A 57,671-nucleotide genomic window follows, 5' to 3' on the forward strand; every position below is an offset into this window, starting at 1 on the left:
GTAGTGCGTCGGGTGTACGTCACGAACTTCAAAGCCAGCACGCTCACGGGTCAGACCGCCCGGGCCCAGTGCAGAAACACGGCGCTTGTGGGTGATCTCGGAGAGCGGGTTGTTCTGGTCCATGAACTGGGAAAGCTGGCTGGAACCGAAGAACTCTTTCACTGCCGCAGCCACTGGCTTGGCGTTGATCAGGTCTTGCGGCATCAGGCCTTCGCTTTCAGCCATCGACAGACGCTCTTTGACCGCACGCTCAACACGCACAAGGCCAACGCGGAACTGGTTTTCGGCCATTTCGCCTACGCAGCGAACACGACGGTTACCCAGGTGGTCGATGTCATCGACGATGCCTTTACCGTTACGGATGTCGACCAGAGTCTTCAGTACCGCGACGATATCTTCCTTGCACAGCACGCCCGAACCTTCGATCTCGGTACGACCGATACGACGGTTGAACTTCATCCGGCCGACCGCAGACAGGTCATAACGCTCAGGGCTGAAGAACAGGTTGTTGAACAGGGTCTCGGCAGCGTCTTTGGTCGGTGGCTCACCAGGACGCATCATGCGATAGATCTCGACCAGCGCTTCCAATTGGTTGCTGGTGGAGTCGATCTTCAGTGTGTCGGAGATGAACGGACCGCAGTCGATGTCGTTGGTGTACAGGGTCTCGATGCGAACAACCTGGGCCTTGGCGATTTTTGCCAGGATTTCGGTGTTCAGCTCGGTGTTGCACTCAGCCAGGATTTCGCCTGTAGCCGGGTGAACGATAACCTTGGCGGTGGTGCGACCCAGGACGTAGTCCAGAGGCACTTCCAGCGACTTGATGCCGGCTTTTTCGATCTGGTTGATGTGGCGCGCAGTAATACGACGACCCGCTTCAACGATCACTTTGCCGTTTTCGTCCTGAATGTCCAGAACGGCAATTTCACCACGCAGACGCGAAGCAATCAGCTCCAGGCTGAGGGTTTCATCCTTCAGGCTGAATACGTTGGTGGTGTAGAAAGCGTCCAGCACCTGCTCAGTGGTGTAACCGAGCGCGCGCAGCAGTACCGAGGCCGGCAGCTTGCGACGACGGTCGATACGCACGAACACGCAGTCTTTCGGGTCGAACTCGAAGTCCAACCACGAACCGCGGTACGGAATGATCCGCGCGGAGTACAGGAGTTTACCGGAGCTGTGCGTCTTGCCGCGGTCGTGGTCGAAGAACACGCCCGGGGAACGGTGCAGCTGGGAAACAATAACACGCTCGGTACCGTTGATTACGAAGGTACCGTTTTCAGTCATCAGTGGGATTTCGCCCATGTAGACTTCTTGCTCTTTGATGTCCTTGATCGCTTTGTTCGACGATTCTTTGTCGAAAATGATCAGGCGGACTTTTACCCGCAAAGGTACGGCGTACGTAACACCGCGCAACACGCATTCTTTGACATCAAATGCCGGTTCGCCCAGGCGATAACCCACGTACTCCAGCGCAGCATTGCCGGAGTAGCTGATGATCGGGAAAACGGATTTGAAGGCCGCATGCAGGCCCACGTCGCGGAACTGATCTTTGGTCGCTCCCGCCTGCAAGAATTCACGATACGAATCCAGCTGGATAGCCAGAAGGTACGGGACATCCATGACGTCCGGCAACTTGCTAAAGTCCTTGCGGATACGTTTTTTCTCAGTATATGAGTAAGCCATCAGCGTTCCCCAGCTTGGTCACCTGCTTGTTTGGCCCCTCCGACGGGAGCAGCCAGAAAATCTTGCAAACCCCATGGTTTGCACCACCGCATCGGGTGGTTACAGCGCGTAATTGGCGGCGACCGAGTCGACAGCCAAGAACGGAAAAAGGCCGGTGGCAAGAGCCACCAGCCATCAGCCTTCAGCTTAACGCTTGGGCTGGAGACGCAAGGTCGATGCTTACTTCAGCTCGACTTTAGCGCCTGCTTCTTCCAGCACTGCTTTAGCTTTGTCAGCGGCGTCTTTCGACACTGCTTCCAGAACCTGGGCAGGAGCGCCGTCAACTACAGCCTTGGCTTCTTTCAGGCCCAGACCGGTCAGTTCACGAACTGCCTTGATCACGTTTACTTTCTTCTCGCCAGCTTCCAGCAGCATGACGTTGAATTCGGTTTGCTCTTCAGCAGCAACAGCAGCAACAGCTGGGCCAGCGGAAGCAGCGGCAGCGGAAACGCCGAATTTTTCTTCGAAAGCTTTGATCAGCTCAACAACCTGCAGAACCGACATTTCAGCTACGGCGTTGAGGATATCTTCTTGGGAGATAGACATTACTGTATTTCCTGAATTGGGGGACGGCCTACGCGGCCATCGAAATAAACAAAAATACGCGAAAGGAGGTGCTCAGCCTTAGGCTGCGGCAGCTTCTTTTTGCTCGCGAACTGCGGCCAGAGTACGAGCCAACTTGCTGGTAGCGCCTTGAATCACGCTCATCAGCTGAGAAATAGCTTCGTTACGGGTCGGCAGTGTTGCCAGTACGTCGATTTGGTTAGCTGCGAGGAACTTGCCCTCGAACGCAGCTGCCTTGATCTCGAACTTATCCTGACTCTTGGCGAATTCCTTGAACAAACGGGCAGCAGCACCCGGGTGATCTTTGGAGAACGCGATCAGAGTCGGGCCGGTGAACACGTCGTTGAGAACACTGTATTCAGTGTCAGCAACAGCGCGCTTGAGCAGGGTGTTACGTACAACACGTACGTATACGCCAGCTTCACGAGCCTCTTTACGGAGTCCGGTCATAGCGCCTACTGTCACACCACGGGCATCAGCCACGACAGCGGACAGAGCAGCTTTGGCAGCCTCGTTGACTTCAGCGACGATGGCCTTCTTGTCTTCGAGATTAATTGCCACGGGTTTAACTCCTGCTTGTTACCGTTTCATCTGGCCGAAGCCGGATGTCGTTTTGGTGTCTGATTCGGTAAGGAACCGGGAGCACCATCTGCGTAGGCTTGAGGTTTAAGGCTTGCGCCGCCTACGGTCTTGGATAGCCCCCGCCAGGCAGGGACCCCAATTTTTTCAATTGGCGCGATCTCTCGCACCAACGTATTTCTTATACGTCCAGCGAGCCTTGGTCGATGACCAGACCTGGGCCCATAGTGGTGCTCAGGGTAACGCGCTTGACGTAGATACCTTTCGAGGAAGCTGGCTTGATACGCTTCAGATCAGCGATCAGGGCTTCAACGTTTTCCTTCAGCTTGACGGCATCGAAGCCGACTTTGCCAACGGAGGTGTGAATGATGCCGTTTTTGTCAGTGCGATAACGAACCTGACCAGCCTTGGCGTTTTTAACCGCGGTAGCTACGTCTGGGGTTACGGTGCCGACTTTAGGGTTAGGCATCAGACCACGTGGACCGAGGATCTGACCCAACTGACCTACAACGCGCATTGCATCCGGGGAAGCAATAACTACGTCGTAGTTCAGGTCGCCGCCTTTCATTTCGGCAGCCAGGTCGTCCATGCCAACGCGATCAGCGCCGGCGGCCAGAGCAGCTTCAGCTGCCGGGCCTTGGGTGAAGACAGCAACACGTACAGTCTTGCCAGTACCGTGTGGCAGCACAGTAGCGCTACGAACGACCTGGTCGGATTTACGTGGGTCAACACCCAGGTTTACAGCAACGTCAACGGACTCGCTGAACTTGACAGTCGACAGCTCGGTCAGCAGGGCAGCGGCGTCTACAAAGTTGTAGGCCTTGCCTGCTTCGATTTTGCCGGCGATAGCCTTTTGGCGCTTGGTCAGCTTAGCCATTACACACCCTCCACGTTAAGGCCCATGCTACGAGCAGAACCGGCGATGGTACGCACGGCTGCATCCATATCAGCTGCAGTCAGATCCGCGTTTTTGGTTTTCGCGATTTCTTCCAGCTGAGCACGAGTTACGGTGCCAACCTTAACGGTGTTAGGACGAGCGGAACCGCTAGTCAGACCAGCAGCTTTCTTCAGCAAAACCGAAGCCGGGGTCGACTTGGTTTCGAAAGTGAAGCTACGGTCGCTGTATACAGTGATGATCACTGGAGTCGGCAGACCTGGCTCAAGACCCTGAGTACGGGCGTTGAAGGCCTTGCAGAATTCCATGATGTTCACGCCGTGCTGACCCAGAGCCGGGCCGACAGGTGGACTTGGGTTGGCCTGAGCGGCCTTCACTTGCAGCTTGATGTAAGCGGTAATCTTCTTGGCCATGAGGCACTCCAATTACGGGTTCAAACGCCTCGAAAGGCTCCCCGGTTACTTGCGCGTTTATCCCAGTGACGACAAAACCCCACAGCCTAAGGCTGCGGGGTTGGGATGCTTGCTCAGCTAGACCTTCTCGACCTGGCTGAACTCCAACTCTACCGGAGTAGAGCGACCGAAAATGAGCACTGCCACTTGGATCCGGCTCTTTTCGTAGTTAACTTCTTCGACGGTGCCGTTGAAATCAGCAAACGGACCATCTGTGACACGAACAACCTCACCCGGCTCGAACAACGTCTTCGGCTTAGGCTTGTCGCTACCGTCAGCAACGCGACGCAGAATTGCTTCCGCCTCTTTGTCGGTGATCGGAGCAGGCTTATCAGCAGTACCGCCGATGAAACCCATGACACGAGGAGTGTCCTTGACCAAGTGCCAAGTACCTTCATTCATGTCCATCTGAACCAGCACGTAGCCAGGGAAGAACTTGCGTTCGCTTTTGCGCTTCTGACCATTCCGCATTTCAACCACTTCTTCAGTGGGAACCAGAATTTCGCCGAAGCCATCTTCCATGCCTGCAAGCTTTACGCGCTCTAGCAAAGAGCGCATAACATGCTTCTCGTAACCCGAGTAAGCATGCACAACGTACCAACGCTTAGCCACGGGACACCCTTAGCCAACAATCAAGGAAACAAGCCAGCCGAGCAGGGAATCAAGCCCCCACAACAGCAACGCCATAACCAGAACAACAGCCACAACAATCAATGTGGTCTGCGTGGTTTCTTGGCGAGTCGGCCAAACGACTTTACGAATTTCGGTGCGAGCTTCCTTTACCAGGACCGCGAAAGACTTGCCTTTGGCAGTCTGCAGGCCTACAAAGGCAGCTACAGCAGCAAGAGCGAGCAAAGCGAGTACGCGGTACAGGATCGGCGAAGCAGAGTAGTACTGATTGCCAACAACGCCTACGACCACCAACGCGACCACAGCGAGCCACTTGACGAGATCGAAACGAGAGCTTTGAGCTTCAGCCTTAGGAGTCATCTATGAAGATCCTGTGAAAAGAAAGCCAGACACACCACGTGAATCTGGCAGGTCAGGAGGGAATCGAACCCCCAACCTACGGTTTTGGAGACCGTCGCTCTGCCAATTGAGCTACTGACCTAAAACAAAATCAGGCCGACCATTATGCAGGCCTGAAAAAGACTTTACAACAACCAACCCCACTAGACCTGAAATCACCTGGCAACAAAGCCAAATGCAACACCAACAAGCCGAGGCAGCTGTTAAAACAAAGGCAGATATTTTCATATCTGCCTTGTTATATGGAGCTCTTGAGCGGATTTGAACCGCTGACCTCACCCTTACCAAGGGTGTGCTCTACCAACTGAGCTACAAGAGCAAAACACATTGCACAACCTGCAAACTTGGAGCGGGTAGCGGGAATCGAACCCGCATCATCAGCTTGGAAGGCTGAGGTTCTACCACTAAACTATACCCGCGGAGCTTGCAGCTCACGCTAAAAATGGTGGAGGGGGAAGGATTCGAACCTTCGAAGTCGTAGACGTCAGATTTACAGTCTGATCCCTTTGGCCGCTCGGGAACCCCTCCTAAGCGAGCCGGCATTCTACATCACGCCGGCCTTCTGTCAAGCATTTTCTCATTAAAAATATGAGGTTAGCTGCGTTGACCTCCGCTTCACGCTGTAGACCGTAAAGGTCTTCACTGCGAAGCGGGCGCCATTCTATGCAAACTATTCGACAGTTGCAACGCCTTCGCACAACATTATTTTATGTTTTAACTCATTGAATTCCTTAGCAAGGTTTTCAAACGGCAGATCCTCAGCCAACCTCCTGCTTTCAGGGGCGACACGAAGCCAATAGCCGGAGGCATCAGGCGTATTGAGGAGAAGCACTTTGACCTTTATATCCAGGCTTATGAGGCGCTGCTCTACCGACTGGGCCTGGCGCTGATCAGCGAAACCACCGATGTATAGACACGTACTTTGTGCGTCAGGCGCTTTTGCCCGGTCGCGCCGAACCATGGGGTCAGAGGATTCACTCAATAGGCGAATATCCTGCTGAGAGCCCTTATAGAGACTCAGTGGCGTTACATCTTTAGCACGCAATGGGGCTTCCTGTTGATGCCAGATGTAATAGAAGGCATTGAGAACGAGCAAAAGCAAAAACAGCCAACGCATAAATACCTCAGGACAAAGGGCACGCCATCGCCAGACCAACAAAAACCAGATCAGGAACAAAACGAGCGTGAGGCACGGCATCGGAGACCAGGTCAGCATCCCCGCCAGTCAGAAAAACCGTGAAGTCATTCCCCCAATAGCTCCGAGCCAACTCAAGCTGTGTCAAAACAAACCCTCTGAGCATCAGCGTACAACCCCGCTCAACGGCTTCCACAGTCGTCCGCCCCGGCGAGAGGCGTGCCAGGGCCTGCTCTGCCGCAATATCGTCGTAGCGGATTTTGCGCGTGTGCGTTCGCAACTGGCTGCGCATGAGGGGCATTCCCGGGCAAATGAAGCCGCCAAGGTGCTCACCATCGGCAGCAATAAAGTCTGCAGTGGCTGCGGTACCGAAATCGAGTACCAGGCAGGCACCTGATGCCAGCTTGAAACCACCGAGCATTGCCAACCAACGATCCAGCCCAAGACGCTCAAACTCTTCGTAGCCGTTACGTACACCCGCCGCCTCCCTCGCTGAGACAGCACAAGACACAACAACCCCAAATGCCCCCTGCAATGCCTCAACCAACTGCCCGGTCTCTTCGGAGGCCCGAACACTTACCAGGCGGCAGCGCGTCAATGACAACCCCGGGATTGCCTTCAGGCCCTCGATCAACTCAAGGTCCGAGCCGACAACACCCTCAGCGGACGCCCTGGCCATAGGCGAATCGAGCACACGCCACTTGATAAAGCTATTCCCACAGTCGAGCTCAAGAATCATCACGCAACCTCAGGCTTAACTCACCGCCGCTGTATATTTTCTCGACACCCTCGACACTCAGCCGCAGCGCGCCCTGGTGATCAACACCCAGCACCACACCATCAATCTGGTTAACACCCGCGATAAGAGATACGGCCTTACCCTGCCACAAATGATTTCGCTCCCACTCTTCCTGAAGCGCAGCAAAACCGAAAGCCTTATGTCGCTCCAGGTGACTTTGCAACTGCAGTCCAAGGCGTGCGACCAAGTGATTTCGGTCGACAGGGGAGCCCGTCTCCAACTGCGCCGACGTCCACTGCTGATCGACCTCTGCCGCCTTCTGCATATTTACGTTGATCCCTATACCGAGCACAACATGGCAAACATCAGCGGGATCTCCAACCAATTCCAGCAAGATACCGGCAATTTTTTTCTGCCCAACCAGGACGTCATTCGGCCATTTCAAGGCGGCGCCCTGGACACCCAACTCACGCAGGGCCTGCATGACTGCCAATCCGACGACAAGGCTAAGCCCTTCCAACTGCCTCAGCCCGCCGTCAATGCGCAATACGAGGCTGTAATACAGGTTTTGAGCAAACGGACTGACCCACTTGCGGCCCCGCCTCCCTCTTCCCGCCGTTTGCTGCTCCGCAAGCACCAGAAATGGCGCCGCGCAACCTGTGCCGACGAGGCGCAAAGCCTCGGCATTGGTGGAGTCTATGGAGTCAGAGATGTAAACAGGCCACGCCAAAGCAGGAGCGCGCTCTTGAATTTCTTCAGCACTCAAGAACACCAATGGAGATGCTAGCTGGTACCCCCTGCCGCGAATTTTATGAATGGGCAGGTTCAATTCAGACTCCAGATGCTGGAGCTGCTTCCAAACAGCACTGCGGCTGACACCCAGGGCAGCACCGAGCGCCTCTCCGGAGTGGAATCGACCATCTTTGAGAAGTGTTAACAACGTCAGCATGCAAGCATCGCCTCACAATGAGGCACGCATGATAGCCATGCGCAAGGTCATTGCATAGAAAGGACAGGATTTAGCACTGGAGGCGGCTGCAAAGCAGGCTTACGTGGCATCTCAGCCTGAACGCGTTGTGATTAACGCCACTCGTGAGCGAGATTTACGCCTAAACGAGCGCCAAAAACAAAACCCCTGATTGCGTTAGCAATCAGGGGTTTCGGAATTTAATCTTGACGATGACCTACTCTCACATGGGGAAACCCCACACTACCATCGGCGATGCATCGTTTCACTACTGAGTTCGGGATGGGATCAGGTGGTTCCAATGCTCTATGGTCGTCAAGAAATTCGGGTACTGAGTCGTAGCCAAATGGCTTCGCTTCAGCAAATTGGGTATGTGACAGCTTTCGGTGTTTTGTGAGCGTCGAACTTTCGGTTCATCTCGTCTTCACACACCGCAATCTGATGCTCTTTCGAGTAGTCAAATTGCTTGGGTGTTATATGGTCAAGCCTCACGGGCAATTAGTATTGGTTAGCTCAACGCCTCACAGCGCTTACACACCCAACCTATCAACGTCGTAGTCTTCGACGGCCCTTCAGGGGACTCAAGGTCCCAGTGAGATCTCATCTTGAGGCTAGTTTCCCGCTTAGATGCTTTCAGCGGTTATCTATTCCGAACATAGCTACCCGGCAATGCCACTGGCGTGACAACCGGAACACCAGAGGTTCGTCCACTCCGGTCCTCTCGTACTAGGAGCAGCCCCTCTCAAATCTCAAACGTCCACGGCAGATAGGGACCGAACTGTCTCACGACGTTCTAAACCCAGCTCGCGTACCACTTTAAATGGCGAACAGCCATACCCTTGGGACCGGCTTCAGCCCCAGGATGTGATGAGCCGACATCGAGGTGCCAAACACCGCCGTCGATATGAACTCTTGGGCGGTATCAGCCTGTTATCCCCGGAGTACCTTTTATCCGTTGAGCGATGGCCCTTCCATACAGAACCACCGGATCACTAAGACCTACTTTCGTACCTGCTCGACGTGTCTGTCTCGCAGTCAAGCGCGCTTTTGCCTTTATACTCTACGACCGATTTCCGACCGGTCTGAGCGCACCTTCGTACTCCTCCGTTACTCTTTAGGAGGAGACCGCCCCAGTCAAACTACCCACCATACACTGTCCTCGATCCGGATAACGGACCTGAGTTAGAACCTCAAAGTTGCCAGGGTGGTATTTCAAGGTTGGCTCCACGCAGACTGGCGTCCACGCTTCAAAGCCTCCCACCTATCCTACACAAGCAAATTCAAAGTCCAGTGCAAAGCTATAGTAAAGGTTCACGGGGTCTTTCCGTCTAGCCGCGGATACACTGCATCTTCACAGCGATTTCAATTTCACTGAGTCTCGGGTGGAGACAGCGCCGCCATCGTTACGCCATTCGTGCAGGTCGGAACTTACCCGACAAGGAATTTCGCTACCTTAGGACCGTTATAGTTACGGCCGCCGTTTACCGGGGCTTCGATCAAGAGCTTCGCGTTAGCTAACCCCATCAATTAACCTTCCGGCACCGGGCAGGCGTCACACCCTATACGTCCACTTTCGTGTTTGCAGAGTGCTGTGTTTTTAATAAACAGTCGCAGCGGCCTGGTATCTTCGACCGGCATGAGCTTACGGAGCAAGTCCTTCACCCTCACCGGCGCACCTTCTCCCGAAGTTACGGTGCCATTTTGCCTAGTTCCTTCACCCGAGTTCTCTCAAGCGCCTTGGTATTCTCTACCCAACCACCTGTGTCGGTTTGGGGTACGGTTCCTGGTTACCTGAAGCTTAGAAGCTTTTCTTGGAAGCATGGCATCAACCACTTCGTTAACTAAAAGTTAACTCGTCATCAGCTCTCGGCCTTAGAATCCCGGATTTACCTAAGATTCCAGCCTACCACCTTAAACTTGGACAACCAACGCCAAGCTGGCCTAGCCTTCTCCGTCCCTCCATCGCAATAACCAGAAGTACAGGAATATTAACCTGTTTTCCATCGACTACGCTTTTCAGCCTCGCCTTAGGGACCGACTAACCCTGCGTCGATTAACGTTGCGCAGGAAACCTTGGTCTTTCGGCGTGGGTGTTTTTCACACCCATTGTCGTTACTCATGTCAGCATTCGCACTTCTGATACCTCCAGCAAGCTTCTCAACTCACCTTCACAGGCTTACAGAACGCTCCTCTACCGCATCACTTACGTGATACCCGTAGCTTCGGTGTATGGTTTGAGCCCCGTTACATCTTCCGCGCAGGCCGACTCGACTAGTGAGCTATTACGCTTTCTTTAAAGGGTGGCTGCTTCTAAGCCAACCTCCTAGCTGTCTAAGCCTTCCCACATCGTTTCCCACTTAACCATAACTTTGGGACCTTAGCTGACGGTCTGGGTTGTTTCCCTTTTCACGACGGACGTTAGCACCCGCCGTGTGTCTCCCATGCTCGGCACTTGTAGGTATTCGGAGTTTGCATCGGTTTGGTAAGTCGGGATGACCCCCTAGCCGAAACAGTGCTCTACCCCCTACAGTGATACATGAGGCGCTACCTAAATAGCTTTCGAGGAGAACCAGCTATCTCCGAGCTTGATTAGCCTTTCACTCCGATCCACAGGTCATCCGCTAACTTTTCAACGGTAGTCGGTTCGGTCCTCCAGTTAGTGTTACCCAACCTTCAACCTGCCCATGGATAGATCGCCCGGTTTCGGGTCTATTCCCAGCGACTAGACGCCCTATTAAGACTCGCTTTCGCTACGCCTCCCCTATTCGGTTAAGCTCGCCACTGAAAATAAGTCGCTGACCCATTATACAAAAGGTACGCAGTCACAGAACAAAGTCTGCTCCCACTGCTTGTACGCATACGGTTTCAGGATCTATTTCACTCCCCTCTCCGGGGTTCTTTTCGCCTTTCCCTCACGGTACTAGTTCACTATCGGTCAGTCAGTAGTATTTAGCCTTGGAGGATGGTCCCCCCATATTCAGACAAAGTTTCTCGTGCTCCGTCCTACTCGATTTCATGACTAAGAGATTTTCGCGTACAGGGCTATCACCCACTATGGCCGCACTTTCCAGAGCGTTCCGCTAATCTCAAAGCCACTTAAGGGCTAGTCCCCGTTCGCTCGCCACTACTAAGGGAATCTCGGTTGATTTCTTTTCCTCAGGGTACTTAGATGTTTCAGTTCCCCTGGTTCGCCTCTTACGCCTATGTATTCAGCGTAAGATAACCATCTTATGATGGCTGGGTTCCCCCATTCAGACATCTCCGGATCAAAGTCTGTTTGCCGACTCCCCGAAGCTTTTCGCAGGCTACCACGTCTTTCATCGCCTCTGACTGCCAAGGCATCCACCGTATGCGCTTCTTCACTTGACCATATAACCCCAAGCAATCTGGTTATACTGTGAAGACAACATTCGCCGAAAATTCGAATTTCTCAACTAAGAGAACTCACAAATTTTACCTTAGCCTGATCCGTTACCAGTGAAAGTAACGTTCAGTCTATCTTTCTATCACATACCCAAATTTTTAAAGAACGATCTAATCAAAGACTAGAAATCAACATTCATCATCAACCTGATGGAATGCTCATTTCTAAGCTTTCTTAACGTAGAAGCAGTAGTGGTGGAGCCAAACGGGATCGAACCGTTGACCTCCTGCGTGCAAGGCAGGCGCTCTCCCAGCTGAGCTATGGCCCCGTATTTCTACAGGCGTTTCCCACACAAAATTGGTGGGTCTGGGCAGATTCGAACTGCCGACCTCACCCTTATCAGGGGTGCGCTCTAACCAACTGAGCTACAGACCCAATTTCGGGCTGCTTCTTATCGTCTTCTTCAATGAATCAAGCAATTCGTGTGGGAACTTATGGAGCAGCTGATGTCGTCGATTAAGGAGGTGATCCAGCCGCAGGTTCCCCTACGGCTACCTTGTTACGACTTCACCCCAGTCATGAATCACACCGTGGTAACCGTCCTCCCGAAGGTTAGACTAGCTACTTCTGGTGCAACCCACTCCCATGGTGTGACGGGCGGTGTGTACAAGGCCCGGGAACGTATTCACCGCGACATTCTGATTCGCGATTACTAGCGATTCCGACTTCACGCAGTCGAGTTGCAGACTGCGATCCGGACTACGATCGGTTTTGTGGGATTAGCTCCACCTCGCGGCTTGGCAACCCTCTGTACCGACCATTGTAGCACGTGTGTAGCCCAGGCCGTAAGGGCCATGATGACTTGACGTCATCCCCACCTTCCTCCGGTTTGTCACCGGCAGTCTCCTTAGAGTGCCCACCATGACGTGCTGGTAACTAAGGACAAGGGTTGCGCTCGTTACGGGACTTAACCCAACATCTCACGACACGAGCTGACGACAGCCATGCAGCACCTGTCTCAATGTTCCCGAAGGCACCAATCTATCTCTAGAAAGTTCATTGGATGTCAAGGCCTGGTAAGGTTCTTCGCGTTGCTTCGAATTAAACCACATGCTCCACCGCTTGTGCGGGCCCCCGTCAATTCATTTGAGTTTTAACCTTGCGGCCGTACTCCCCAGGCGGTCAACTTAATGCGTTAGCTGCGCCACTAAAAGCTCAAGGCTTCCAACGGCTAGTTGACATCGTTTACGGCGTGGACTACCAGGGTATCTAATCCTGTTTGCTCCCCACGCTTTCGCACCTCAGTGTCAGTATTAGTCCAGGTGGTCGCCTTCGCCACTGGTGTTCCTTCCTATATCTACGCATTTCACCGCTACACAGGAAATTCCACCACCCTCTACCATACTCTAGTCAGTCAGTTTTGAATGCAGTTCCCAGGTTGAGCCCGGGGATTTCACATCCAACTTAACAAACCACCTACGCGCGCTTTACGCCCAGTAATTCCGATTAACGCTTGCACCCTCTGTATTACCGCGGCTGCTGGCACAGAGTTAGCCGGTGCTTATTCTGTCGGTAACGTCAAAACAGCAAAGTATTAATTTACTGCCCTTCCTCCCAACTTAAAGTGCTTTACAATCCGAAGACCTTCTTCACACACGCGGCATGGCTGGATCAGGCTTTCGCCCATTGTCCAATATTCCCCACTGCTGCCTCCCGTAGGAGTCTGGACCGTGTCTCAGTTCCAGTGTGACTGATCATCCTCTCAGACCAGTTACGGATCGTCGCCTTGGTGAGCCATTACCTCACCAACTAGCTAATCCGACCTAGGCTCATCTGATAGCGCAAGGCCCGAAGGTCCCCTGCTTTCTCCCGTAGGACGTATGCGGTATTAGCGTCCGTTTCCGAACGTTATCCCCCACTACCAGGCAGATTCCTAGGCATTACTCACCCGTCCGCCGCTCTCAAGAGGAGCAAGCTCCTCTCTACCGCTCGACTTGCATGTGTTAGGCCTGCCGCCAGCGTTCAATCTGAGCCATGATCAAACTCTTCAGTTCAAACATCTTTGGGTTTTTAAGAAACCCTAAACTTGGCTCAGCAATCGTTGGTTACATCTTTGATTTCTCGCGGAGTAACTTGTGATGCTGATAATCTTGTTGACTATCAGTCTGACTCCACAAGCACCCACACGAATTGCTTGATTCAGTTGTTAAAGAGCGGTTGGTTAAGACCTTTCGTCTCAACCGAGGCGCGCATTCTACAGCAGCCTCATTTGCTGTCAAGTGATTATTTTCAGAAGCTTTCGAAGAATTCTTCAACAACTTCAACCACTTGCGCTTACGATCTCTCGTTAGCGGGAGGCGAATTCTACAGCGTTACACGCTGCTGTCAACACCTCTTTTTCAACTTCCTTTTGGCTTCGATGAACTGAAGCAACTTGCTGCCGAAAACTTCGTAACTCGTTGTTTACCAAGGAGTTTTCCGTTTCGACTGCGCCGGAAGTGGGGCGAATTATAGACAGATATAAAACGCCGTCAATCCCTCATTTCAGTTTTATTCGGCTTTGAGCGTAATACGCGCAAATGCCTTCTTTCCAGCCTGACAAACGTGGGTAGCGCCCAGCTCGTAGATAAAGGTGCGATCGACAACCTCACCATCTATACGCACACCACCGGAACCCAACAGGTCGCGCGCGACCGCGGAGTTCTTAACCAGGCCCGCCTTATTAAGTACAGCAGCAATCGGCATCGCCTCAGCCGCAGCCAATTCGATCTCTGGCAGATCATCCGGCAGCTCGCCATCCTTCATGCGGTTACCAGCCGCGCGGTGAGCACTGGCCGCAGCCTCTTCACCATGGAAGCGCGCGACGATCTCTTCCGCCAACTTGATCTTCACGTCACGAGGGTTCGCACCCGCCTCGACTTCAGCGCGCAACGCATTGATCTCATCCATCGAGCGGAAGCTCAACAGCTCGAAATAACGCCACATCAGCGCATCAGGAATCGACACAAGCTTGCCGTACATCACACCCGGCGCTTCCTGGATACCGACGTAGTTACCCAGGGACTTGGACATCTTCTTGACGCCATCCAACCCTTCCAGCAACGGCATGGTCAGAATGCACTGAGCTTCTTGCCCATACGCACGCTGCAGCTCGCGCCCCATCAGCAGGTTGAACTTCTGGTCAGTGCCGCCCAGCTCGACGTCCGCGCGCAATGCCACCGAGTCATAGCCCTGCACCAGCGGGTAGAGGAACTCGTGAATCGCGATCGGCTGATTGGTGGAATAACGCTTATCGAAGTCATCACGCTCAAGCATGCGTGCCACGGTGTATTGGGAAGTCAGGCGAATGAAGTCGGCCGGCCCCATCTGATCCATCCAGGTGGAGTTGAACGCCACCTCGGTCTTGGCCGGATCAAGAATCTTGAACACTTGAGTCTTGTAGGTCTCGGCATTATCGAGAACCTGCTCACGGGTCAGCGGCGGACGCGTTGCGCTTTTGCCGCTCGGATCACCGATCATCCCGGTGAAGTCACCTATAAGGAAGATGACTTGATGCCCCAGCTCCTGGAACTGGCGCAGCTTATTAATAAGCACGGTATGACCCAGGTGCAGATCCGGCGCGGTCGGATCGAAGCCAGCCTTAATACGCAGGGGTTGGCCACGCTTGAGCTTTTCGATCAGCTCGGCCTCGACCAACAGTTCTTCCGCACCACGTTTTATCAGCGCTAGCTGCTCTTCAACCGACTTCATAACAGACCCGCAAGGCTCAGATTCAAAAGGGAACCAACCATACAAGATCAGGGACTAATTACAAGTTTTGTCCCGCGCACGGACACCGTTCAGCAAGCCCAGCGTTCGCGAGCTTGCGCCACAGATGATTTGGTTATATTTTATACAGTTATTTCATCTTCATCATGTCATTCATCTTTTCCATTTCATCTTCAAAGTCAAAATTACCTATGACCACAGAACCGTCTAAAGCGCCGCCGCTTTACCCGAAGACCCACCTGCTCGCCGCAAGTGGTATCGCCGCCCTTCTCAGCCTGGCACTCCTGGTATTCCCTTCCAGTGACGTAGAAGCCAAACGAACATCCCTGAGCCTTGACCTGGAAAGTCCAGTTGAACAACTGACACAAGATCAAGACGCTTCCGACGCACAACAAGCCACAAACGCACCGACACAATCTCCATTTGCACAGATAGAAACCACCCCGGAAGACACCCGGCAGGCGACTCAGGAGCCGCCTGCGCCAGTCACTCCAAAAAATCCGCTGCACCGCGAAGTGACCGTCGCTAAAGGCGACACCCTTTCAACGCTGTTTGAAAAGGTTGGTCTGCCCGCTGCTACGGTTAATGAGGTGTTGGCCAGCGATAAACAAGCCAAACAATTCACCCAGCTCAAACATGGCCAGAAGCTTGAATTCGAATTGGCTGCCGACGGTCAGCTCAAAAGCCTGCATAGCACTGTCAGCGACCTAGAAAGCATTGCCCTGACTAAAGGCACCAAAGGCTTTGCGTTCAACCGCATCACCACCAAGCCGGTGACGCGCTCCGCCTACGTGCATGGCGTCATCAACAGTTCGCTGTCACAGTCGGCTGCGCGTGCCGGCTTGTCCCACAGCATGACCATGGACATGGCCAGCGTGTTTGGCTACGACATCGACTTCGCCCAGGACATCCGTCAGGGTGACGAATTTGACGTGATTTACGAGCAGAAAGTCGCCAACGGCAAAGTCGTCGGGACCGGTGCGATTCTATCTGCGCGGTTTACCAACCGTGGCAAGACCTACACCGCAGTGCGCTACACCAACAAACAAGGCAACACCAGCTACTACACCGCCGATGGCAACAGCATGCGCAAAGCCTTCATCCGCACGCCGGTGGACTTTGCCCGCATCAGTTCGCGCTTCTCCATGGGCCGCAAGCACCCGATCCTCAACAAGATCCGCGCCCACAAAGGCGTCGACTATGCCGCCCCTCGTGGTACGCCGATCAAGGCCGCCGGTGATGGCAAAGTGTTGCTCGCCGGCCGCCGCGGTGGCTACGGCAATACCGTGATCATCCAGCACGGCAATACCTACCGTACCCTCTATGGCCACATGCAGGGGTTCGCCAAAGGCGTTTCGACCGGCAGCAACGTGAAGCAGGGCCAGGTTATCGGCTATATCGGCACCACCGGCCTGTCCACCGGCCCGCATTTGCACTATGAGTTCCAGGTGAACGGCGTCCACGTCGACCCACTGGGCCAAAAGCTGCCAATGGCCGACCCGATAGCCAAAGCCGAGCGCGCGCGCTTCCTGCAACAAAGCCAGCCATTGATGGCACGCATGGACCAGGAGCGCTCCACCCTGCTGGCCTCGGCGAAGCGCTAAGGTATGCCGCTCTATATAGGTGTGATGTCCGGGACCAGTCTTGATGGCCTGGATATCGCCCTGATCGAACAGAACCCGGCGATCAACTTGATCGGCACGCACTACATCCCCATGCCGGACGATCTGCGCACTGAGCTGTTAAGCCTGTGCGCCAGCGGCCCGGATGAGATCGCCCGTTCGGCGCTCGCCCAGCAACACTGGGTGACACTGGCGGCCAAAGGCATCCATGCCTTACTGGAACAACACGCCCTCAAGCCTCAGGACATACGCGCGATCGGCAGCCACGGCCAGACGATCCGCCATGAACCCGCTCGAGGCTTTACCGTTCAAATCGGCAACCCTGCCCTGCTCACAGAGCTGACGAGCATTACCGTCGTCAGTGATTTCCGCAGCCGCGATGTGGCCGCCGGCGGTCAAGGCGCCCCCTTGGTGCCCGCCTTTCATGAAGCCTTGTTCGGCGAACGTGCCGGCAACCGCGCCGTGCTGAATGTCGGCGGCTTCAGCAATCTCAGCCTGATCGAGACCGACAAGCCCGTAGCTGGCTTCGATTGCGGCCCGGGCAACGTGCTGCTGGATGCGTGGATCCACAATCAACGTGGCGAGCACTTTGATCGCGATGGCCAATGGGCGGCCGGTGGCCAGGTCGAGCCTGCACTACTCAACGCACTGCTCAGCGACCCGTTCTTCCTGACCAAAGGCCCGAAAAGCACTGGCCGCGAAGTATTCAACCTGGGATGGCTGCAACACCACCTGGCCAGATTGCCAGCGTTTCAGGCAGAGAATGTGCAAGCGACCCTGCTTGAACTGACCGCGCTGACCATCGTCGAGTCCCTGCAATCCGCACAAACCGACACCGAAACCCTGCTGGTCTGTGGCGGCGGCGCGCATAACGCCACGCTGATGAAGCGCTTGGCAGCGTTGTTGCCGTCCACTCAGGTCAGCAGCACCGCCACTTACGGCGTGGACCCTGATTGGGTTGAAGCCATGGCCTTCGCCTGGCTGGCCCATTGCTGCCTTGAGGGCATCGCCGCCAACCGCCCAAGTGTCACTGGCGCGCGCGGGCTTCGGGTATTAGGCGCGATCTACCCAGCCTAAACCTGCAGGCAGCAAAACGCCGCTTGGCCTATCAAAGCCAAGCGGCGTTTTTTTATTTGCTGAAGATCAGGCTGCTGATCAGATCGAGAAAGAAGACCCGCAACCACAGGTCGTGGTGGCATTAGGGTTCTTGATCACGAAACGCGACCCTTCCAGACCTTCCTGATAATCCACCTCGGCACCCGCCAGGTATTGGAAGCTCATCGGGTCCACGACCAGGCTGACGCCCTCGCGCTCGACGATGGTGTCATCGTCGGCCACATCTTCATCAAAGGTAAAACCGTACTGAAACCCTGAACAACCGCCGCCCGTAACGAATACGCGCAGCTTCAAGCGATCATTACCCTCTTCATCGACCAGGTTCTTCACCTTGTGCGCAGCACCGTGGGTGAATTGCAAAGCCGTGGGGGTGAAGGATTCAACGCTCATGCTGATAATCTCCCGGCGTAGCGCCGCCATATGCGTAATGGCGAGCATTATCCGCTTCTCCTAGAAAAGCGGTCAACTATTGTTACGGTATATCAATCTGCGCTGCCGCCATTAAAAACACAAAAGGCCCGATCAACGGGCCTTTTGCTTAACCGCTAAACCGCCTTAAGGCAGCATGCCCGCGTGGGACAGGCCCAGCTTCTCGTCCAGGCCGAAGAGGATGTTCAGGTTCTGCACCGCCTGGCCCGACGCGCCCTTGACCAGGTTATCGATTACCGACAACACCACCACCAAATCGCCATCCTGTGGACGGTGCACGGCAATGCGACATACGTTCGCACCGCGCACGCTACGGGTTTCCGGGTGGCTGCCGGCCGGCATCACATCGACGAACGGTTCATTGGCATAACGCTTTTCGAACAGCGCCTGCAGGTCTACCGAACGGTCGACAACCGTGGCGTAGAGCGTGGAGTGAATGCCACGAATCATCGGCGTCAGGTGCGGCACGAAGGTCAGGCCCACGTCTTTACCGGCCGCGCGGCGCAGCCCCTGGCGAATTTCCGGCAAGTGACGATGCCCTTTAACCGCGTAGGCCTTCATGCTTTCCGACGTCTCGGAGTACAGCGAACCTACAGCTGCACCACGGCCGGCGCCACTCACACCCGACTTGCAGTCGGCGATCAAGCGCGAAGTGTCGGCCAGACCCGCTTCCAGCAACGGCAGGAACCCCAGCTGCGTTGCGGTCGGATAGCAACCTGGCACGGCAATCAGGCGTGCTTGCTTGATTTGCTCACGATTGACTTCCGGCAGACCGTACACCGCCTCTTCCAGCAACTCAGGCGCGCCGTGTGGCTGGCCGTACCACTTGGCCCACTCATCGGCGTCCTGCAAGCGGAAGTCGGCTGACAGGTCGATGACCTTGGTACCCGCCGCCAGCAATTCGCCGGCCAGTGCATGCGCAACCCCGTGAGGCGTGGCGAAGAACACCACATCGCACGCGCCCAGGGTCTTGATGTCCGGCACGCTGAACGCCAGGCCGTCATAGTGGCCTCGCAGGTTCGGGTACATATCGGCCACGGCCAACCCGGCCTCGGATCGGGAAGTGATGACCACCACCTCAGCTTGCGGATGCTGAGCCAACAGACGCAGCAATTCGACACCGGTGTAACCCGTGCCGCCGACGATACCGACCTTGACCATAAACCTGCCCTCAACGAACCCACTGGAAAGCCGTCGATAATAGGGGCCGTATCGTCCTGCGACAACCGTCAACGTGACGTACAGGCGCATGAGCCACTACTATCTTCAGTTACCGTGAACCTGGGAATAACTAGAAATGCTCTATCTATGGATCAAAGCCTTCCATATCGTCAGTATCGTCTGCTGGTTTGCCGGGCTGTTTTACCTGCCACGCCTGTTCGTCTACCACGCGCAAAGTGAGGACACCGTCAGCAAAGAACGCTTCAGCGTCATGGAGCGCAAGCTGTACCGCGGCATCATGGGGCCGGCAATGATCGCTACCCTGATATTCGGCGGCTGGCTGATCTACCTGAACCCGGCCATTTTTCAATCCGGTGCCTGGATCCACGCCAAACTTACCCTGGTGGTGCTGCTGATCGGCTACCACCATATGTGCGGCGCCCAAGTAAAACGTTTCGCCCGTGGCGAAAATACCCGCAGCCATGTCTTTTATCGCTGGTTCAATGAAGTGCCGGTTCTGATATTGCTGGCTATCGTAATTTTGGTCGTGGTCAAACCGTTCTAATTTCAATTACTCGGGGAACCTCCAATGTCACTGCCCGCTTCGCTCGAACAACGTCTGCGCCTACCCGTGGTGGCTGCGCCGATGTTTCTGATTTCCAACCCGCAACTCGTGCTGGCGTGCTGTCGCAATGGCGTGGTTGGGAGTTTCCCGGCACTTAACCAGCGCGAAAGCAGCGGTTTCAAGGCCTGGCTGGAGGAAATCGAAGCGGGCCTGGCACAGCTGGACAACCCCGCGCCCTATGCCGTCAACCTGATCGTGCATAACAGCAACCCAAGGCTTGAGGCCGACCTGGCGATCTGCGTCGAGCACAAGGTGCCGATCGTCATCACCAGCCTGGGCGCGGTCAAGGAGCTGGTGGATGCGGTCCACAGCTACGGTGGCCTGGTGTTTCACGACGTCACCACCCGCCGACATGCCGAGAAAGCCGCAGAAGCCGGTGTTGACGGCCTGATCGCCGTGGCAGCGGGCGCCGGTGGCCATGCCGGTACCTGGAGCCCGTTCGCGCTGATCGCCGAGATTCGCCAGTTCTTTGATAAAACCCTGCTGTTGGCCGGCTGCCTCAACCATGGTCATGAGATACTCGCAGCCCAACTGCTGGGCGCAGACCTGGCGTATTTCGGCACGCGCTTTATCGGCACCACCGAAAGCCACGCCCCGGACGCTTATAAAGAGATGCTGCTCACATCGCGCGCCGCCGACATCGTGCACACTCCTGCGGTGTCCGGCGTACCCGCAAGCTTCATGCGCCAGAGTTTGGAAAACGCCGGTTTCGACCTCGCCGCCCTGCAGGGCAAAGGCGAAGTCAACTTCGGCTCCAAGCTCAAGCCGTTAAGCGATGAGGCCAAGGCCTGGAAAACCGTATGGTCAGCCGGCCAAGGTGTCGGCCAGATTGATGATTTGCCCAGCGTCGATGAACTGATTGCCCGCCTGGATGCCGAATACCGCAAGGCACGCGAGAAGGCAGCGCAGTTGCGCTGGCCCCGTTAAACTCAATAGCAGGCCTGCCCATGTGTGCAGGCCTGCAAACCCCCTCCCTGAACAAGTGACAAGGATGCCCGCATGAGCGACAGCCGTTTCAAGATTGTGTTTGACGGAGCCCTGCTCCCGGGTGTCGAAAGCACCACCGCCAAGCTGAACCTCGCCGAGCTGTTCAAAAGTGATGTGGCAGCCATCGAAAAGCTTTTCACCGGCCGCCCGGTCGCACTCAAGCGCGACCTTTCCCGTGCCGATGCCGAAACCTACCTTACAGCGCTGAAAAACGCCGGCATCGATGCACGTATCGAAGCCGAGCAGCCGGTAACCTTCAACCTGGCCGAAACCCACGAAACCGACGCCAGCACTGCAGACTTCTCGCGCCCTGCGGCTTCGCCCTATGCACCACCGCGTGCTGCCGTGGGTGAGTACACCGAGGAATACTCAACCCTTAAAGTGTTCACCATCCACGGTCGCATCGGCCGCTTGCGTTATCTGGCCTGGACGCTGGTATTGACCCTGGCGCTGTTGGTGGCCGGTGGCATCATCAGTACCGCGAGCTTCGCCGTGGCAACCGCCTCGCCGACTGCCGGCACCATCCTCGGGGTGCTGCTGGGCTTGGCCTTGTTTGTTGCACTGGTGTGGGTGAGCGTGCAAATCGGTGTGCAACGCCTGCACGACCTGGGCTGGTCCGGCTGGCTGTACTTCCTCAACCTTGTGCCAGTGGTCAACAGCATCTTCCCAATCTTGCTGCTGGTATTGCCGGGCAATGCAGGCGCCAACCAATATGGCCCGCCGCCGCCGCGCAACTCCACGGCAGTCAAAGTGTTGGCGACCCTGTGGCTGGCGTTTATTCCGGTGATGCTCGCCATTGTGGTGACGCTGGGCATGAACGGCTACCTGAACCAACTCGAAGCCAATATGGACAGCAGCTACGAAAGCAGCTCCATCACCGCCGATGACGCCACCGATCAAAGCGTCACCGTAGATGAAGAAGAAAGCGTGCAAAGTGCTGAGGACGCAGCCGAACCTGTAGACTCTCCAGAACAGTGAAGAAACGCCCCGCCGCCTGTGATGCCTCTGTCACAGGCTCGGCGGCGTTGCGATGGAGAAAGGCATGACCCGTTACGCTCTGATCACCGGCGCCTCCAGTGGCATCGGCCTGGCTTTGGCCGAAGCACTGGCCCGTCGCGGCCGTAGCTTGATTCTGGTGGCCCGCCAGCGTGATCAGTTGGAAAGCATTGCAATTGAATTGACTCAGCGTTTCGGCGTCGAGGTGCTGTTTCGTGCCTGCGACCTGGGCGAACCCCTGCGTTTGTCCGGGTTCCTGCTGGAACTTGAAGAAGGCGAGCGGCAGATCGACCTGCTGGTCAACTGCGCCGGCATGGGCACCAGCGGGCCGTTCCTTGCCCAGGACTGGATGACCGAGCAGGACCTGATCGAAGTCAACATCCTGGCCCTCACCCGCATGTGCCACGCCCTAGGCAACGCCATGGCGCTGCATGGCGGCGGGCAGATTCTCAACGTGGCCTCGGTCGCAGCCTTCCAGCCCGGCCCCTGGATGAGCAGCTATTACGCCAGCAAGGCGTATGTGCTGCACTTCTCCGAAGGCTTGCGCGAAGAGTTGAAGACCTGCGGTATCAAGGTCTCGGTGCTGTGTCCCGGCCCCACGCGCACGGCATTCTTCGGCACCGCGCAAATGGACACCGCCAAGCTCGACCGCAGTGGTCAACTGATGAGCCCGGAAGAAGTGGCGCTCTACACCGTGCGCGCGCTGGAAAAGAACAAAGCCATCATTATTCCCGGGCGACGCAACCGCTGGCTGGCCTTCAGCCCGCGCTTGAGCCCACGCTGGCTGACCCGCAAGATTGCCGGCGCCATCAACAAGGCCTATTGCCCGCGCTGACGGCCTCGGTACACTCGTTCTACACTTTCATAATGGAGAAACAGCTGTGGATACTCTGTTCACCAAGATCATCAACAGAGAAATACCTGCGAAGATCATCTATGAAGATGACCAAGTCCTCGCCTTCCACGATATTGCCCCAATGGCACCCGTGCATTTTCTGGTCATTCCGAAAAAGCCGATCCGTACCCTCAACGACCTCACCGAAGAAGACAAAGCCCTCGCTGGCCATATTCTGTTCACCGCTCAACGGCTGGCCGTAGAGCAAGGCTGCGAGAAGGGCTTTCGCGTGGTGATGAACTGCAACGAGGATGGCGGGCAGACTGTTTATCACATCCATATGCACGTGCTGGGTCAGCGCCAGATGAACTGGCCGCCGGGCTGATTGTTGCGGGGAGTTTGCGACGGCTACGCCGTCGGGCAGGAGCAAGCTCCCTCGCCACAGGGGCAAATTGACACAGCGCAAACGCATCGCCTTCTCTTGCGGTAAACTGGCCGCCGAGATTCTTCCCGGAGGTCAGCATGACTACCCAACGTCACTACTCGCCGATTGACCGTCTGTTGCTGCAAGCCGACATGGCCATGCGCACACTGCTGCCCTTCAGCGGCCAACCGTACCGGCCTTCGCCCGCCATCGTGCAGCCCGACGCGCAGATGAGCGAGACCGACACCCGCCACGTCGCCGGCCTGATGCGCATCAACCACACCGGTGAAGTCTGTGCCCAGGCGCTGTATCAAGGCCAGGCGCTGACCGCCAAGCTGCCGCAAGTACGCGCAGCGATGGAACATGCGGCCGAAGAAGAAATCGACCACCTGGCCTGGTGCGAGCAGCGCATTCGCCAGCTCGGTAGCCATCCCAGCGTGCTCAACCCACTGTTTTATGGTTTGTCGTTCGGTATCGGCGCCGCTGCCGGCCTGATCAGCGACAAGGTCAGCCTCGGTTTTGTGGCTGCGACCGAGCATCAGGTGTGCAAACACCTGGATGAACACCTGGAACAACTGCCGGCCGAAGACGAAAAGTCGCGGGCGATTCTTGAACAGATGCGCATTGATGAAGAACACCACGCAGAAAGCGCACTGGATGCAGGCGGCTTCCGCTTCCCGGCGCCCGTGAGGTTTGGCATGAGCGTACTGGCCAAGGTCATGACCAAAAGCACCTATCGAATTTAAACAATGCCGCACAAAAAAGGGCGCCCTCAACAGGCGCCCTTTTCTATTGTCGACTGGCAATCAACCCAGCTCGATAATCTCGTAATCATGGGTGATGGCCACGCCGGCCGCGCCAAGCATGATCGATGCAGAGCAATACTTCTCGGCCGACAGCTCGATGGCACGCTTGACCTGAGCTTCCTTCAACGCCCGGCCCTTGACCACGAAATGCATGTGGATCTTGGTAAACACCTTGGGGTCTTCAGTGGCCCGCTCCGCTTCCAGGAAGGCTTCGCAGCTTTCGACGGCCTGGCGGGACTTCTTCAAGATGCTGACCACGTCGAAATTGCTGCAACCGCCAACACCGAGCAGGAGCATTTCCATCGGGCGTACACCCAGGTTACGGCCACCGGCGTCCGGCGGGCCGTCCATAACTACCACATGGCCACTGCCCGACTCACCGAGGAACATGGCCTCACCCGCCCATTGGATGCGTGCCTTCATCGCCCAGACTCCACTGCTAAAAAAGGGTCGCCAGCTTAGCACAGGGTCTTGAACCCGCAGCGCCCGGTATGAAAACGATCAATGACAACGTTTGCCCGCTAAATTCCTTAATCGAGGCAGAATGTGTCTGTTAAGCTGGCGCCAATTCAATGGCGCATTGCCATCCTTTGTACAGCGTGTATCAATGCCATTACCGCTGGATAAAAATAATTCCAACCACACCGTGCAGTCTTTTCGGGATACAACCATGGTTGCTCTTGCTCCCACACCCAAGATCAAGAACCTCGACAAATTGTTGATGCATTGCCAGCGCCGGCGTTACCCGGCCAAGCACAACATCATTTGCGCTGGCGAACGCTCCGAGACGCTGTTCTTCATTATCAAGGGCTCGGTCACCATCCTGATTGAAGATGAAGACGGCCGCGAGATGATCATCGCGTACCTCAATACCGGGGATTTCTTCGGTGAGCTGGGGCTGTTTGAACAAGCGGGCAAAGAGCAGGAGCGCAGTGCCTGGGTGAGGGCCAAGGTTGAGTGTGAAGTCGCCGAGATCAGCTATGCCAAGTTTCGCGAACTGGCCCAACATGATCCCGACATTCTCTACGCCTTAAGCGGTCAGATTGCCCAGCGCTTGCGCGACACCACGCGCAAAGTGGGTGACCTGGCGTTCTTTGATGTCACCGGCCGCGTAGCCCGTTGCCTGCTGGAACTGTGCAAACAGCCCGACGCCATGACCCACCCTGACGGCATGCAGATCAAAGTCACGCGCCAGGAGATCGGACGCATTGTCGGGTGTTCACGGGAAATGGTCGGTCGTGTGCTCAAGGACTTGGAAGAGCGCAACCTGGTACACGTCAAAGGCAAGACGATGGTGGTGTTCGGTACGCGTTAAGCCGGCAGGAATCCGGCCAGCATCTGACGGTACAACACGTCCAGTCGGGTGATGGCATCCGGTGCGGGAAAGGCTTCGTGCAACGCGATATGGCTGTCGGCACGCACCCGCTGGTCGAGGCCGCAGGCCTCATTGAAACGATTGACCGCCGCAATCAGCTCATCGCGGTCGTTATCCAGCAACAATGCACCGTGCACCAAACCTACTGGGCGGCCGCCACTTTGTCGCCAGCGCTGGGCAGTGCCGACCATCTTGCGGCCGTTGAGGTTGACGTTATAGCGACCGTCGCAAAAGGCGCCGTCGATTTCGCCAACAGAAGCGTCACCGCCCAACTCAATCAGCAAATCACAGATCGGCTGGCACAAACGCTGATAACCGGTTTCGATGCGGCCTTGATCACCTTCGCTGCGTGGCGGCGCGTAAACCAGCGCGATATTGACCGTGGCGGCCGACTGCGGCACCGGCTCTCCGCCGGTCTCGCGCAGTAGCACCGGCCAACCGGCAGCAGCCGAAACCTGGCTGGCCGCGTCAAAAGCCGGCAAGCGGCTCAAACGGCGCGGCATCACCAAAGCCTGGTCATTTGGCTGCCAGAACAGTAGCCCGAATGCCTGTTCACCGGCGCAAACGGCCGCGAGCAAGTCTTGCTCGGCGGCAAGTCCTGCTTCAACTGTCATCGACACCGGCTCGATCATCGGACACCTATCATCTGAACAAACACAAAACCAAATGTGGGAGCTGGCTTGCCTGCGATAAAGGCACCGCGGTCTTCCAGAAACACCGAGGTGATGCTATCGCAGGCAAGCCAGCTCCCACACAAGCCAGCTCCCACATTTTTGACCGTATTTCAAATCAGTCGAGGGTGGAACCACTCACCGCCACGCCACGCTCCGGGAAGAACAGACGCTGCAATTCCGCACCTGGGTTCTCGGCGCGCATAAATGTCTCACCCACCAGGAACGAAAACACACCGCTGATTTCCATCAGCTCTACGTCGGCGCGGTTGACGATGCCGCTCTCGGTAATCACCAACCGATCACGCGGAATACGCGGCAACAGGTCGAGGGTATTTTCCAGGCTGACTTCAAAGGTGTGCAGGTTACGGTTATTAACCCCCACCAACGGCGTGTCGAGGGTTTTCAGCGCGCGCTCCAGCTCATCGCCATCGTGCACTTCTACCAGTACGTCCAGGCCTACGCTTTTGGCCACGGCCGCCAGCTCGGCCATCTTCACGTCGTCCAGCGCGGAGACGATCAGCAGCACGCAATCGGCGCCCAAGGCGCGGGCTTCGACGATCTGGTACGGGTCAACCATGAAGTCCTTGCGGATCACCGGCAACTTGCACGCGGCGCGGGCCTGTTGCAGGAACAGGTCGGAACCCTGGAAGAAGTCGATATCGGTCAACACGGACAGGCAGGTTGCGCCGCCCTTCTCATAGCTCTTGGCAATGTCTTCAGGAATGAAAACTTCGCGAATCACGCCTTTGCTGGGCGAAGCTTTTTTGATCTCGGCAATCACGGCAGGCTGCTTTTCCTTCGCCTGCTTGATCAGCGCAGCGGCAAAACCACGCGGCGCGTCGGCGCTTTTTGCCAAGCCCTCCAGCTCAGCCAGGCTCACACGGGCACGGCGCTCGGCCACCTCTTCAGCCTTGCGCGCGAGGATTTTTTCCAGAACGGTCGGGACACTCATCCTTCATTCTCCATTTTGAACACAGCGGTAAAGGCTCCCAGTTCTTCGAGCTTTTCGCGAGCCAGACCGGTGTGCAACGCATCGTGGGCCAAGGCGACACCTTCCTTAAGACTATAGGCGTGGTCCGCCGCGTAAAGTGCCGCGCCAGCATTCAGAACAATCATTTCTGCGGCTTTCTGGCCGTTTTCTGTCTTGCGGCGCCCCAAGGCATCACGGATCAACTCCAGCGAGGCCGCCGGGCTTTCCACCGACAGGCCATGCAAGCTTTGGCTTCTCATGCCGAGGTCTTCGGGCTCGACCCAATATTCGCTGACCTGGTCATTCTTCAGCTCCGCCACGAAGGTCGGTGCCGCCAGGCTGAATTCGTCCAGGCCATCCTTGGAATGCACCACCAGCACGTGCTTGCTGCCCAGACGCTGCAACACTTCGGCCAACGGCCGGCACAGCGCCTGGCTGAACACACCGACCACCTGATGTTTCACACCGGCCGGATTCGTAAGCGGGCCAAGCATGTTGAACAGGGTGCGCAGGCCAAGGTCCTTGCGCGGGCCGGCGGCGTGTTTCATGGCGCCGTGGTGGGACTGGGCAAACATGAAGCCAATGCCCACGCTGTCGATGCAGCGCGCCACTTGCACCGGCGTCAGGTTCAGATAAATACCAGCCGCCTCCAGCAAGTCGGCGCTGCCGCTTTTGCCCGACACCGCACGGTTACCGTGTTTGGCCACGGTGCAACCGGCTGCCGCCACCACAAAGGAGGAAGCCGTCGACACGTTGAAAATATTCGCACCGTCGCCGCCGGTACCGACCACATCGACCACGCCGTCGAGGGTCTTGAGCTCAACCTTGTCGGCCAGCTCACGCATCACTGACACGGCGCCGACGATTTCGTCGATACTCTCGCTCTTCATGCGCATCGCCATCATGAACGCGCCGATCTGCGCGTCAGTGCATTGGCCAGTCATGATCTCGCGCATCACATCGCTCATTTCAGCGGTGCTCAGGTCCAGATGGCCGACGATACGGCTCAGGGCAGTCTTGATATCCATGGAAAGTCCTTAGCGCGTGCCGCCGCTCTGCTTGAGAAAGTTGGCGAACAGCTCGTAGCCCTGCTCGGTCAGGATTGATTCGGGGTGAAATTGCACCCCTTCGATATTCAGTGTCTTGTGACGCAGGCCCATGATCTCGTCGACCGAGCCGTCTTCCAGCTGAGTCCAGGCGGTCAGCTCCAGGCACTCGGGCAGGGTTTCACGCTTGACCACCAGCGAGTGGTAGCGAGTGACTGTCACCGGCAGGTTGAGGCCGTGGAATACGCCGAGGTCTTTATGGAACACCGGGCTGGTTTTGCCATGCATCACTTGGCGCGCACGCACCACGTCACCACCAAACGCCTGGCCGATGGACTGGTGACCCAGGCACACGCCCAGGATCGGCAATTTACCGGCGAAATACTGGATGGCTTCGAGGGAGATGCCCGCTTCGGTCGGCGTGCACGGGCCAGGCGAAACCACGATGCGCTCCGGGTTCAGGGCAGCGATTTCGGCGACCGTCAGTTCGTCGTTGCGCACCACCTTGACCTCGGCGCCGAGTTCGCCCAGGTACTGCACAACGTTGTAGGTAAAGGAATCGTAGTTATCAATCATCAGCAACATGTGGGTTCAAACCTCTTGAATTCACTGATTTCGAATGACCGCCTTCCAAGAGAGTGTCCCGCTGCCAGACGCACGTTCCGGTTGCCAGGGTGAGCCGGCAAGGGGCGTCAAACAAAGGGTGAAGAAGGCAAATCGGTACAGGTCCGGCCGAGCCGGCAGAGAAAAATGTCAGGCGCGCCAACGCCAACGGGCGTGTGCCTTAACTACTCGCATCAAGAGTTTGCTGATGATCAACACGGGGAGGGTCTCATTCATACGTTCAGGCACAGTAACGTAGCCTCGCCAGCGGTGCAATATGGAGCAGCGATTCCGGGGGTCACCACCGAGTATTTGTAAGAAAAAACTGTTTTCTTCGAATAAAACCCTCACTACATTGCTAGTGTTTCGCTTCCGACACAAAAACAACTAAATGGAATTTCGCATGCTCAGACCACCGTTTTTTGCGCCCCTTGCCGGCTGCCTCCTGTCACTGGCCTGCGCGCAGGCGTTTGCAGCACCTTCACCTTACTCAACCATGGTCGTGTTCGGCGACAGCCTGGCCGACGCCGGCCAATTCCCCGATGGCTCGGCCGGCGCCACCTTGCGCTTTACCAACCGCACCGGGCCGACATTCCAGGGCGATTATGGCCTGGTGTCATCTACGCTTTTGGGCGGCAAGCTGGGCGTGGCACCCAACGACCTGAACGCCTCCACCTCGCCGGTACGTGCCGCCCAAGGTTTGCCGGATGGTAATAACTGGGCGGTCGGCGGCTACCGTACCGACAATATCCTCGATTCCATCACCTCGGTCTCCAATGCGGCGATCCCGCCCGGCAACGCCGGTGGTGGCACCGTACTGCGCAGCCGTCAGGGTTATCTGCCGGCCAACGGCGGGCGGGCTGACCCGAACGCGTTGTATTTCCTATCCGGTGGCGGTAATGACTTTCTGCAAGGGCGCGTCCTCAGCCCGGGCCAGGCCGTGGCCGCCGGCGGGCGCCTGGCCGACAGCGCCCAAGCCCTGCAACAGGCCGGCGCGCGCTACATCATGGTGTGGATGCTGCCCGACCTGGGCTTGACACCCGCCATCAACGGCACGCCCGCGCAAGGCGCCAGCTCGGCCCTGAGCAGCATTTTCAACCAGGCGCTGGTGCAGCGCCTGTCGCAGATCGACGCCCAGGTCATCCCGCTGAACATCCCGTTACTGCTCAATGAAACCTTCGCCAACCCTGCGCGCTTTGGCCTGGCCACCGGGCAAAACCTCACAGGCACCTGCTTCAGCGGCAACGGCTGCACCGCCAACCCGGTGTATGGCATTGGCGGCGCCACCCCGGACCCGACCAAGCTGATCTATAACGACTCGGTGCACCCCACCATCGCCGGGCAACAGTTGATCGCCGACTACGCCTACTCGCTGCTCGCCGCGCCGTGGGAAGTGACCTTGCTGCCGGAGATGGCCCAGGGCACCTTGCGCGCCCACCAGGATGAGCTGCGCAACCAGTGGCAAGCCGACAATGGCAACTGGCAGGCCGTCGGCCAATGGCGCGCGATTGTCGCCGGTGGTGGCCAGCATTTGGACTTTGATGATCAACGCAGTTCGGCCAGCGGCGACGGCAGTGGCTACAACGTGAACGTCGGCGGCAGCTATCGCCTCGACGAAAACTGGCGCGTCGGCGTGGCCGCCGGCTTGTATCGCCAGACACTCGAAGCCGGCGCCCGCGATTCGGACTACAAGCTCAACAGCTACATGGGCACCGCCTTCGCGCAATATCAGCAAAACCACTGGTGGGCCGATGCGGCGCTGACCGGCGGCAAGCTGGACTTCGACAGCCTCAAGCGCAAGTTCGCCCTGGGCGTCAGCGAAGGCGCCGAAAAAGGCGACACCGATGGCTGGCTCTGGGCCTTGAGCGGCCGTTTGGGTTATGACATTGCCGGCGCCGGCAGCGACTGGCATTTGTCACCGTTCATCAGCGCGGACTATTCGCGGGTCGAAGTCGATGGTTATTCGGAAAAGGACAACCGCTCCACCGCGCTGACCTTCGATGACCAGCAACGCGACTCCAAACGCCTGGGCGTCGGCCTGCAGGGCAGCTACCGGATTACGCCGCAAACCCAAGTGTTTGGCGAAGTGGCCCACGAGCATGAGTTCGAAAACGACACCCAGAAGGTAAAGATGTCGCTCAACAGCGTGCCCGGGATCGACTTCAAGCTGGACGGCTACACGCCGCGCAGCAATTCGGACCGATTGAGTCTGGGGGTCAGCCACAAGCTGACTCAGGAGCTGGCGCTACGGGCGGCGTATAACGTGAGGAAGGATGACAGTTTTACCCAGCAAGGCGTCAGTGTGGGGGTGAGTCTGGATTTCTAAGCGGATCTTAAACGCCCCACAAAACAACTGTGGGAGCTGGCTTGCCTGCTCCCACAGGTTGTCCAATGTCTGACTTTAGCTTTGCGGCGTTTGCTCTGCCAACGCCACAGCCCGGAACATCGCGCGGCGTTTGTTCAGGGTTTCTTCCCATTCCAGGGCCGGCACCGAGTCAGCCACAATCCCGCCACCCGCCTGCACATGCAGCTCGCCGTCCTTGATCACGGCGGTGCGGATCGCAATCGCAGTGTCCATATTGCCGTTCCAGGCGAAATACCCCACGGCGCCGCCATACACACCTCGTTTAACCGGCTCCAGTTCGTCGATGATCTCCATCGCGCGAATCTTCGGCGCGCCCGACAAAGTGCCCGCCGGCAGAATCGCCCGCAGTGCGTCCATCGCGGTCAACCCGGCTTTCAGCTCGCCGGTGACGTTGGACACAATGTGCATCACGTTGGAATACCGCTCGATGACCATCTTCTCGGTGAGCTTCACCGAACCGATTTCCGAAACCCGCCCGGTGTCGTTGCGGCCCAGGTCGATCAGCATCAAGTGTTCGGCAATTTCCTTGTCGTCACTCAGCAGGTCTTCTTCCAGCGCCAGGTCGGCCTCTTCGGTCGCGCCACGCGGGCGTGTGCCGGCTATCGGGCGCACGGTGATGAGGTTGTCTTCGACCCGCACCAGCACTTCCGGCGAACTGCCCACCACGTGGAAGTCTCCGAAGTTGAAGAAGTACATGTACGGCGTCGGGTTGAAGCACCGCAGCGCGCGGTACAGATCAATTGGCGCCGCCTTGAAGTCGATGGACATGCGTTGCGACGGCACCACCTGCATGCAGTCACCGGCAAGGATGTATTCCTTGATGGTGTCGACCGCGCGCTCGTAGTCATCCTGGGTAAAGCTTGAACGAAAGATCGGGTCGGCGGCCGGCGGACGGCTGAGGTCCAGGCCACGGCGTGGGGTGATCGGCTGACGCAGTTTCTCCAGCAATGCCTCAAGGCTAGCCTGGCCTTGCTCGAAGGCATCGGCCTGGGACGGGTCGGCGAGGACAATCGCGTGCATCTTGCCGGCGAGGTTGTCGAACACCACCACCGCGTCGGAGACCATCAGCAGAATGTCCGGCACGCCCAGCGGGTCCGGGTTCGGGCATTTGCCCAGGCGTTTTTCTACGTAGCGCACGCAGTCGTAGCCGAAATACCCCACCAGGCCACCGTTGAAACGCGGCAGACCGGGAATGGTCGGCACGTTGTAGCGCGCCTTGAAGGTTTCGACGAACGCCAGCGGGTCTTCCACGTCATGGCTTTCGATCTCGACGCCATCATGGGTGATGCTCACATGGTGGTCATGCACACGCAGCACGGTGCGGCACGGCAGGCCGATGATCGAGTAACGGCCCCACTTCTCGCCGCCCTGCACCGATTCAAGCAGGTAGGAATTGGGCTTGTCGGCCAGTTTGAGGTAGATCGACAGCGGCGTATCGAAGTCAGCCAGGGTTTCGCAGGCCATGGGGATACGGTTATAGCCGGCAGTGGCCAAACGCAGGAATTCTTCGCGGATCATGAGGTGCCTCGTGGCTTGAGGGTCAAACGGTCAGGTGTGCAAACGTGCCGCAACGCGGCCAGGATCAGTCAGGCGCGCCAACGCCAGCGGGCCAGGGCCTTGATGACTTTCATCCAGAGTTTGCGAGTGACCACCACGATGGAATTTCCAGAAGGGGTTGATTCGATGTCGGGCAACGTTATCTCAGCGCCCGCTCCCAAGCAACCGGGGATTAGCAGTCGCAGATCATCAATGACCAGCGCCGGCGATTCTTCGGCGATCGGCCGGCCATGGTTGTAGCCGTAGCTCAGCGCCACACACTGCACGCCAGCGGCTTTGGCGGCCAGCACATCACTGCGCGAATCGCCGACAAACAACGATTGCGAGGCCGGGATATTGGCCATTTTCATTACGAAGAACAGCGCCGCCGGGTCAGGCTTTTTCTGCGGCAAGGTGTCGCCGCCGATGATCCAGCGGAAATACCGGCCGATTTTCATCTGGTCCAACAACGGCGCGACAAAGCGCTCCGGCTTGTTGGTGATCAGCGCCATCTCCACGCCTTGCTTGTGCAGCCACTTGAGCGTGTCGCGCACGCCGGGGTAAACCACGGTGAGCTCATGGCTACTTTCATAGGCAACATTGAAGAGTTCCAGGGCGTGCTCGGCCTCAACCTCATCCACACCTTCGGCATCAATATGGTTGGCCAAGGCCCGACGCACCAGCATCTGCGCGCCGTTGCCGACCCACTCACGCACCGCCTCGATGCCCGCTGGCTTTCGCCCCAGCTTGAGCAGCATCTCGTCCACCGCCGCCGCCAGGTCTGGCACCGAATCGATCAATGTACCGTCCAGATCGAACATCACCAGTCGTGGCAGTTTGCCGGGGAACAACTGCTCAAAACCGCTCATGGACGCGCCAGCGCCAGTTCGGCCCGCATCTTGTCGATGACTTCCTGGTAGTTGGGGGCGTTGAAGATCGCCGAGCCAGCCACAAAGGTGTCAGCGCCAGCGGCGGCGATTTCGCGAATATTGTTGACGTTGACCCCACCGTCGATTTCCAGGCGGATATCACGGCCCGACGCATCGATCAGCGCACGGGCTTCGCGCAGCTTGTTCAGCGTGCCGGGGATGAACTTCTGCCCGCCGAAGCCTGGGTTGACGCTCATCAGCAAGACCATGTCGACCTTGTCCATCACGTACTCCAGCACGCTCAACGGCGTGGCCGGGTTGAACACCAGGCCGGCCTTGCAACCGCCTTCGCGGATCAGTTGCAGGGTGCGGTCGACGTGCAGCGTGGCTTCCGGGTGGAAGGTGATGTAGGTGGCACCGGCCTCGATGAAGTCACCGACGATGCGGTCCACCGGGCTGACCATCAGGTGCGCATCGATCGGCGCAGTAATGCCGTACTTGCGCAGTGCCGCGCAGACCATCGGGCCGATGGTCAGGTTGGGCACATAGTGGTTGTCCATGACATCGAAGTGCACGAAGTCGGCACCGGCGGCCAATACCTTGTCCACTTCCTCACCCAGGCGGGCGAAGTCGGCGGAGAGAATCGATGGAGCGATAACGAAGGGCTGCATGACGCACCTTTTTGAGCTAAATCACGATGGCGCGCATTGTATACCTCATGCTTTACCCAGCACACCGTGACCTAACTCAATGGTCAGTATGCCGCCCGGTAGATTTTCTCGATATCCGCCGCGCTGAGCTTGCGCGGGTTGTTGCGCATCAGGCGCTCGATACCCGCCGCTTCCGTCGCCATGGCGGGGATCGCGTCTTCCGGCACACCAAAGCTGCGCAGCCCTGCCGGGATTTCCACGGCGGCACATAGCCGCGTCATCGCCTCGACCGCCTGATCGGCGGCGTCGTTGACGCTGAGCCCGGCGGTATTCACGCCCATGGCTTGGGCAATGTCCTGCATGCGCTCCACGCAGGCCAGTTTGTTCCAGTGCATCACGTAGGGCAGCAACAGCGCATTGCTCACGCCGTGAGCAATATTGAATCGCCCGCCCAGCGGGTACGCCAAGGCATGCACTGCGCCGACGCCAGCATTGCCGAACGCCATGCCGGCCATCAGGCTGGCGGTGGCCATATCATCGCGGGCCTGCAGGTTGGCAGGGTTGGCGTAGGCCTTGGGCAGCGCATTGGCAATCAGTTTGATCGCGCCGATGGCCAGCGCGTCAGTGATCGGCGAGGCATTCAGCGACAGGTAGGACTCGATGGCATGCACCAGCGCATCCACGCCACTGGCGGCGGTGACACTGCGCGGGCACGTGAGGGTCATTTGCGGGCTGATCAGCGCAACATCCGGCAATAAGTAATCGCTTACGATGCCTTTTTTCAGTTGTGCGGCCTTGTCGGAGAGAATCGCCACATTGGTCACCTCCGAACCGGTGCCGGCCGTGGTCGGGATGGCGATCAGCGGCGGGCCTTTGCGCGGCACCTGGTCGACGCCGAACAAGTCCGCCAGCGCGCCGTGGTAACCGGCATAGGCCGCGACACTCTTGGCGATGTCGATGGCACTGCCACCGCCCACGCCGATCAGGCCGTCATGCCCGCCCTCGCGGTACACGCGCATGCAGTCCTCGACGATGGCGATTTCCGGGTCGGGCAGCACACGGTCGAAAATCTCATAAGTGCGCTCGCCCAGGTGCTCGAGCGCCAGCGCCACGGTGCCGGACTTGACCAGCGCGGCATCGGTAACGATCAACGGGTTATCCACATCAAGACGCGTGAGCTCGGCGGCCAGTTGTTCGATGGCGCCAGCACCGGTCAGCAGTTTGTGGGCGATCTTGAATGAGGAAGTACTCATGTGCGCGGCCTCTTATTAATGATGGGCTGGCACAAGAATAGCCGGGTATTTCAGGTTGCCCAGCATTCACGCACTGAATGGCTCGGTCGGTGTGGGAGCTGGCTTGCCTGCGATGCGACCGCCTCGGTTTTCCTGACATACCGAGTTGATGCTATCGCAGGCAAGCCAGCTCCCACATTTGATCCGGTTTCGGCCTTTAGACTTGCGCGGTGCGCAGTTTCTCGCTGCGGCCTCGCAGCCACTCAAGGGTCAGCAACAGCAGCACCGAGAACGCAATCAGCAAGGTTGCCGCTGCGGCAATCGTCGGGCTTAAATTTTCGCGGATGCCGCTGAACATCTGGCGCGGCAAAGTCGCTTGCTCGGGGCCGGCGAGAAACAGCGTCACTACCACTTCATCAAAGGACGTCGAGAAGGCAAACAATGCCCCGGAAATCACCCCCGGCGCGATCAACGGCAAGGTCACACGGCGAAACGCGGTCAGCGGCGAGGCGCCCAGGCTGGCCGCCGCCCGCACCAGGTTGTGGTTGAAGCCCTGCAACGTCGCCGACACGGTGATGATCACAAACGGCACACCCAGCACGGCATGTACCACGATCAGCGAGAGGAAGCTGTTGCCCAGCCCCAGTGGCGCAAAGAACAGATAGCTGGCCACGCCAATGATCACCACAGGCACCACCATCGGCGAAATCACCAAGGCCATGACCAACGCCTTGCCGGGGAAGTTGCCGCGCGTCAGGCCAATCGCCGCCAGCGTACCGAACACCATCGCCAGCACCGTGGCCGCCGGGGCCACAATGATGCTGTTCTTCAATGCACGCATCCACTCGGCCGAGGCGAAGAAGTCCTGATACCAGTGCAGCGAGAAGCCTTGCAGCGGGTACACCAGGAAACTGCCGCTGTTGAACGACAGCGGGATAATCACCAGCACCGGCAAGATCAGGAACAGCAGGATCAAGCCACACAGGATCCGCAAGCTGTAGAACCACACCCGCTCCACGGGTGACATATAAGGGCTCAGCATCGCCAACTCTCCTCAGCTCAGGCGCAGGCGACTGGCGCCGACCAGACGGTTGTAGATCAGGTACAGCACGACGGTCGCCAGCAGCAGTAAGCCGCCCAGCGCCGTGGCCATACCCCAATTGATGCTGGTGTTGGTGTAGAACGCGACGAAATAGCTGACCATCTGGTCGTTCGGGCTGCCGAGCAGCGCCGGGGTGATGTAGTAACCAATCGCCAGGATAAACACCAGCAGGCAACCGGCGCCGACACCGGCATAAGTCTGCGGGAAGTACACACGCCAGAAACTGGCAAACGGGTGGCAACCCAGGGAAATCGCTGCACGCATATACGTGGGCGAGATGCCTTTCATCACGCTGTAAATCGGCAAAATCATGAAGGGCAACAGGATGTGCACCATCGAGATGTAAACCCCGGTGCGGTTAAACACCAGCTCCATGGGTTTATCGATCAGCCCCATGCCCATCAATGCGCTGTTGATCAACCCACCGGACTGCAGCAGTACAATCCACGCCGCCACCCTTACCAGGATTGAGGTCCAGAACGGCAGCAATACCAGAATCATCAGCAGGTTACTTTTGCGTGCCGGCAGGTTGGCCAGCAAATAGGCCAACGGGTAGGCCAGCAGCAGGCAGATGAAGGTTATTACCAAGCCCATCCAGAACGTGCGGGCGAAGATGTCCAGGTAGATGGCCTGGTCAGGCGTGGCCGGGGCCACTTCGCCAAGGTCATTGATACGGTGATCGACAGCCGCCAGCAGGTAGTACGGCGTGAGGCTGCTGGTATTACGCCGGATCGCCTGCCAGTACGCCGGGTCGCCCCAGCGTTCGTCGAGGTTTTCCAACGCTTCCTTATAAGAGGCGGGCGCTTCGGTAAACGGCAGCGCCCGCGCGGTTTTGGTCAACAGGCTGCGGTAGCCGGCCAGTTCCATGTTCAAGCGTTTGGACAAGTCGCCCAGCGTCTGGTTTTTACGCGCTTCACCCAGGTCTTCGCTGAGCGCCTGATACACCGGCTCACCCGGCAGGCCGCGACCGTCCCAGGTCTTGACCGCCACCACGGTACGCGGCAAACCGCCCACCACTTCCGGGTTGCCGACGCTTTTGTAAAGCAGCGCAACAATCGGCACCAGGAACACCAGCAGCAAAAACAGCACCAGCGGCGCAATCAAGGCCTGGGCCTTCCAGCGGTTGAGCCGCTCGGCACGCGCCAGGCGCTGCTTGAGGGTGGGGCTGGGAATGGCGATAACCATGGCAAACTCCGGAAATCTTCTAAGAGTTCCCTGTAAGCGGTGCTTTTTTGTGGGAGCTGGCTTGCCTGCTCCCACACCAGCCTGCTTTCACAGAGGAATATGCGGTGTTACTTGGCCGCCCAGGAATTGAAGCGCTGCTCGAGCTGCTCGCCGTTATCCGCCCAGAAGCTCACATCGATCTGCACCTGGTTGGCGATGTTTTCCGGGGTGGTCGGCATGTCTTTCAACACATCCTTGGCCAGCAACGGTACAGCCTGGGTATTGGCCGGGCCGTAGGCGATGTTTTCCGAGTAGGTCTTCTGCTGTTGCGGCTGCACCGAGAAGGCGATGAATTTCTTCGCCGCTTCGGCACGGTCCTTGGCCAGGCCTTTAGGGATGGCCCAGGCGTCAAAGTCGTAGATGCCGCCGTTCCACACCACTTTCAGGTTGCTTTCTTTTTGCACGGCAGCGATGCGGCCGTTGTAGGCCGAGCTCATGACCACATCACCCGAGGCCAGGTACTGCGGCGGTTGTGCGCCGGCTTCCCACCACTGGATCGACGGTTTGAGTTCGTCGAGTTTCTTGAACGCGCGATCCTGGCCGTCTTTGCCAGCCAGCACTTTGTACACGTCTTTGGGGGCCACGCCGTCCGCCATCAAGGCGAATTCCAGGGTGTACTTGGCGCCTTTGCGCAAGCCGCGCTTGCCTGGGAATTTCTTGGTATCCCAAAAGTCCGCCCAACTGGTCGGTGCAGTGGCAAGCTTGTCGGCGTTGTACGCCAGCACGGTGGACCACACAAAGAAGCCCACGCCGCAGGGCTGAATCGCGCCTTTCACGTAATCGGCGCTATTGCCGAACAGTTTCGGGTCGAGCGGTTCGAACATGTCTTCGTCACAGCCACGGGACAGTTCCGGCGACTCCACTTCCACCAAGTCCCACGACACGCTCTTGGTATCGACCATGGCTTTGACCTTGGCCATTTCACCGTTGTACTCACCGGCGACGATCTTGCCATTACCCGCGCTTTCCCACGGTGCGTAAAAGGCTTTGACCTGAGCCGCCTTGTTCGCGCCACCGAAGGATACGACCGTCAGGTCCGGGCCTGCCATGGCCTGTGTCGCGCCCATCAAGCCGATGGCCAAGGCGGAATATTTAAGGGATCTCAACATTGTTGTTCTCTCCACGTGCAGGGTTGGTGAAGCCATGGGGCGATTAATTCGCCTCTAGAAGTGGGTCGAGTGCGCGAACGTGCTCGACTTGCCAGCCAATCGGTACCACGTCGCCGACCGCAAGCGCTGGGTCCAGCTCAGCGATCGGTTGTTTCACAAAAAAATCGGCCTTGCCGCAGACTTCCAGGCGCACACGCACGTGGTCGCCCAGGTAGATAAATTCCGCCACCCGCCCAGAGAAGCGGTTGACGCAGGACTCACTGGAGCCATTGAGGCTGACGCGCTCCGGGCGTACTGACAGGGTCACCGGGCCGCCGAGCTGGCCGACATTCACTGCCAGCGCCTCGACCTTTTCACCGCGCGCCAACTCCACCACACAGCGTTCGCCGGTGTGGCTGTGCAAGCGGCCATTGAGTCGGTTGTTCTCGCCGATGAAGTTGGCGACGAACGTGTTTTTTGGCTCTTCGTACAGCGTGCGCGGCGCGGCGATCTGCTGGATCTCGCCCTGGTGGAACACCGCCACGCGGTCGGACATGGTCAAGGCTTCGCCCTGGTCGTGGGTCACGTACACCACGGTCACGCCGAGGCGCTGGTGCAGGTGCTTGATCTCCATCTGCATGTGTTCGCGCAGTTGTTTATCGAGGGCGCCGAGGGGTTCGTCCATCAACACCAGCTGCGGTTCGAACACCAGCGCGCGGGCCAAGGCCACGCGCTGTTGCTGACCGCCGGAGAGTTGCGCCGGGTAACGCTGGGCGAAGGCATCCAGCTGGACCATGCTCAGCACGCGTTTGACCCGCTCGCTGATATCGGTCTTGCTCAAGCCGCGCACCGACAACGGGAACGCCAGGTTCTCTGCCACCGTCATGTGCGGGAACAGCGCGTAGTTCTGGAACACCATGCCGATGTCGCGCTTGTGCGGCGGCACGTTGTTGATAGCGCGCCCGGCGAGCAGGATTTCCCCGGCGGTCGGCGTCTCGAAACCGGCGAGCATCATCAGGCTGGTGGTCTTGCCCGAACCCGACGGCCCGAGCAGGGTGAGGAACTCGCCCTTGCGAATCTCCAGGTTGAGGTCTTTGACGATCAGGTTCTCGCCGTCGTAGCTCTTCTGCACGCCACGAAAGCTGACCAGCACATCATTTGAATCCACCTCGCTCATACCCGCACCTTTTGTTTTGGACTGCTGTGGCACAAAGCGTAGTCCAGGCGCGAGCCCCCGGAAATCGGGGGCGAGGAGAGAATCACATCAGCAGGATGGAAGATTGGGGGTAGGGATTGCCCTACACGGATGGCGGGCAGAGAACAGTGCGGCGGCAATCGTCAGCGTCTGCCGGCAAAGCCTATGTCGTAAACAGATACGCGCACCTGGAGGAGCCCGGCTTGATCGTTCCCTCGCTCCGCGTGGGAATGCAGCCCAGGACGCTCTGCGTCCTAAAGCGTGACGCAGAGCGTCACAAGAGGTGTTACCACGCGGAGCGTGGGAACGATCGAGGGGGTTACAAGAGTTTGTGTTCCATGGCGTACTTCACCAGTTCGGCCAGGGAGGTGATATGGAGCTTTTGCATCAACCGCGCCTTGTGGGTGCTGATGGTCTTGCTGCTCAGCGCCAGTTGCTGGGCGATGTCATTGACGTTGGCGCCCTGGGCCAGGCGCTCGAACACTGAGAACTCGCGCTCCGACAGTAACGAGTGCAATGGCCGCGTATCGGTGAGGCCGACCTCAAAGACCATGCGGTCCGCCAGGTCCGGGTCGATGTAACGCCCGCCCGCCGCCACCTTGCGAATCGCCGTCAGCAACAGCGCCGGGTCACTGTCCTTGGTGGCATACCCCGCCGCCCCGACTTTCAGGGCGCGGGCAGCCATTTGCGCTTCATCGTGCATCGACAGCACCAGAATCGCGGGCGGGTTACTCAATGCACGGATGCGCGCAATCGCTTCCAGGCCATTTACGCCCGGCATCGAGATATCCAGCAACACCACCTCACAGGCGATATGGCGCAAGGTCTCCAGCAACTGCTCGCCATTGCTGGCCTCGCCGACCACCAGCAGGTCTTTGGCCAGGCCAATCAATTGCTTGATGCCTTCACGAACAATGGTGTGGTCTTCGGCTACCAATACGCGAATCACAGGGGCTTGCTCCTATCGTTATGCATCCAACGGCACCGTGACACTCAAGGTGGTGCCCTCCCCAAGTTCGCTGTGCAGGCTCAATTGCCCGCCCATCATCAGCACCCGCTCACGCATGCCGACTACGCCAAAGGATACCGGGCGGCCGGGGTTCTCGACGAAACCGACGCCGTCATCGCTGATGGTCAGCCGCAAGTCGGCGCTTTCCACTGTCAGGGTCAGTTCGACAGTATGCGCCTGGGCATGACGCATCACATTGGTCAGCGCCTCCTGCAGGATGCGGAACAGGCCAATTGCCTTGGCATCGCTGAGGGCCGGCAGGTTATCCGGGACTTGTACCAGACAGGGAATGTGCGTGCGCGCTTCGAAGCGGCGGGCTTGCCATTCAATCGCCGAGGCGATGCCAGCGTCGAGAATCGGCGGGCGTAGCGCGGTCGCCACATCCCGGACAAGCTGGAACAGCTGGGCGATCAGGCGTTTCATGCTGTTCAGGCGCTCGGTCAAGCCCGGGTCCAATTGCGCATAGGCCAGCTCGCACATCGAGGTCTCCAGCTTGAGCACCGTGAGCATCTGACCCAACTCGTCATGCACTTCACGGGCGATACGCGCCTTTTCCTCTTCGCGCACGGTTTCAAGGTGGGCAGAGAGCTCGCGCAGCTGTGTTTCGCTTTGCTGCAAGGCGGCCACGTAACGACGGCGCTCGGTGACGTCGTTGAGATAAACCACCAGGTATTCGCCCTCGGCAAAGCGCAGGAAGCTCAACGACACATCCGCCGGCAGGATGCTGCCGTCAGCGCGCACGCAATCGGCGGCGAAGGTCTGCGGGCCTTCTTCGCTGGCACGCGCACGCTTCCATACGTCGAGCCAGCGGTCCATGTTCAAGGTCGGGTCAAAATCGATCAGCGGTCGCTCGATCAGCGCGCCCGCGGCGTAGCCCAGCATGGTTTCGGCGGCGCGGTTGGCGTAACGCACATGGCTGTCCCAATTGACCCAAAGAATGCCGACCGTACTTTGATCGATGGAGAACTGCGTCAGCCGCAACGCTTCGGCACCCGCCGCACGCGCGGCGCTTTCTTCTCGGGCGGCCAGTAAGCTGTGTTCCAGCACTCGCTGGTGGCGGCGCTGCCAAACCACCACGGCGAGGCTGGCGAGCAGGAACATCGCCAAGAGCAGGCTGAGGTTTTGCCACAGGCCCGGCGATTCCGTCAGCCGTGGGTATTTGGGTTGCAGCCAGCGGCTGTGCAATTGGTCGAGGTCGCGGGCGGGTATCGCGCGCAAGGCACTTTGCATGATGCTCGCCAGTTCCGGCCACTCACGGCGCGTGGCCACACGCAGCAATTGCGGCAGGCCGATATCGCCGACCACCGCCAGCCCGGCAAACTCCGCCTCGCCGGACAATCGGCTCAATTGCGCCTCATCCACCACGGCATAACGCGCCTGCTGGCTCACCAACAATTGCAAGGCCTGACGCTCCAAAGGGACGCCTTGCAGGTTGAGGTTGGGATAATTGCTGCGCAGGTAATCGGCGACAGCGCTGGGCATGCGCACGGCGACGCGGGACAGCTCGTCAAGCTTTTCCAGCTCCACCGCGCCGCCGCCCTCGCGAATGCCGACGATATGCTGAGGCACGCGCATGTAAGGGTCGCTGAATAACCACAAACGCAAACCGGCCGGGGTTTGCTGCAGGCCCGGGGCGATATCCACCTCGCCATCGCGCACGGCAGCTTCCAGTTGCTCCTGGCTGGGGAAATTGCGCCAGGTCAGGTCGATATTCAGCGCTTTGGCCAGCCATTGCATCAACTCGACATTCGCCCCGGACAAGCGCTGCAGGCGCCGATCGTATTGGGCGTACGGTGCCTGCAATACCAGGCCCACGCGCAACTGCGGGTGCTGCGCCAGCCATTCACGCTGCTGAGCATTGAGCTGCGCCTGCGGCGCGATAGGCGCAGGCGCGGCATTCGCCATCAAGGCAAAGCACACACAGCCGATAACCAGCAGACAGCGAAAACCCATGATCCACGTCTCACATCACTGACAAACACTGACCAACCCATTAGGCTGCTGGAATCACTTCTGGCCGGGAATTAACGATGCCCTTTACCCACCGTTCGGCACTGCCAGCATTGTGCCTATCGCTGCTATTTACCAGCGCCTTTTCTGTTCAAGCCGCCGACGCGCCTGCGCCCACCGCCGAAAAACCGGCTGAACGCCAAGCCCTGCCCGAGCGCAGCCAGGAAGAAGCCAACGCCCTTGAGCGACAACTTCCACGCCAGGAACAACAACAGTTGCAGGCCGGCACCGACTCATTTCTGGCGCTGTGGAAACCTGCCAACAGCGCCGAGCCCGAAGGGGTGGTGATTATCGTACCGGGCGCAGGGGAAAGTGCTGACTGGCCGCAAGCAATCGCGCCCTTACGGCGCAAGCTGCCCGATGCCAATTGGGGCACCCTCAGTTTGTCGCTGCCGGATGTGAACCTCGACACCTTGCCGCCACGGGTCATGGAGCCACCTAAAGCCGCCGTCGACACCAGCAGCAAAGACGGCAGCACGGCCGCCAAACCGATCGAACAAGCCGCCAGCGCCGAAGCCGAAGGCACTGACCCGGCGGTGGTGCCTGGTGCTGATGAACAAGACAAGACCGACGCCAAGCGCATCTTTGATCGCATTGACGCCGCCGTTGCCTTTGCCCAAACCCAGAGCGCCCGCAGTGTGGTACTGCTCGGCCACGGCACCGGCGCCTGGTGGGCTGCGCGCTACCTGAGCGAGAAACAGCCGTCCCAAGTGCAGAAGTTGGTGATGGTGGATGGCAAGACGCCAGCGGCCAGGCAGCCGGACCTGCAAAAACTGGCACCGGCGCTGAAGGTGCCGACGGCGGATGTGTATTACCAGGACGGCGCTCAAGAGCGCAAAAACGCCCTGGAACGCATGCAGGCCGCCAAGCGGGCGAAGAATGACAGCTATAAACAGGTGTCACTCAAGACCTTGCCGGGCAACAGTGCGGCTGAGCAAGAGCAGCTGTATCGGCGGGTTCGCGGGTGGTTGAGCCCGGAGCCGACCTCCAACTAATCCAGCCTGGCAAGCCAGCTCCCACACTGATTGGGTTGTCACTTCCAAATGGTGGTGGCTACCTGAAATCCCGCCGTTCGCGAATCAACGCATAAGCATTGTGCAGCTCGCGGGTGCGCTCGGTGGCCTCACGCACTTGCGCCAGGCTCGCGCCACTGCCGGCGATCTTGTCCGGGTGATGGCGGCTGAGCAGGCGGCGATAGGCACGTTTGATCGCCGCCGGTTCGCTGGTGGACGTCACCCCCAGAATCCGCAACGCCTCCTGATACGCCCCGCCACGACTGGCTAATGGCTTGCGTTCGGGGGCGTAATCAGACGCCAGCGCCTGCAGCTGTTGCGGCGTCCACCCCAGCCACTTGCCCCATAGGTCAATCAGGTCGCGCTCGGCGTCATCGGCCCTGCCGTCCGCCCAGGCCATGCGCCAGCATGCACGCAATACACCTTCTGCCGCATGGGGTTGGGCTTTGAGTACGCGCAGGTAATTGCGCACTCGGTCGGATCCCGACTTGCCACGATTGAACGCGGTAATCGCCCGACGCTGGGCCGGCTCGCTCATGTCCAGCGAGCGCATCTCCTGGCGCGCCTGCTGAATATGCCCCTCCACCACCCGGCCATTACTCTTGGCCAGGCGCCCCAACAAAACAAACAGCAATTCGTCGTTGCGCAACGCCGGGCGCCCGCCCAGGCGCTCGCGCAATTGCGCCCAGCTGTGCAACTGCAGGCGGCGATCCAGTGCCTGCCCCAGCAATGCGCCCAACAAGGCCCCCGGAATACTGGCAATGGCAAAGCCAGCCCCGGCACCGATCAGTGTCCCTGGCCACAACATCTTATTGCCCCGCAGTCAGCAGGGTTTCAACCTGCGCCAGACGCTCCAGCGTGCCGACATCAATCCAGCGTCCTGTCATGTGCTCTCCCGTTACCAGACCTTTGGCCATGGCCTCCCGCAACAGCGGCGCCAGTTTGAAGGCACCGGCGCTGCAACCCGCGAACAACTTCGGGTCGAGAACTGAAATGCCACTGAAGGTCAGGTTATCGGCACCGGGCGCGGCATCATGAAGCAGACCTTCGTCCAGGTAGAAATCGCCGCCAGAAGGGTGATGCGCCGGGTTATCGACCATCACCAGGTGAGCCAGGCCCTTGAGCGGTTGCTTGAGGAGATTGAAGTCGTAGTCGGTCCAGATATCACCATTGACCACCAGAAAAGGCTCGTCGCCCAACAACGGCAGCGCCTGGAAAATTCCGCCACCGGTTTCCAGCGGCTCGCCCTCGGCTGAATATTGAATGCGCAAGCCAAACTGCGCACCATCGCCCAGGTAGCTTTCAATCTGCTGGCCGAGCCAGGCATGGTTGATCACGATATCGGTGAAGCCGGCCTTGGCCAGCGCTTCAAGGTGATACTCGATCAAACGCTTGCCGCCCGCCTGCACCAGTGGTTTGGGCGTGTGCAACGTGAGCGGGCGCATCCGCTCACCTTTGCCTGCTGCCAGGATCATCGCCTTCATACGCCCGCCTCGGTTGGTTCACGCAGGCTGGCGAGCAGCTCGCCCAACTCGTCCAGCTCCGGCCGGTCGGCCAGTACCGCTTCTATATAAGCAAAGAAACGCGGCACATCGGCCAGGTAGCGTGGCTTGCCATCGCGATGGCAGATGCGCGCAAAAATGCCGATGACCTTGAGGTGACGCTGCACGCCCATCAGGTCACTGGCCCGCAGGAACTCGTTGAAATCCGCCTGCACCGGGATGCCCAACGCGGTGGCACGCTCCCAGTAGCCGCGTTGCCACGCCTGCACACGCGCCTTGGGCCAGCTGAGGAACGCATCCTTGAACAAGCAGGTGATGTCATAGGTGACCGGGCCGTAGACCGCGTCCTGGAAGTCCAGCACGCCGGGGTTCGGCGCGCTGATCATCAGGTTGCGCGGCATATAGTCGCGATGCACCAGCACTTTGGGCTGGGCCAGGGCACTGTCGATCAGGTGATCGCTGACGCGTTGCCATAAGGCCTGCTGCCGGGTGTCGAATTCGATACCCAAATGCCGGCGCACGTACCACTCCGGAAACAATTCCAGCTCACGGCGCAACAAGGCCACGTCATAGCTGGGCAGCGGCGCGTCCATCGGCAATTGCTGAAAAGCCAGCAACGCGTCGATGGCATCGGCAAACAATTGATCGGCGTTTTGCGCGTCAATCACGTCCAGATAGGTTTTTCTGCCCAGGTCATTGAGCAAAAGAAAGCCGCGCGGCAAATCTTCTGCATAAATTTTTGGCACATTTATTCCCGATTTCGCGAGTAAATCAGCGATATCGACGAAAGGTTTGCAGTTTTCCTGGGGCGGTGGAGCGTCCATGACGACGAACGTGCGACCGCCGCCCTCCCACCGGAAATAACGCCTGAAACTCGCGTCGCTGCTGGCCGCGGTCAATGTGGCCGGAGGTACGACACCCCAGTCCTGAGCGTTGAAAAGGATCGGCAACTGCTCATCCAGCCAAACTTTCAGCTGTTGTAAACGTAGATCTTGCTCGGGCATTACAAGGGTCTCCGACGGCGCTAGCCGTCAAGCGGGTCATGCTTTATTATCACGCATCTTTTTCAGACCATCGAGAGGCGTGCGGCCCAAACCGCGGGCAGATGGCACGCAGGAAGCCCGGACTAATAAGATGGCATTGAAATCCCCCGCGTTTCGTAGAAAATTTCCGTTGCTGGTAACCGGCAGTCTGCTGGCCATGCAACCTTTCGCCACCTCATTCGTGGTCGCCGCGGAACAGTATGACTGCTCAGTCTCTGCTTCGGGTGCCTGGGATTGCGCGCCAAAAACCGCCGCAGCCCCGTTACCACCGCGCCCGGTGCACGACGGTGCAGCCGTCAGCGCCGCTGGCAGCACGGCGCAAGCCGATGCTGGCGGCACCGCTGCGGCCGAGCCGAAGACCACCCTGGTCACCGAGTCCAAGGGCCGTGGCCTGCGTTCGCGCAGTGCCGACTACAGCCACCTGGACTGGGTGCCTCGCGACAAGCTGACCGCAGCCCAACTGGCTGAGACCGGCCCGTATTGCTCCGGCGCGTACATCGAGCCGACCCGTCCTGGCATGAACGACAAGACGGACAAAAGCGATTCGCCGACCTTCATCGGTGCCAAGGTGTCTCGTTACGAGCAGGAACAGCAGGTTGCGACCCTGGCCGGTGACGTCGTCATGCGCCAGGGCAGCATGCAGATGGAGGCTCAGGAAGCCAGCCTGTACCAAGCCGAGAACCGTGGCGAGCTGAACGGCGATGTGCGTCTGCGCGACAACGGCGCCCTGATCGTCGGCGACCACGCCGAGGTCCAGCTCGATACCGGCGCGGCCCAGATCGACAATGCCGAATACGTGCTGCACAAGTCGCGCATTCGCGGTAACGCCCTGTACGCCAAGCGTGCCGAAAACGCGATCATCCGTCTCAAGGACGGTACGTACACCACCTGCGAGCCGGACAGCAACGCCTGGCAGCTCAAGGGCAACAACATCACGTTGAACCCGGCCACCGGTTTCGGTACGGCCACCAACGCGACGTTGCGGATCAAGAACATCCCGATCCTCTACACCCCGTACATCTACTTCCCGATCGACGACCGTCGTCAATCCGGCTTCCTGCCGCCAAGCTTCAGCACCGGCAGCGAAACCGGCTTCACACTGGTCACGCCGTACTACTTCAACCTGGCGCCAAACTATGACGCCACGTTGTACCCGCAATACATGACCAAGCGCGGTTTGTTGATGGAAGGCGAATTCCGCTACCTCACCAAATCCAGCGAGGGCCAGTTCGGTGGCGCGTACCTGAACGACGACAGCGACGAGCGTAAGAAACAAACTGATTACGAAAAAACCCGTTACATGCTCAATTGGCAGCATAAAGGTGGGTTGGATTCGCGGGTGTCGACCCAGGTCGACTACACCAAGATCAGCGATCCTTTTTACTACCAAGACTTGAAGTCCTATCAGGAAGGTATCAAGACTCAGGACTTCGTCAACCAGCAGGGTTCAGTGGCCTATCGCGGTGACAGTTTCCAGGCTCGGCTGAACGTGCAGGCCTACCAACTGGCGACGATCTCCCAAATCACTCCGTATGACAGGCTGCCGCAGCTCACCTTCAACGGGACGCTGCCGTATCATCCGGGTGGGGTTAACTTTACCTACGAGACTGAAGCAGTTCGATTTGATCGCGATCTCAGAAGCGGCAACGTTCTAGACGAGAATGGCGGCCCAGTTAATCCGGATGGCACTCTAGGCGAGAAGCGCCTAGACGAATATGTCAATGGCCTAACCCGCGCCAACGGTACTCGCCTGAACGCAGCACCGGCCGTCGAATACCCGATGAACTGGACCTACGGCTTTATTAAGCCGAAACTCAAGTACGTCTACACCAAGTACGATCTTGACCTTGATGGCAAGGGCAAAAACGATATCGTTGTTGCACAAACGAACGCTACCGCAGCTAATCCCTACGCGGGCGGTGTCTTCAAAAGCTCCCAAGACCGCGCAGTCCCGATCGCCAGTATCGACAGCGGCTTGTATTTCGACCGCAATACCAACTGGTTCGGCAAAGACTATCGCCAGACTTTGGAACCGCGCGCGTTTTACCTCTATGTGCCTAACAAGGACCAGAGCGATATCCCGGTATTCGACACCAGTGAATACTCGTTCAGCTACTCCTCGCTGTTCCGCGACAACCGCTTCAGCGGCACTGACCGGATTGGCGATGAGAACAAGCTGTCCCTGGGCGTGACCAGCCGCTGGATTGAAGACAACGGCTTCGAACGTCAGCGCGTGTCCGTGGGTCAGGCGGTGTACTTCAAGGATCGCCAGGTTCAATTGCCGGGTGTCCTTGCTTCCGACCGCTCCGACGCACAGTCCGACGTGTCGCCTGTTGCCCTGGAATACGAATACCGCTACAACCGCGATTGGCGCGCGACAGCCGACTTCAACTGGGACACCGAAGAACATAGCACCCGCTCCGGCAGTGCAATGCTTCACTACCAGCCGGAAGACAACCCGAACAAGATCATCAACGTCGGTTATCGCTATCGTAACGACCAGGTTGTCTACAACCAGCTGACCGGCAAATGGCAGTTCGGTGGTGACTACGGGCAACCAGGCGATGCGAACTTCGTGAAGGATTACTACAAAATCCAGCAACACGACTTCTCGATGATGTGGCCGATCATTCCGCAGTGGAACCTGATCACCCGCTGGCAGTATGACTATGCCCGCAACCGTACCCTGGAAGCCTTCGGTGGTTTCGAGTACGACAACTGCTGCTGGAAACTGCGCGTCATCAACCGTTACTGGGTTTCCAACGACGAATACAGCCAGATCGCCCCGCTTAACGAAAAGGGTGACCACGGGCTCTTCTTCCAGATCGTCCTCAAAGGACTCGGCGGCCTGACCGGCGCCAAGGTAGAGAGCTTCCTCGACAAAGGCATTGAAGGTTATCGTGAACGTGAAGACCAAGCTTTCTGATTGCTTGCGCCCGCTAGTGCTGGGCGCGCTGTTCCTGGGGGCCGCATCGGCACACGCTGCGGTTCAACAGCTGGACAAGGTAGTGGCCATCGTCGATAACGACGTGATCATGCAGAGCCAACTCGACCAACGGGTCAAGGAAGTTCAGCAAACCATCGCCAAGCGTGGCGGCGGCGTACCGCCTACCAGCGTGCTGGACCCACAGGTACTTGAGCGCCTGATCGTCGAAAACCTGCAACTGCAGATCGGCGAGCGCTCCGGCATCCGTATTTCGGACGAAGAACTGAACCAGGCCGTCGGCACCATCGCTCAGCGCAATAACATGAGCATTGACCAGTTCAAGGCTGCCCTGGCCCACGATGGTTTGTCTTATGAAGACGCCCGTGACCAGATCAAGCGTGAAATGATCATCAGCCGTGTGCGTCAGCGCCGTGTAGCGGAGCGCGTTCAGGTGTCTGAGCAGGAAGTGAAGAACTTCCTGGCCTCGGACCTCGGCAAGATGCAGCTCTCCGAAGAACTGCACCTGGCCAATATCCTGGTTCCAACCCCAGACAGCGCCAGCTCCGAGCAGCTCAATGCCGCTGCGGCGAAAACCCAGGCTATCTATGATCGCCTGAAAGCCGGTGCTGACTTTGCCCAAACGGCCATTGCCATGTCCGGCAGCGACAACGCCTTGGACGGCGGTGACATGGGCTGGCGTAAAGCCGCGCAACTGCCACCTCCGTTCGACCGTGAGCTGAGCGCCATGAATGTGGGTGAAATCACCCAGCCAGCGCGTACGCCAGGCGGCTTCATCATCCTCAAGTTGCTCGGCAAACGCGGCGGCGAGACCTCGCTGAAAGACGAAGTGCATGTTCGTCACATCCTGGTCAAACCAAGCGAAATCCGTACCGAGGCGCAAACCAAGGAGCTGGCCCAGAAGATCTATGACCGCATCGAAGGCGGTGAAGACTTCGCCACCCTGGCCAAGAGCTTCTCGGAAGACCCGGGTTCCGCCCTCAACGGTGGCGACCTGAACTGGATCGATCCGAAAGCGCTGGTGCCGGAGTTCCAGGACGTCATGGCCAAGACCCCGCAAGGCGTTCTGTCCAAGCCGTTCAAGACCCAATATGGCTGGCACGTCCTGGAAGTCCTTGGCCGCCGCGCCACCGACAACACCACCCAGGCCCGCGAGCAACAAGCCCTGACCGTGCTGCGTAACCGCAAGTACGACGAAGAGCTGCAAACCTGGTTGCGTCAGATCCGTGACGAAGCCTACGTAGAGAACAAGCTGCCAGGCGCCGAGCAAACAGGCACCGACCAGGCAGCACAGTGAAACCCCAGCGTTTCGCGGTAACACCCGGCGAGCCGGCCGGCATTGGTCCAGACCTGTGCCTGCTGCTCGCCTCGCACCCTCAGCCACACCCCCTGATTGCCATTACCAGTCGCGACCTGCTCCTTGAGCGGGCCGCGCAGCTGGGTGTGGCTGTCACCTTGCTGGACGTGGCGCCGGGCAACTGGCCCGACCTGCCCGCCCCGGCCGGTAGCCTGTATGTGTGGGACACCCCGCTGGCAGCCAAGGTGGTTGCCGGGCGACTGAACAAGGCCAATGCCGCGTTTGTGCTGGAAACCCTGACACGCGCAGGCCAAGGCTGCATCGACGGCGACTTCGCCGGTATGATCACCGCCCCGGTGCACAAGGGCGTGATCAACGAGTCCGGCATTGCCTTTTCCGGCCATACCGAATTCCTCGCCGAACTAACCCATACCGAACAAGTGGTGATGATGCTGGCCACTCGCGGCCTTCGGGTAGCGCTGGTGACCACGCACTTGCCGTTGCGCGATATCGCCGACGCCATCACTGCCGAGCGTGTGGAGCGCGTTACACGCATCCTGCACACCGACCTGCAACAGAAATTCGGCATTGCCCAACCACGCATCCTGGTTTGTGGGCTCAACCCGCATGCCGGTGAAGGCGGTCATTTGGGCCATGAAGAAATCGACATCATTGAACCGACATTAGAGCGTCTGCGCCAAGAAGGCATGGACCTGCGCGGCCCATTGCCTGCAGACACTCTGTTTACCCCCAAATATCTGGAGCACTGCGACGCAGTGCTGGCGATGTACCACGACCAAGGGCTGCCCGTGCTGAAGTACAAAGGCTTCGGCGCCGCAGTCAACGTGACACTGGGCCTGCCGATCATCCGCACCTCCGTCGACCATGGCACTGCCCTGGACCTGGCGGGCAGCGGCAAGATCGATACCGGCAGCCTGCACGTGGCCCTGGAAACCGCCTATCAGATGGCCGAGACCCGTATATGACTGAGCATTACCAACACCGGGCGCGCAAGCGCTTCGGGCAAAACTTCCTGCACGACGCTGGCGTGATCGACCGTATTCTGCGTTCCATCCATGCCAAGCCAGAAGACCGCTTGCTGGAAATCGGCCCGGGCCAGGGCGCATTGACCCAAGGCCTGCTCAACAGTGGCGGCCAGTTGGACGTGGTGGAATTGGACAAGGACCTGATCCCGATCCTCAACCAGCAGTTCGCCGGTATGCCCAACTTCAACCTGCACCAGGGCGATGCGCTGAAGTTTGACTTCAACAGCCTCAACGCCGCGCCCAACAGCCTGCGGGTGGTCGGCAACCTGCCGTACAACATCTCTACGCCGCTGATTTTTCACCTGCTGAACAATGCCGGGATCATCCGCGACATGCACTTCATGCTGCAAAAAGAAGTGGTTGAGCGTTTGGCCGCAGGCCCAGGCGGTGGTGATTGGGGCCGTCTGTCGATCATGGTTCAGTACCATTGCCGCGTAGAGCACCTGTTCAACGTCGGCCCTGGCGCCTTCAACCCGCCGCCGAAGGTCGACTCGGCCATCGTGCGCCTGGTGCCGCACGCGGTGCTGCCGCATCCGGCCAAGGACCACAAGTTGCTGGAGCGCGTGGTACGCGAAGCGTTCAACCAACGCCGCAAGACCCTGCGCAACACGCTCAAGGCGCTGCTGAGCAACGCCGAGATCGAAGCCGCCGGTGTCGACGGTGGCCTGCGCCCCGAGCAACTGGACCTGGCCGCGTTTGTGCGTCTGGCTGATCAGCTTGCGATCCAGCCTGCGCCGACCGTGGAATAAGCTGTAACTCGATACAACTGTGGGAGCGGGCTTGCCCGCGATGGCGGTGCATCAGTGACACATTCAGTGACTGACACACTGCATTCGCGAGTAAGCCCGCCCCCACAGTTGCTCCGCGTTATACCGATAGCGCTTGCCGCCTGCCCGACACATGTCTGGCCTAGTGCCCCGCTCATGGCCTAGACTGATCCGCATCTGCTGTCCTCCGCTTTTGCTCTTAAGGCCTCTTGCATGTCCGATCCTCGCTACCAGATCGACGTCAGCGTCGTCACCCGCTTCCTCGCGGACCAATCGCAACCTGAACACGACCGTTATGCCTTCGCCTACACCATCACGGTGAAGAACAACGGGCAGGTGCCGGCCAAACTGCTGTCGCGCCACTGGGTAATTACCGATGGCGACGGCCAGGTCGAGGAAGTGCGTGGTGCCGGCGTGGTTGGTCAGCAGCCGTTGATCGACATCGGCGCCAGCCATACTTACAGCAGCGGCACGGTGATGACCTCCAAAGTCGGCACCATGCAGGGCTCGTATCAGATGAAAGCCACCGACGGAAAACTGTTCGACGCCATCATCGCGCCGTTTCGCCTCGCAGTGCCCGGAGCCCTGCACTGATGACGACGTACGCAGTCGGTGACCTGCAAGGCTGCCTGGAACCCCTCAAATGCCTGCTGGAGCGCGTAGCCTTCAACCCGGCGAGCGACCGCTTGTGGCTGGTCGGCGACCTGGTCAATCGCGGCCCCGAGTCCCTGGAGACCCTGCGCTTTCTTTATAAGATGCGCGATTCATTGGTGTGCGTGCTGGGCAACCATGACCTGCACCTGCTGGCGGCCGGCAATAACATCGAACGCCTGAAAAAAGGCGACACCCTGCGCGAGATCCTGGAAGCGCCGGACAGGACTGAATTACTGGACTGGCTGCGCCGCCAAAAGCTCATGCATTACGACGAAGGCCGCAACATGGCCTTGGTGCATGCCGGCATCCCGCCCCAATGGACGCTGAAGAAAGCCCTCAAGGGCGCCGCCGAAGTCGAAAGCGCCCTGGCCGATGACAACCTGTACACCGCCTACCTCGACGGCATGTACGGCAACGAGCCGGTCAAGTGGGACAATGACCTCACCGGCGTGGCCCGCCTGCGCGTGATCACCAACTACTTCACACGCATGCGCTTCTGCACCGCCGAAGGCAAGCTGGACCTCAAGAGCAAGGAAGGCGCCGACACTGCGCTGCCCGGTTATAAGCCATGGTTTGCCCACAAGGAACGCAAGACCCGTGACATGAAGATCATCTTCGGTCACTGGGCGGCCCTGGAAGGCAAATGCGAAGAACCTGGCGTGTTCGCCCTCGACACCGGTTGCGTGTGGGGCGGCGCCATGACCCTGATGAACATCGACACCGGCGAGCGCCTGAGCTGCCAGTGTGAACCTCCCCCTTCTGTAACACTGCCGGGCGCCAAGCCCTAGGAGCCCGCCATGAGCGAATTCAAACGTATCCCTCCCGAACAAGCCCAGGCCCTGCGCGAGCAAGGCGCCGTGGTGGTCGACATCCGCGACCAGCCGACCTATGCAGCAGGCCACATCAGCGGCGCGCAGCATCTGGACAACCACAACATCCAAGACTTCATCCGTGCCGCCGACCTCGATGCACCGGTGATCGTGGCCTGCTACCACGGCAATTCCAGCCAGAGCGCAGCGGCCTATCTGATCAGCCAGGGCTTCTCCGACGTCTATAGCCTGGACGGTGGCTTCGAGCTGTGGCGTACGACCTATCCTGCAGAAATTGCCTCCGACAATTCGCAATAATTTTTTTCACACCCCGCCACCCCGCGTGACGCTTGGGCTTGCGCCGTTTCTGACGAACGGCGCAGCCAAACTAATTGCGCATCGCGCCTTGACCTCCCGGATTCCGAACTATCCTTAAGCGCAGGCCATCCGAATCAGGGGAGAGCCGGTACACCGGCGTGCGGGTCATCGGTAGCGTTTCAGGGTGTTCTGGGGGGAAAACAGCCAGTGGCGATCGCCAATGGCTGCCAGCATCGACTGATTGATCCGGCGTCGGCTCCACGTATCGAGCGAGGTGACGACGTCATGAGTATCTTTAGCCACTTCCAACAACGCTTCGAGTCCACCCAGCAGGAAGAACTCACCCTGCAGGAGTATCTCGAGCTGTGCAAAAAGGACCGCAGCACCTACGCATCTGCCGCCGAACGCCTGCTGCTGGCGATTGGTGAGCCGGAGCTGGTAGACACCTCGAACAATTCGCGCCTGTCGCGAATATTCTCCAACAAGGTGATCCGGCGCTACCCGGCCTTTGAAGACTTCCACGGCATGGAAGAATGCATCGACCAGATCGTCTCCTACTTCCGCCACGCCGCCCAAGGCCTGGAAGAGAAGAAACAGATCCTCTACCTGCTCGGCCCGGTCGGCGGCGGTAAGTCGTCCCTGGCGGAAAAGCTCAAACAACTGATCGAGAAGGTGCCCTTCTACGCCATCAAGGGCTCGCCGGTGTTCGAGTCGCCTTTGGGGTTGTTCAACGCCACGGAAGATGGCGCGATCCTCGAAGAAGACTTCGGCATCCCACGCCGCTACCTCAATACCATCATGTCGCCGTGGGCCACCAAACGGCTGTCGGAGTTTGGCGGCGACATCAGCCAGTTCCGCGTGGTGAAACTCTACCCGTCGATCCTCAACCAGATCGGCGTGGCCAAGACCGAGCCAGGTGACGAGAACAACCAGGACATCTCGGCGCTGGTGGGCAAGGTCGATATCCGCAAACTCGAGGAGTTCCCACAGAACGACGCCGACGCCTACAGCTACTCGGGCGCACTGTGCCGGGCCAACCAGGGCCTGATGGAGTTCGTGGAAATGTTCAAGGCGCCGATCAAGGTGCTGCACCCACTGCTTACCGCCACCCAGGAAGGCAACTACAACAGTACCGAAGGTCTGGGCGCGATTCCGTTCACCGGGATCCTGCTGGCTCACTCCAACGAATCGGAATGGCATACCTTCCGCAACAACAAGAACAACGAAGCCTTCATCGACCGGATCTACATCGTCAAGGTGCCGTACTGCCTGCGGGTCAGTGATGAAATCAAGATTTACGACAAGCTGCTGTTCAACAGCTCCCTGGCCAAGGCCCATTGCGCGCCTGACACCCTGAAGATGCTTGCGCAATTCACCGTGCTCTCGCGCCTCAAGGAGCCGGAAAACTCGAACATCTACTCGAAAATGCGCGTGTACGACGGCGAAAACCTCAAGGACACCGACCCCAAAGCCAAGTCGATCCAGGAATATCGCGACACGGCGGGCGTGGATGAGGGCATGAACGGCCTTTCCACCCGTTTCGCGTTCAAGATCCTCTCCAAGGTCTTTAACTTCGACCCGCACGAGATCGCCGCCAACCCGGTGCATCTGCTCTATGTGCTGGAACAGCAGATCGAACAGGAGCAATTCCAGGCCGAAACCCGCGAACGTTACCTGCGCTTCCTCAAGGAATACCTGGCGCCGCGCTACATCGAGTTCATCGGCAAGGAAATCCAGACTGCATACCTGGAGTCCTACAGCGAGTACGGCCAGAACATCTTTGACCGCTACGTGCTGTACGCCGACTTCTGGATTCAGGACCAGGAATACCGCGACCCGGAAACCGGCGAGATCCTCAACCGCGTGGCCCTCAACGAGGAACTGGAGAAGATCGAAAAACCGGCCGGCATCAGCAATCCGAAGGATTTCCGCAACGAAATCGTCAACTTCGTGCTGCGCGCCCGTGCCAACAACAACGGCAAGAACCCTACCTGGCTCAGCTACGAGAAGCTGCGGGTGGTCATCGAGAAAAAAATGTTCTCCAACACCGAGGACCTGCTGCCGGTTATCAGCTTCAACGCCAAGGCCAGCAAGGAGGACCAGCAAAAACACAACGACTTTGTTACGCGCATGGTCGAACGCGGCTACACCGACAAACAGGTACGCCTGCTTTCCGAGTGGTACCTGCGGGTGCGTAAATCACAGTAAGGCAGCGACAGGCGCGTGCTGCCGGGCTTCTGGCCCGGCAGCCGACCGCTTGTCTCTAAGCTTCCAGCTCGCGGCTTGAAGCTTGTAACGTGAAGCTGCCCGGAGGGCTCCCCATGAGCTATGTGATCGACCGACGCCTCAATGGCAAGAACAAGAGCACGGTAAACCGTCAGCGTTTCCTGCGGCGTTACCGTGACCACATCAAAAAGGCCGTTGAAGAGGCCGTCAGCCGCCGCTCCATTACTGACATGGAGCATGGCGAGCAAATCAGCATTCCTGGACGCGACATCGACGAACCGGTGCTGCACCACGGCCGGGGCGGCAAACAGACCGTCGTGCACCCCGGCAACAAGGAGTTCACCACCGGCGAGCATATCCAGCGCCCCCAAGGCGGTGGTGGCGGTAAAGGCCCCGGCAAAGCCGGCAATTCCGGCGAGGGCATGGACGAGTTCGTGTTCCAGATCACCCAGGAAGAATTCCTGGAATTCATGTTTGAAGACCTGGAATTGCCTAACCTGGTCAAACGCAACCTGACCGGCACCGACACCTTCAAGACCGTGCGCGCAGGGATCAGTAACGAGGGCAACCCGTCCCGCATCAATATCATTCGCACGCTGCGCTCGGCCCATGCACGCCGTATCGCACTGTCCGGTAGCAGCCGCGCCAAACTGAAGGAAGCCAAGGAAGAACTGGCGCGCTTAAAGCGCGAAGAGCCGGATAACTTCGGCGATATCCAGCAAATCGAGGCGGAAATCGAGAAACTCAGCGCGCGTATTCACCGCGTGCCGTTCCTCGACACCTTCGACCTCAAATACAACTTGCTGGTGAAACAACCCAACCCCAGCTCCAAGGCGGTGATGTTCTGCCTGATGGACGTGTCCGGCTCCATGACCCAGGCCACCAAGGACAT

Annotated in this window: 51 protein-coding genes, 6 tRNA genes and 3 rRNA genes (2 of these 60 cut by a window edge); 20 read left to right on the forward strand and 40 right to left on the reverse strand. The window is 58.5% G+C overall.

Features of this window, described 5'->3' with window-relative positions; genetic code table 11:
* The 20 genes from rpoB to tyrS form a co-directional block, all read right to left on the reverse strand.
* Window positions 1–1,680 carry the 5' portion of a DNA-directed RNA polymerase subunit beta gene (gene rpoB, locus HU759_RS27330; RefSeq protein WP_017135961.1) on the reverse strand. Its footprint begins 2,394 nt before the window's first position, so only the first 1,680 of its 4,074 coding nucleotides appear in the window; the start codon lies at window positions 1,678–1,680; the stop codon falls past the left edge of the window.
* 219 nt (window positions 1,681–1,899) lie between these two features.
* On the reverse strand, window positions 1,900–2,265 hold the full coding sequence (gene rplL / locus HU759_RS27335; RefSeq protein WP_010566858.1) for a 50S ribosomal protein L7/L12: 366 nt from the start codon (window positions 2,263–2,265) through the stop codon (window positions 1,900–1,902).
* A gap of 78 nt (window positions 2,266–2,343) precedes the next feature.
* The gene (gene rplJ, locus HU759_RS27340; protein WP_003176433.1) at window positions 2,344–2,844 is read right to left on the reverse strand and encodes a 50S ribosomal protein L10; all 501 of its coding nucleotides are present in this window, start codon (window positions 2,842–2,844) and stop codon (window positions 2,344–2,346) included.
* A 199-nt stretch (window positions 2,845–3,043) separates the two neighbouring features.
* On the reverse strand, window positions 3,044–3,739 hold the full coding sequence (gene rplA / locus HU759_RS27345) for a 50S ribosomal protein L1 (protein ID WP_003232403.1): 696 nt from the start codon (window positions 3,737–3,739) through the stop codon (window positions 3,044–3,046).
* Window positions 3,739–4,170 carry a 50S ribosomal protein L11 gene (gene rplK / locus HU759_RS27350; protein ID WP_003176435.1) on the reverse strand — a complete coding sequence of 144 codons (432 nt, stop codon included), beginning with the start codon at window positions 4,168–4,170 and terminating at the stop codon, window positions 3,739–3,741. The genes rplA and rplK overlap by 1 nt, the downstream gene beginning before the upstream one ends.
* Window positions 4,171–4,287: 117 nt before the next feature.
* Window positions 4,288–4,821 carry a transcription termination/antitermination protein NusG gene (gene nusG, locus HU759_RS27355; RefSeq protein ID WP_003176436.1) on the reverse strand — a complete coding sequence of 178 codons (534 nt, stop codon included), beginning with the start codon at window positions 4,819–4,821 and terminating at the stop codon, window positions 4,288–4,290.
* Between the two features lie 9 nt (window positions 4,822–4,830).
* The gene (secE, locus tag HU759_RS27360) at window positions 4,831–5,199 is read right to left on the reverse strand and encodes a preprotein translocase subunit SecE (protein ID WP_003194658.1); all 369 of its coding nucleotides are present in this window, start codon (window positions 5,197–5,199) and stop codon (window positions 4,831–4,833) included.
* Between the two features lie 45 nt (window positions 5,200–5,244).
* Window positions 5,245–5,320 (reverse strand) — tRNA-Trp (locus HU759_RS27365).
* Window positions 5,321–5,481: 161 nt separating this feature from the next.
* Window positions 5,482–5,557, reverse strand: a tRNA-Thr gene (locus tag HU759_RS27370).
* A 26-nt stretch (window positions 5,558–5,583) separates the two neighbouring features.
* Window positions 5,584–5,657 (reverse strand) — tRNA-Gly (locus HU759_RS27375).
* 24 nt (window positions 5,658–5,681) lie between these two features.
* Window positions 5,682–5,766 (reverse strand) — tRNA-Tyr (locus HU759_RS27380).
* Between the two features lie 142 nt (window positions 5,767–5,908).
* Window positions 5,909–6,355 carry a hypothetical protein gene (locus HU759_RS27385; protein WP_017135960.1) on the reverse strand — a complete coding sequence of 149 codons (447 nt, stop codon included), beginning with the start codon at window positions 6,353–6,355 and terminating at the stop codon, window positions 5,909–5,911.
* Window positions 6,356–6,362: 7 nt separating this feature from the next.
* On the reverse strand, window positions 6,363–7,112 hold the full coding sequence (locus HU759_RS27390; RefSeq protein ID WP_017135959.1) for a pantothenate kinase: 750 nt from the start codon (window positions 7,110–7,112) through the stop codon (window positions 6,363–6,365).
* Entirely contained in the window at window positions 7,102–8,061 is a 960-nt protein-coding gene (gene birA / locus HU759_RS27395; RefSeq protein WP_017135958.1) for a bifunctional biotin--[acetyl-CoA-carboxylase] ligase/biotin operon repressor BirA, read from the reverse strand. The genes HU759_RS27390 and birA overlap by 11 nt, the downstream gene beginning before the upstream one ends.
* A 222-nt stretch (window positions 8,062–8,283) precedes the next feature.
* Window positions 8,284–8,399, reverse strand: a 5S ribosomal RNA gene (gene rrf, locus HU759_RS27400).
* A 157-nt stretch (window positions 8,400–8,556) separates the two neighbouring features.
* Window positions 8,557–11,448: ribosomal RNA gene (locus HU759_RS27405) — 23S ribosomal RNA — on the reverse strand.
* A gap of 247 nt (window positions 11,449–11,695) precedes the next feature.
* Window positions 11,696–11,771 (reverse strand) — tRNA-Ala (locus HU759_RS27410).
* A 30-nt stretch (window positions 11,772–11,801) separates the two neighbouring features.
* Window positions 11,802–11,878 (reverse strand) — tRNA-Ile (locus tag HU759_RS27415).
* An 82-nt stretch (window positions 11,879–11,960) separates the two neighbouring features.
* Window positions 11,961–13,497: ribosomal RNA gene (locus HU759_RS27420) — 16S ribosomal RNA — on the reverse strand.
* The 16S, 23S and 5S rRNA genes sit together here with 2 tRNA genes alongside, the layout of an rRNA operon.
* Before the next feature lie 496 nt (window positions 13,498–13,993).
* The gene (tyrS, locus tag HU759_RS27425) at window positions 13,994–15,193 is read right to left on the reverse strand and encodes a tyrosine--tRNA ligase (RefSeq protein ID WP_170040775.1); all 1,200 of its coding nucleotides are present in this window, start codon (window positions 15,191–15,193) and stop codon (window positions 13,994–13,996) included.
* Window positions 15,194–15,402: 209 nt separating this feature from the next.
* Here tyrS and HU759_RS27430 point away from each other — a divergent pair, with 209 nt between their 5' ends.
* Both HU759_RS27430 and HU759_RS27435 read left to right on the forward strand, forming a co-directional pair.
* Complete coding sequence (locus HU759_RS27430) at window positions 15,403–16,815, forward strand: peptidoglycan DD-metalloendopeptidase family protein (protein ID WP_170040776.1); 1,413 nt, start codon at window positions 15,403–15,405, stop codon at window positions 16,813–16,815.
* Window positions 16,816–16,818: 3 nt separating this feature from the next.
* Window positions 16,819–17,910, forward strand: a complete 1,092-nt coding sequence (locus HU759_RS27435) for an anhydro-N-acetylmuramic acid kinase (protein ID WP_170040777.1) — start codon at window positions 16,819–16,821, stop codon at window positions 17,908–17,910.
* Window positions 17,911–17,988: 78 nt separating this feature from the next.
* On the opposite strand, the gene erpA is transcribed toward HU759_RS27435, so the two are convergent.
* Both erpA and argC read right to left on the reverse strand, forming a co-directional pair.
* Window positions 17,989–18,339 carry an iron-sulfur cluster insertion protein ErpA gene (gene erpA / locus HU759_RS27440; protein ID WP_170040788.1) on the reverse strand — a complete coding sequence of 117 codons (351 nt, stop codon included), beginning with the start codon at window positions 18,337–18,339 and terminating at the stop codon, window positions 17,989–17,991.
* A gap of 165 nt (window positions 18,340–18,504) precedes the next feature.
* Complete coding sequence (gene argC, locus HU759_RS27445; protein WP_017138092.1) at window positions 18,505–19,539, reverse strand: N-acetyl-gamma-glutamyl-phosphate reductase; 1,035 nt, start codon at window positions 19,537–19,539, stop codon at window positions 18,505–18,507.
* A 136-nt stretch (window positions 19,540–19,675) separates the two neighbouring features.
* Here argC and hemJ point away from each other — a divergent pair, with 136 nt between their 5' ends.
* The 6 genes from hemJ (at window position 19,676) to coq7 (ending at window position 24,152) form a co-directional block, all read left to right on the forward strand.
* Window positions 19,676–20,104, forward strand: a complete 429-nt coding sequence (gene hemJ / locus HU759_RS27450) for a protoporphyrinogen oxidase HemJ (protein WP_017138091.1) — start codon at window positions 19,676–19,678, stop codon at window positions 20,102–20,104.
* A gap of 24 nt (window positions 20,105–20,128) precedes the next feature.
* Window positions 20,129–21,091: a nitronate monooxygenase family protein gene (locus HU759_RS27455; RefSeq protein ID WP_138449319.1), complete on the forward strand. Its 963-nt coding sequence runs from the start codon at window positions 20,129–20,131 to the stop codon at window positions 21,089–21,091.
* 72 nt (window positions 21,092–21,163) lie between these two features.
* Window positions 21,164–22,129, forward strand: a complete 966-nt coding sequence (locus HU759_RS27460; protein ID WP_138449317.1) for a DUF805 domain-containing protein — start codon at window positions 21,164–21,166, stop codon at window positions 22,127–22,129.
* Between the two features lie 64 nt (window positions 22,130–22,193).
* The gene (locus HU759_RS27465; protein WP_017138088.1) at window positions 22,194–22,982 is read left to right on the forward strand and encodes an SDR family oxidoreductase; all 789 of its coding nucleotides are present in this window, start codon (window positions 22,194–22,196) and stop codon (window positions 22,980–22,982) included.
* 46 nt (window positions 22,983–23,028) lie between these two features.
* Window positions 23,029–23,367: a histidine triad nucleotide-binding protein gene (locus HU759_RS27470; protein ID WP_003210943.1), complete on the forward strand. Its 339-nt coding sequence runs from the start codon at window positions 23,029–23,031 to the stop codon at window positions 23,365–23,367.
* A gap of 137 nt (window positions 23,368–23,504) precedes the next feature.
* The gene (gene coq7, locus HU759_RS27475) at window positions 23,505–24,152 is read left to right on the forward strand and encodes a 2-polyprenyl-3-methyl-6-methoxy-1,4-benzoquinone monooxygenase (protein ID WP_017138087.1); all 648 of its coding nucleotides are present in this window, start codon (window positions 23,505–23,507) and stop codon (window positions 24,150–24,152) included.
* A gap of 60 nt (window positions 24,153–24,212) precedes the next feature.
* Here the strand turns inward: coq7 and HU759_RS27480 are convergent, their stop codons facing one another.
* Window positions 24,213–24,635: an OsmC family protein gene (locus HU759_RS27480; RefSeq protein WP_017138086.1), complete on the reverse strand. Its 423-nt coding sequence runs from the start codon at window positions 24,633–24,635 to the stop codon at window positions 24,213–24,215.
* 247 nt (window positions 24,636–24,882) lie between these two features.
* On the opposite strand from HU759_RS27480, the gene crp reads away from it, so the two are divergent.
* The gene (crp, locus tag HU759_RS27485; RefSeq protein ID WP_017138085.1) at window positions 24,883–25,527 is read left to right on the forward strand and encodes a cAMP-activated global transcriptional regulator CRP; all 645 of its coding nucleotides are present in this window, start codon (window positions 24,883–24,885) and stop codon (window positions 25,525–25,527) included.
* On the opposite strand, the gene HU759_RS27490 is transcribed toward crp, so the two are convergent.
* From HU759_RS27490 to HU759_RS27505, 4 genes are all read right to left on the reverse strand, one after another.
* On the reverse strand, window positions 25,524–26,219 hold the full coding sequence (locus tag HU759_RS27490; protein WP_017138084.1) for a lipoate--protein ligase family protein: 696 nt from the start codon (window positions 26,217–26,219) through the stop codon (window positions 25,524–25,526). The two genes, crp and HU759_RS27490, sit on opposite strands and share 4 nt — an antisense overlap.
* 157 nt (window positions 26,220–26,376) lie before the next feature.
* Window positions 26,377–27,213 carry an indole-3-glycerol phosphate synthase TrpC gene (gene trpC, locus HU759_RS27495; protein WP_017138083.1) on the reverse strand — a complete coding sequence of 279 codons (837 nt, stop codon included), beginning with the start codon at window positions 27,211–27,213 and terminating at the stop codon, window positions 26,377–26,379.
* A complete protein-coding gene (gene trpD / locus HU759_RS27500) occupies window positions 27,210–28,259 on the reverse strand; it encodes an anthranilate phosphoribosyltransferase (RefSeq protein WP_017138082.1) in 1,050 nt (349 codons plus the stop codon). Before trpD ends, trpC begins: the two co-directional genes overlap by 4 nt.
* 9 nt (window positions 28,260–28,268) lie before the next feature.
* Entirely contained in the window at window positions 28,269–28,862 is a 594-nt protein-coding gene (locus tag HU759_RS27505; protein ID WP_053258301.1) for an aminodeoxychorismate/anthranilate synthase component II, read from the reverse strand.
* 421 nt (window positions 28,863–29,283) lie between these two features.
* Between HU759_RS27505 and estP the strand changes: the two genes are divergently transcribed.
* Window positions 29,284–31,206 (forward strand): esterase EstP, encoded by a 1,923-nt coding sequence (estP, locus tag HU759_RS27510; protein WP_138449309.1) that lies wholly within the window; start codon window positions 29,284–29,286, stop codon window positions 31,204–31,206.
* Window positions 31,207–31,281: 75 nt separating this feature from the next.
* Here the strand turns inward: estP and trpE are convergent, their stop codons facing one another.
* The 10 genes from trpE to HU759_RS27560 all read right to left on the reverse strand — a co-directional run bounded on the left by trpE (window position 31,282) and on the right by HU759_RS27560 (window position 43,103).
* On the reverse strand, window positions 31,282–32,763 hold the full coding sequence (trpE, locus tag HU759_RS27515) for an anthranilate synthase component I (RefSeq protein ID WP_017138079.1): 1,482 nt from the start codon (window positions 32,761–32,763) through the stop codon (window positions 31,282–31,284).
* Between the two features lie 68 nt (window positions 32,764–32,831).
* Complete coding sequence (locus tag HU759_RS27520; protein WP_138449307.1) at window positions 32,832–33,650, reverse strand: phosphoglycolate phosphatase; 819 nt, start codon at window positions 33,648–33,650, stop codon at window positions 32,832–32,834.
* Complete coding sequence (gene rpe, locus HU759_RS27525) at window positions 33,647–34,321, reverse strand: ribulose-phosphate 3-epimerase (RefSeq protein ID WP_017138077.1); 675 nt, start codon at window positions 34,319–34,321, stop codon at window positions 33,647–33,649. The genes HU759_RS27520 and rpe overlap by 4 nt, the downstream gene beginning before the upstream one ends.
* Before the next feature lie 83 nt (window positions 34,322–34,404).
* Window positions 34,405–35,553, reverse strand: coding sequence for an iron-containing alcohol dehydrogenase (locus HU759_RS27530; RefSeq protein ID WP_017138076.1), 1,149 nt, complete (start codon window positions 35,551–35,553; stop codon window positions 34,405–34,407).
* Between the two features lie 196 nt (window positions 35,554–35,749).
* Complete coding sequence (locus HU759_RS27535; protein WP_017138075.1) at window positions 35,750–36,574, reverse strand: ABC transporter permease; 825 nt, start codon at window positions 36,572–36,574, stop codon at window positions 35,750–35,752.
* 12 nt (window positions 36,575–36,586) lie between these two features.
* Window positions 36,587–37,819 (reverse strand): ABC transporter permease, encoded by a 1,233-nt coding sequence (locus tag HU759_RS27540; protein ID WP_017138074.1) that lies wholly within the window; start codon window positions 37,817–37,819, stop codon window positions 36,587–36,589.
* Window positions 37,820–37,926: 107 nt separating this feature from the next.
* Entirely contained in the window at window positions 37,927–38,967 is a 1,041-nt protein-coding gene (locus HU759_RS27545; RefSeq protein ID WP_169987466.1) for an ABC transporter substrate-binding protein, read from the reverse strand.
* Between the two features lie 43 nt (window positions 38,968–39,010).
* A complete protein-coding gene (locus tag HU759_RS27550) occupies window positions 39,011–40,123 on the reverse strand; it encodes an ABC transporter ATP-binding protein (RefSeq protein WP_017138072.1) in 1,113 nt (370 codons plus the stop codon).
* Between the two features lie 337 nt (window positions 40,124–40,460).
* Window positions 40,461–41,090 (reverse strand): response regulator transcription factor, encoded by a 630-nt coding sequence (locus HU759_RS27555; RefSeq protein ID WP_017138071.1) that lies wholly within the window; start codon window positions 41,088–41,090, stop codon window positions 40,461–40,463.
* An 18-nt stretch (window positions 41,091–41,108) separates the two neighbouring features.
* Entirely contained in the window at window positions 41,109–43,103 is a 1,995-nt protein-coding gene (locus tag HU759_RS27560) for a transporter substrate-binding domain-containing protein (RefSeq protein WP_017138070.1), read from the reverse strand.
* Between the two features lie 77 nt (window positions 43,104–43,180).
* On the opposite strand from HU759_RS27560, the gene HU759_RS27565 reads away from it, so the two are divergent.
* Window positions 43,181–44,155, forward strand: coding sequence for an alpha/beta hydrolase family protein (locus tag HU759_RS27565; RefSeq protein ID WP_170040780.1), 975 nt, complete (start codon window positions 43,181–43,183; stop codon window positions 44,153–44,155).
* Window positions 44,156–44,213: 58 nt separating this feature from the next.
* Here HU759_RS27565 and HU759_RS27570 read toward each other — a convergent pair whose 3' ends face one another.
* The 3 genes from HU759_RS27570 to HU759_RS27580 are packed head-to-tail and all read right to left on the reverse strand — an operon-like array spanning window position 44,214 to window position 46,679.
* Window positions 44,214–44,981: a TerB family tellurite resistance protein gene (locus HU759_RS27570; RefSeq protein WP_017138068.1), complete on the reverse strand. Its 768-nt coding sequence runs from the start codon at window positions 44,979–44,981 to the stop codon at window positions 44,214–44,216.
* Window position 44,982: 1 nt separating this feature from the next.
* On the reverse strand, window positions 44,983–45,657 hold the full coding sequence (murU, locus tag HU759_RS27575) for an N-acetylmuramate alpha-1-phosphate uridylyltransferase MurU (protein WP_170040781.1): 675 nt from the start codon (window positions 45,655–45,657) through the stop codon (window positions 44,983–44,985).
* Entirely contained in the window at window positions 45,654–46,679 is a 1,026-nt protein-coding gene (locus tag HU759_RS27580; RefSeq protein ID WP_170040782.1) for a phosphotransferase, read from the reverse strand. The genes murU and HU759_RS27580 overlap by 4 nt, the downstream gene beginning before the upstream one ends.
* Before the next feature lie 130 nt (window positions 46,680–46,809).
* Here HU759_RS27580 and HU759_RS27585 point away from each other — a divergent pair, with 130 nt between their 5' ends.
* From HU759_RS27585 to HU759_RS27625, 9 genes are all read left to right on the forward strand, one after another.
* Window positions 46,810–49,644: an LPS-assembly protein LptD gene (locus tag HU759_RS27585; RefSeq protein WP_170040783.1), complete on the forward strand. Its 2,835-nt coding sequence runs from the start codon at window positions 46,810–46,812 to the stop codon at window positions 49,642–49,644.
* The gene (locus tag HU759_RS27590) at window positions 49,619–50,959 is read left to right on the forward strand and encodes a peptidylprolyl isomerase (RefSeq protein ID WP_017138064.1); all 1,341 of its coding nucleotides are present in this window, start codon (window positions 49,619–49,621) and stop codon (window positions 50,957–50,959) included. Before HU759_RS27585 ends, HU759_RS27590 begins: the two co-directional genes overlap by 26 nt.
* Window positions 50,956–51,945: a 4-hydroxythreonine-4-phosphate dehydrogenase PdxA gene (gene pdxA / locus HU759_RS27595; RefSeq protein WP_169987480.1), complete on the forward strand. Its 990-nt coding sequence runs from the start codon at window positions 50,956–50,958 to the stop codon at window positions 51,943–51,945. Before HU759_RS27590 ends, pdxA begins: the two co-directional genes overlap by 4 nt.
* Entirely contained in the window at window positions 51,942–52,754 is an 813-nt protein-coding gene (rsmA, locus tag HU759_RS27600) for a 16S rRNA (adenine(1518)-N(6)/adenine(1519)-N(6))-dimethyltransferase RsmA (RefSeq protein WP_056857851.1), read from the forward strand. Before pdxA ends, rsmA begins: the two co-directional genes overlap by 4 nt.
* 231 nt (window positions 52,755–52,985) lie before the next feature.
* Complete coding sequence (gene apaG / locus HU759_RS27605; protein WP_017138061.1) at window positions 52,986–53,366, forward strand: Co2+/Mg2+ efflux protein ApaG; 381 nt, start codon at window positions 52,986–52,988, stop codon at window positions 53,364–53,366.
* Window positions 53,366–54,214 (forward strand): symmetrical bis(5'-nucleosyl)-tetraphosphatase, encoded by an 849-nt coding sequence (locus HU759_RS27610; protein WP_099550419.1) that lies wholly within the window; start codon window positions 53,366–53,368, stop codon window positions 54,212–54,214. Before apaG ends, HU759_RS27610 begins: the two co-directional genes overlap by 1 nt.
* A gap of 9 nt (window positions 54,215–54,223) precedes the next feature.
* Window positions 54,224–54,553, forward strand: coding sequence for a thiosulfate sulfurtransferase GlpE (glpE, locus tag HU759_RS27615; RefSeq protein WP_017138059.1), 330 nt, complete (start codon window positions 54,224–54,226; stop codon window positions 54,551–54,553).
* A 285-nt stretch (window positions 54,554–54,838) separates the two neighbouring features.
* Window positions 54,839–56,761 carry a PrkA family serine protein kinase gene (locus HU759_RS27620; RefSeq protein ID WP_026013778.1) on the forward strand — a complete coding sequence of 641 codons (1,923 nt, stop codon included), beginning with the start codon at window positions 54,839–54,841 and terminating at the stop codon, window positions 56,759–56,761.
* A 113-nt stretch (window positions 56,762–56,874) separates the two neighbouring features.
* On the forward strand, window positions 56,875–57,671 hold the 5' portion of the coding sequence (locus HU759_RS27625) for a YeaH/YhbH family protein (protein WP_017138057.1). The gene runs 475 nt beyond the window's last position; only the first 797 of its 1,272 coding nucleotides appear in the window; it begins with the start codon at window positions 56,875–56,877; its stop codon lies beyond the right edge, outside the window.

This window comes from Pseudomonas sp. OE 28.3 (assembly GCF_014268205.2).
GTDB classification, from domain to species: domain Bacteria; phylum Pseudomonadota; class Gammaproteobacteria; order Pseudomonadales; family Pseudomonadaceae; genus Aquipseudomonas; species Aquipseudomonas edaphica.

Coding starts and splice junctions, on each gene's coding strand:
- estP (WP_138449309.1), top strand. CDS start 29,284: ATGCTCAGACCACCGTTTTTTGCGCCCCTTGCCGGCTGCCTCCTGTCA.
- HU759_RS27585 (WP_170040783.1), top strand. CDS start 46,810: ATGGCATTGAAATCCCCCGCGTTTCGTAGAAAATTTCCGTTGCTGGTA.
- HU759_RS27545 (WP_169987466.1), bottom strand. CDS start 38,967: ATGTTGAGATCCCTTAAATATTCCGCCTTGGCCATCGGCTTGATGGGC.
- argC (WP_017138092.1), bottom strand. CDS start 19,539: ATGGTCAAGGTCGGTATCGTCGGCGGCACGGGTTACACCGGTGTCGAA.
- trpC (WP_017138083.1), bottom strand. CDS start 27,213: ATGAGTGTCCCGACCGTTCTGGAAAAAATCCTCGCGCGCAAGGCTGAA.
- HU759_RS27610 (WP_099550419.1), top strand. CDS start 53,366: ATGACGACGTACGCAGTCGGTGACCTGCAAGGCTGCCTGGAACCCCTC.
- HU759_RS27540 (WP_017138074.1), bottom strand. CDS start 37,819: ATGGTTATCGCCATTCCCAGCCCCACCCTCAAGCAGCGCCTGGCGCGT.
- HU759_RS27465 (WP_017138088.1), top strand. CDS start 22,194: ATGACCCGTTACGCTCTGATCACCGGCGCCTCCAGTGGCATCGGCCTG.
- rsmA (WP_056857851.1), top strand. CDS start 51,942: ATGACTGAGCATTACCAACACCGGGCGCGCAAGCGCTTCGGGCAAAAC.
- coq7 (WP_017138087.1), top strand. CDS start 23,505: ATGACTACCCAACGTCACTACTCGCCGATTGACCGTCTGTTGCTGCAA.
- HU759_RS27455 (WP_138449319.1), top strand. CDS start 20,129: ATGTCACTGCCCGCTTCGCTCGAACAACGTCTGCGCCTACCCGTGGTG.
- HU759_RS27565 (WP_170040780.1), top strand. CDS start 43,181: ATGCCCTTTACCCACCGTTCGGCACTGCCAGCATTGTGCCTATCGCTG.
- trpE (WP_017138079.1), bottom strand. CDS start 32,763: ATGATCCGCGAAGAATTCCTGCGTTTGGCCACTGCCGGCTATAACCGT.
- HU759_RS27490 (WP_017138084.1), bottom strand. CDS start 26,219: ATGATCGAGCCGGTGTCGATGACAGTTGAAGCAGGACTTGCCGCCGAG.
- trpD (WP_017138082.1), bottom strand. CDS start 28,259: ATGGATATCAAGACTGCCCTGAGCCGTATCGTCGGCCATCTGGACCTG.
- HU759_RS27550 (WP_017138072.1), bottom strand. CDS start 40,123: ATGAGCGAGGTGGATTCAAATGATGTGCTGGTCAGCTTTCGTGGCGTG.
- HU759_RS27430 (WP_170040776.1), top strand. CDS start 15,403: ATGACCACAGAACCGTCTAAAGCGCCGCCGCTTTACCCGAAGACCCAC.
- HU759_RS27480 (WP_017138086.1), bottom strand. CDS start 24,635: ATGAAGGCACGCATCCAATGGGCGGGTGAGGCCATGTTCCTCGGTGAG.
- HU759_RS27385 (WP_017135960.1), bottom strand. CDS start 6,355: ATGCGTTGGCTGTTTTTGCTTTTGCTCGTTCTCAATGCCTTCTATTAC.
- HU759_RS27390 (WP_017135959.1), bottom strand. CDS start 7,112: ATGATTCTTGAGCTCGACTGTGGGAATAGCTTTATCAAGTGGCGTGTG.
- murU (WP_170040781.1), bottom strand. CDS start 45,657: ATGAAGGCGATGATCCTGGCAGCAGGCAAAGGTGAGCGGATGCGCCCG.
- tyrS (WP_170040775.1), bottom strand. CDS start 15,193: ATGAAGTCGGTTGAAGAGCAGCTAGCGCTGATAAAACGTGGTGCGGAA.
- HU759_RS27460 (WP_138449317.1), top strand. CDS start 21,164: ATGAGCGACAGCCGTTTCAAGATTGTGTTTGACGGAGCCCTGCTCCCG.
- HU759_RS27620 (WP_026013778.1), top strand. CDS start 54,839: ATGAGTATCTTTAGCCACTTCCAACAACGCTTCGAGTCCACCCAGCAG.
- birA (WP_017135958.1), bottom strand. CDS start 8,061: ATGCTGACGTTGTTAACACTTCTCAAAGATGGTCGATTCCACTCCGGA.
- HU759_RS27535 (WP_017138075.1), bottom strand. CDS start 36,574: ATGCTGAGCCCTTATATGTCACCCGTGGAGCGGGTGTGGTTCTACAGC.
- erpA (WP_170040788.1), bottom strand. CDS start 18,339: ATGAGCGTTGAATCCTTCACCCCCACGGCTTTGCAATTCACCCACGGT.
- rpe (WP_017138077.1), bottom strand. CDS start 34,321: ATGCAGCCCTTCGTTATCGCTCCATCGATTCTCTCCGCCGACTTCGCC.
- hemJ (WP_017138091.1), top strand. CDS start 19,676: ATGCTCTATCTATGGATCAAAGCCTTCCATATCGTCAGTATCGTCTGC.
- HU759_RS27530 (WP_017138076.1), bottom strand. CDS start 35,553: ATGAGTACTTCCTCATTCAAGATCGCCCACAAACTGCTGACCGGTGCT.
- HU759_RS27435 (WP_170040777.1), top strand. CDS start 16,819: ATGCCGCTCTATATAGGTGTGATGTCCGGGACCAGTCTTGATGGCCTG.
- secE (WP_003194658.1), bottom strand. CDS start 5,199: ATGACTCCTAAGGCTGAAGCTCAAAGCTCTCGTTTCGATCTCGTCAAG.
- HU759_RS27580 (WP_170040782.1), bottom strand. CDS start 46,679: ATGCCCGAGCAAGATCTACGTTTACAACAGCTGAAAGTTTGGCTGGAT.
- HU759_RS27570 (WP_017138068.1), bottom strand. CDS start 44,981: ATGTTGTGGCCAGGGACACTGATCGGTGCCGGGGCTGGCTTTGCCATT.
- apaG (WP_017138061.1), top strand. CDS start 52,986: ATGTCCGATCCTCGCTACCAGATCGACGTCAGCGTCGTCACCCGCTTC.
- HU759_RS27505 (WP_053258301.1), bottom strand. CDS start 28,862: ATGTTGCTGATGATTGATAACTACGATTCCTTTACCTACAACGTTGTG.
- crp (WP_017138085.1), top strand. CDS start 24,883: ATGGTTGCTCTTGCTCCCACACCCAAGATCAAGAACCTCGACAAATTG.
- HU759_RS27520 (WP_138449307.1), bottom strand. CDS start 33,650: ATGAGCGGTTTTGAGCAGTTGTTCCCCGGCAAACTGCCACGACTGGTG.
- rplA (WP_003232403.1), bottom strand. CDS start 3,739: ATGGCTAAGCTGACCAAGCGCCAAAAGGCTATCGCCGGCAAAATCGAA.
- rplK (WP_003176435.1), bottom strand. CDS start 4,170: ATGGCCAAGAAGATTACCGCTTACATCAAGCTGCAAGTGAAGGCCGCT.
- HU759_RS27560 (WP_017138070.1), bottom strand. CDS start 43,103: ATGGGTTTTCGCTGTCTGCTGGTTATCGGCTGTGTGTGCTTTGCCTTG.
- glpE (WP_017138059.1), top strand. CDS start 54,224: ATGAGCGAATTCAAACGTATCCCTCCCGAACAAGCCCAGGCCCTGCGC.
- rplL (WP_010566858.1), bottom strand. CDS start 2,265: ATGTCTATCTCCCAAGAAGATATCCTCAACGCCGTAGCTGAAATGTCG.